General features: G+C 36.6%; 59 protein-coding genes (2 of these 59 cut by a window edge). 26 read left to right on the plus strand and 33 right to left on the minus strand.

Annotation, left to right across the window (positions count from 1 at the left end):
* Positions 1-1,159 carry the beginning of a cytochrome c biogenesis protein CcsA gene (ccsA, locus tag ACFOOI_RS19975; protein ID WP_379839858.1) on the minus strand. It extends 1,367 nt beyond the left edge of the window, so 1,159 of the gene's 2,526 nt are visible here — the first part of the coding sequence; its start codon is at positions 1,157-1,159; the stop codon falls past the left edge of the window.
* A 177-nt stretch (positions 1,160-1,336) separates the two neighbouring features.
* Here ccsA and ACFOOI_RS19980 point away from each other — a divergent pair, with 177 nt between their 5' ends.
* The gene (locus ACFOOI_RS19980) at positions 1,337-1,777 is read left to right on the plus strand and encodes a thioredoxin family protein (protein WP_379839859.1); all 441 of its coding nucleotides are present in this window, start codon (positions 1,337-1,339) and stop codon (positions 1,775-1,777) included.
* On the opposite strand, the gene ACFOOI_RS19985 is transcribed toward ACFOOI_RS19980, so the two are convergent.
* From ACFOOI_RS19985 to ACFOOI_RS20005, 5 genes are read right to left on the minus strand one after another with little or no spacing between them, the layout of a single operon-like run.
* The gene (locus tag ACFOOI_RS19985; protein ID WP_379839860.1) at positions 1,769-2,149 is read right to left on the minus strand and encodes a co-chaperone GroES; all 381 of its coding nucleotides are present in this window, start codon (positions 2,147-2,149) and stop codon (positions 1,769-1,771) included. The two genes, ACFOOI_RS19980 and ACFOOI_RS19985, sit on opposite strands and share 9 nt — an antisense overlap.
* Entirely contained in the window at positions 2,146-3,240 is a 1,095-nt protein-coding gene (locus ACFOOI_RS19990) for a D-TA family PLP-dependent enzyme (protein WP_379839861.1), read from the minus strand. Before ACFOOI_RS19990 ends, ACFOOI_RS19985 begins: the two co-directional genes overlap by 4 nt.
* 34 nt (positions 3,241-3,274) lie before the next feature.
* On the minus strand, positions 3,275-4,015 hold the full coding sequence (locus ACFOOI_RS19995; protein WP_379839862.1) for a class I SAM-dependent DNA methyltransferase: 741 nt from the start codon (positions 4,013-4,015) through the stop codon (positions 3,275-3,277).
* Between the two features lie 15 nt (positions 4,016-4,030).
* Complete coding sequence (gloA2, locus tag ACFOOI_RS20000) at positions 4,031-4,417, minus strand: SMU1112c/YaeR family gloxylase I-like metalloprotein (protein ID WP_379839863.1); 387 nt, start codon at positions 4,415-4,417, stop codon at positions 4,031-4,033.
* Positions 4,418-5,884, minus strand: coding sequence for an NAD(P)H-hydrate dehydratase (locus ACFOOI_RS20005; RefSeq protein WP_379839864.1), 1,467 nt, complete (start codon positions 5,882-5,884; stop codon positions 4,418-4,420).
* Positions 5,885-6,006: 122 nt separating this feature from the next.
* Between ACFOOI_RS20005 and ACFOOI_RS20010 the strand changes: the two genes are divergently transcribed.
* The 10 genes from ACFOOI_RS20010 (at position 6,007) to ACFOOI_RS20055 (ending at position 14,391) form a co-directional block, all read left to right on the plus strand.
* Entirely contained in the window at positions 6,007-6,720 is a 714-nt protein-coding gene (locus tag ACFOOI_RS20010; RefSeq protein WP_379839865.1) for a TIGR04283 family arsenosugar biosynthesis glycosyltransferase, read from the plus strand.
* 87 nt (positions 6,721-6,807) lie between these two features.
* The gene (locus ACFOOI_RS20015; RefSeq protein ID WP_379839866.1) at positions 6,808-7,854 is read left to right on the plus strand and encodes a VOC family protein; all 1,047 of its coding nucleotides are present in this window, start codon (positions 6,808-6,810) and stop codon (positions 7,852-7,854) included.
* Positions 7,854-8,624: a HipA family kinase gene (locus ACFOOI_RS20020; protein ID WP_379839867.1), complete on the plus strand. Its 771-nt coding sequence runs from the start codon at positions 7,854-7,856 to the stop codon at positions 8,622-8,624. Before ACFOOI_RS20015 ends, ACFOOI_RS20020 begins: the two co-directional genes overlap by 1 nt.
* Complete coding sequence (locus ACFOOI_RS20025) at positions 8,602-8,985, plus strand: DUF3037 domain-containing protein (protein ID WP_379839868.1); 384 nt, start codon at positions 8,602-8,604, stop codon at positions 8,983-8,985. The genes ACFOOI_RS20020 and ACFOOI_RS20025 overlap by 23 nt, the downstream gene beginning before the upstream one ends.
* 291 nt (positions 8,986-9,276) lie before the next feature.
* Complete coding sequence (rplS, locus tag ACFOOI_RS20030; protein ID WP_379839869.1) at positions 9,277-9,636, plus strand: 50S ribosomal protein L19; 360 nt, start codon at positions 9,277-9,279, stop codon at positions 9,634-9,636.
* 97 nt (positions 9,637-9,733) lie between these two features.
* Positions 9,734-10,504, plus strand: a complete 771-nt coding sequence (dapF, locus tag ACFOOI_RS20035; protein WP_379839870.1) for a diaminopimelate epimerase — start codon at positions 9,734-9,736, stop codon at positions 10,502-10,504.
* Between the two features lie 214 nt (positions 10,505-10,718).
* Positions 10,719-12,470 (plus strand): transcription termination factor Rho, encoded by a 1,752-nt coding sequence (gene rho, locus ACFOOI_RS20040; RefSeq protein WP_379839871.1) that lies wholly within the window; start codon positions 10,719-10,721, stop codon positions 12,468-12,470.
* Positions 12,471-12,657: 187 nt separating this feature from the next.
* Positions 12,658-13,200 carry an OmpA family protein gene (locus ACFOOI_RS20045; RefSeq protein WP_379839872.1) on the plus strand — a complete coding sequence of 181 codons (543 nt, stop codon included), beginning with the start codon at positions 12,658-12,660 and terminating at the stop codon, positions 13,198-13,200.
* A 25-nt stretch (positions 13,201-13,225) separates the two neighbouring features.
* Complete coding sequence (locus ACFOOI_RS20050) at positions 13,226-13,801, plus strand: hypothetical protein (RefSeq protein WP_379839873.1); 576 nt, start codon at positions 13,226-13,228, stop codon at positions 13,799-13,801.
* A gap of 71 nt (positions 13,802-13,872) precedes the next feature.
* Positions 13,873-14,391, plus strand: a complete 519-nt coding sequence (locus tag ACFOOI_RS20055; protein WP_379839874.1) for a KdsC family phosphatase — start codon at positions 13,873-13,875, stop codon at positions 14,389-14,391.
* Here the strand turns inward: ACFOOI_RS20055 and treF are convergent.
* Together treF and ACFOOI_RS20065 are read right to left on the minus strand one after the other, a co-directional pair.
* Positions 14,377-15,855, minus strand: coding sequence for an alpha,alpha-trehalase TreF (gene treF, locus ACFOOI_RS20060; RefSeq protein ID WP_379839875.1), 1,479 nt, complete (start codon positions 15,853-15,855; stop codon positions 14,377-14,379). The two genes, ACFOOI_RS20055 and treF, sit on opposite strands and share 15 nt — an antisense overlap.
* Entirely contained in the window at positions 15,852-17,081 is a 1,230-nt protein-coding gene (locus ACFOOI_RS20065) for an MFS transporter (protein WP_379839876.1), read from the minus strand. The genes treF and ACFOOI_RS20065 overlap by 4 nt, the downstream gene beginning before the upstream one ends.
* A 209-nt stretch (positions 17,082-17,290) precedes the next feature.
* Between ACFOOI_RS20065 and ACFOOI_RS20070 the strand changes: the two genes are divergently transcribed.
* Positions 17,291-18,136 carry an AraC family transcriptional regulator gene (locus ACFOOI_RS20070; protein WP_379839877.1) on the plus strand — a complete coding sequence of 282 codons (846 nt, stop codon included), beginning with the start codon at positions 17,291-17,293 and terminating at the stop codon, positions 18,134-18,136.
* Between the two features lie 144 nt (positions 18,137-18,280).
* Here ACFOOI_RS20070 and ACFOOI_RS20075 read toward each other — a convergent pair whose 3' ends face one another.
* The gene (locus tag ACFOOI_RS20075) at positions 18,281-19,174 is read right to left on the minus strand and encodes a hypothetical protein (protein ID WP_379839878.1); all 894 of its coding nucleotides are present in this window, start codon (positions 19,172-19,174) and stop codon (positions 18,281-18,283) included.
* 163 nt (positions 19,175-19,337) lie between these two features.
* Here ACFOOI_RS20075 and ACFOOI_RS20080 point away from each other — a divergent pair, with 163 nt between their 5' ends.
* Together ACFOOI_RS20080 and ACFOOI_RS20085 are read left to right on the plus strand one after the other, a co-directional pair.
* Positions 19,338-20,006: an FKBP-type peptidyl-prolyl cis-trans isomerase gene (locus ACFOOI_RS20080; RefSeq protein ID WP_379839879.1), complete on the plus strand. Its 669-nt coding sequence runs from the start codon at positions 19,338-19,340 to the stop codon at positions 20,004-20,006.
* A 46-nt stretch (positions 20,007-20,052) separates the two neighbouring features.
* Positions 20,053-22,131, plus strand: coding sequence for a carboxy terminal-processing peptidase (locus tag ACFOOI_RS20085; RefSeq protein WP_379839880.1), 2,079 nt, complete (start codon positions 20,053-20,055; stop codon positions 22,129-22,131).
* 54 nt (positions 22,132-22,185) lie between these two features.
* Here ACFOOI_RS20085 and ACFOOI_RS20090 read toward each other — a convergent pair whose 3' ends face one another.
* Entirely contained in the window at positions 22,186-23,160 is a 975-nt protein-coding gene (locus ACFOOI_RS20090) for a polyprenyl synthetase family protein (protein ID WP_379839881.1), read from the minus strand.
* Positions 23,161-23,573: 413 nt separating this feature from the next.
* Here ACFOOI_RS20090 and hisH point away from each other — a divergent pair, with 413 nt between their 5' ends.
* From hisH to lon, 4 genes are all read left to right on the plus strand, one after another.
* Entirely contained in the window at positions 23,574-24,182 is a 609-nt protein-coding gene (hisH, locus tag ACFOOI_RS20095; RefSeq protein ID WP_379839882.1) for an imidazole glycerol phosphate synthase subunit HisH, read from the plus strand.
* An 8-nt stretch (positions 24,183-24,190) separates the two neighbouring features.
* Positions 24,191-24,913: a 1-(5-phosphoribosyl)-5-[(5-phosphoribosylamino)methylideneamino]imidazole-4-carboxamide isomerase gene (gene hisA, locus ACFOOI_RS20100; RefSeq protein WP_379839883.1), complete on the plus strand. Its 723-nt coding sequence runs from the start codon at positions 24,191-24,193 to the stop codon at positions 24,911-24,913.
* A complete protein-coding gene (gene hisF, locus ACFOOI_RS20105; protein ID WP_379839884.1) occupies positions 24,907-25,662 on the plus strand; it encodes an imidazole glycerol phosphate synthase subunit HisF in 756 nt (251 codons plus the stop codon). The genes hisA and hisF overlap by 7 nt, the downstream gene beginning before the upstream one ends.
* Positions 25,663-25,788: 126 nt before the next feature.
* Positions 25,789-28,260, plus strand: a complete 2,472-nt coding sequence (gene lon / locus ACFOOI_RS20110; RefSeq protein ID WP_379839885.1) for an endopeptidase La — start codon at positions 25,789-25,791, stop codon at positions 28,258-28,260.
* A gap of 50 nt (positions 28,261-28,310) precedes the next feature.
* On the opposite strand, the gene ACFOOI_RS20115 is transcribed toward lon, so the two are convergent.
* From ACFOOI_RS20115 to ACFOOI_RS20125, 3 genes are read right to left on the minus strand one after another with little or no spacing between them, the layout of a single operon-like run.
* A complete protein-coding gene (locus tag ACFOOI_RS20115; protein WP_379839886.1) occupies positions 28,311-29,201 on the minus strand; it encodes a DUF1338 domain-containing protein in 891 nt (296 codons plus the stop codon).
* Between the two features lie 51 nt (positions 29,202-29,252).
* Positions 29,253-29,960, minus strand: a complete 708-nt coding sequence (locus ACFOOI_RS20120; protein WP_379839887.1) for a DUF6503 family protein — start codon at positions 29,958-29,960, stop codon at positions 29,253-29,255.
* A gap of 3 nt (positions 29,961-29,963) precedes the next feature.
* Positions 29,964-31,043: a saccharopine dehydrogenase family protein gene (locus ACFOOI_RS20125; RefSeq protein ID WP_379839888.1), complete on the minus strand. Its 1,080-nt coding sequence runs from the start codon at positions 31,041-31,043 to the stop codon at positions 29,964-29,966.
* 18 nt (positions 31,044-31,061) lie between these two features.
* Here ACFOOI_RS20125 and ACFOOI_RS20130 point away from each other — a divergent pair, with 18 nt between their 5' ends.
* Positions 31,062-31,259, plus strand: a complete 198-nt coding sequence (locus tag ACFOOI_RS20130) for a hypothetical protein (protein ID WP_379839889.1) — start codon at positions 31,062-31,064, stop codon at positions 31,257-31,259.
* Positions 31,260-31,317: 58 nt separating this feature from the next.
* Here the strand turns inward: ACFOOI_RS20130 and ACFOOI_RS20135 are convergent, their stop codons facing one another.
* A complete protein-coding gene (locus ACFOOI_RS20135) occupies positions 31,318-31,644 on the minus strand; it encodes a HesB/IscA family protein (protein ID WP_379839890.1) in 327 nt (108 codons plus the stop codon).
* A 64-nt stretch (positions 31,645-31,708) separates the two neighbouring features.
* Here ACFOOI_RS20135 and ACFOOI_RS20140 point away from each other — a divergent pair, with 64 nt between their 5' ends.
* A complete protein-coding gene (locus tag ACFOOI_RS20140; RefSeq protein ID WP_379839891.1) occupies positions 31,709-32,332 on the plus strand; it encodes a YiiX/YebB-like N1pC/P60 family cysteine hydrolase in 624 nt (207 codons plus the stop codon).
* Here the strand turns inward: ACFOOI_RS20140 and ACFOOI_RS20145 are convergent.
* The 5 genes from ACFOOI_RS20145 to ACFOOI_RS20165 are packed head-to-tail and all read right to left on the minus strand — an operon-like array spanning position 32,329 to position 38,696.
* Positions 32,329-34,770 carry a DUF5686 and carboxypeptidase-like regulatory domain-containing protein gene (locus tag ACFOOI_RS20145; protein WP_379839892.1) on the minus strand — a complete coding sequence of 814 codons (2,442 nt, stop codon included), beginning with the start codon at positions 34,768-34,770 and terminating at the stop codon, positions 32,329-32,331. The two genes, ACFOOI_RS20140 and ACFOOI_RS20145, sit on opposite strands and share 4 nt — an antisense overlap.
* A 42-nt stretch (positions 34,771-34,812) precedes the next feature.
* A complete protein-coding gene (locus ACFOOI_RS20150; protein WP_379839893.1) occupies positions 34,813-35,826 on the minus strand; it encodes a glycosyltransferase in 1,014 nt (337 codons plus the stop codon).
* Positions 35,816-36,703 carry a glycosyltransferase family 2 protein gene (locus ACFOOI_RS20155; protein WP_379839894.1) on the minus strand — a complete coding sequence of 296 codons (888 nt, stop codon included), beginning with the start codon at positions 36,701-36,703 and terminating at the stop codon, positions 35,816-35,818. Before ACFOOI_RS20155 ends, ACFOOI_RS20150 begins: the two co-directional genes overlap by 11 nt.
* Before the next feature lie 33 nt (positions 36,704-36,736).
* Entirely contained in the window at positions 36,737-37,579 is an 843-nt protein-coding gene (locus ACFOOI_RS20160) for a 2OG-Fe(II) oxygenase (protein ID WP_379839895.1), read from the minus strand.
* 37 nt (positions 37,580-37,616) lie between these two features.
* Entirely contained in the window at positions 37,617-38,696 is a 1,080-nt protein-coding gene (locus ACFOOI_RS20165) for a glycosyltransferase WbsX family protein (RefSeq protein ID WP_379839896.1), read from the minus strand.
* A 290-nt stretch (positions 38,697-38,986) separates the two neighbouring features.
* On the opposite strand from ACFOOI_RS20165, the gene ACFOOI_RS20170 reads away from it, so the two are divergent.
* Complete coding sequence (locus tag ACFOOI_RS20170) at positions 38,987-39,232, plus strand: cysteine-rich CWC family protein (RefSeq protein WP_379839897.1); 246 nt, start codon at positions 38,987-38,989, stop codon at positions 39,230-39,232.
* A 46-nt stretch (positions 39,233-39,278) separates the two neighbouring features.
* On the opposite strand, the gene ACFOOI_RS20175 is transcribed toward ACFOOI_RS20170, so the two are convergent.
* From ACFOOI_RS20175 to ACFOOI_RS20210, 8 genes are all read right to left on the minus strand, one after another.
* A complete protein-coding gene (locus tag ACFOOI_RS20175) occupies positions 39,279-39,818 on the minus strand; it encodes a fasciclin domain-containing protein (RefSeq protein WP_379839898.1) in 540 nt (179 codons plus the stop codon).
* An 18-nt stretch (positions 39,819-39,836) separates the two neighbouring features.
* Positions 39,837-40,604: an ABC transporter permease subunit gene (locus ACFOOI_RS20180; RefSeq protein ID WP_379839899.1), complete on the minus strand. Its 768-nt coding sequence runs from the start codon at positions 40,602-40,604 to the stop codon at positions 39,837-39,839.
* Positions 40,601-41,362, minus strand: coding sequence for an ABC transporter ATP-binding protein (locus ACFOOI_RS20185; protein WP_379839900.1), 762 nt, complete (start codon positions 41,360-41,362; stop codon positions 40,601-40,603). The genes ACFOOI_RS20180 and ACFOOI_RS20185 overlap by 4 nt, the downstream gene beginning before the upstream one ends.
* A 2-nt stretch (positions 41,363-41,364) precedes the next feature.
* On the minus strand, positions 41,365-42,609 hold the full coding sequence (gene nosD, locus ACFOOI_RS20190) for a nitrous oxide reductase family maturation protein NosD (RefSeq protein WP_379839901.1): 1,245 nt from the start codon (positions 42,607-42,609) through the stop codon (positions 41,365-41,367).
* Between the two features lie 29 nt (positions 42,610-42,638).
* Entirely contained in the window at positions 42,639-43,070 is a 432-nt protein-coding gene (locus ACFOOI_RS20195; RefSeq protein WP_379839902.1) for a nitrous oxide reductase accessory protein NosL, read from the minus strand.
* A gap of 1 nt (position 43,071) precedes the next feature.
* Complete coding sequence (locus ACFOOI_RS20200; protein ID WP_379839903.1) at positions 43,072-43,644, minus strand: hypothetical protein; 573 nt, start codon at positions 43,642-43,644, stop codon at positions 43,072-43,074.
* A gap of 63 nt (positions 43,645-43,707) precedes the next feature.
* Positions 43,708-45,708 carry a Sec-dependent nitrous-oxide reductase gene (nosZ, locus tag ACFOOI_RS20205; protein ID WP_379839904.1) on the minus strand — a complete coding sequence of 667 codons (2,001 nt, stop codon included), beginning with the start codon at positions 45,706-45,708 and terminating at the stop codon, positions 43,708-43,710.
* An 11-nt stretch (positions 45,709-45,719) separates the two neighbouring features.
* The gene (locus ACFOOI_RS20210; RefSeq protein WP_379839905.1) at positions 45,720-46,175 is read right to left on the minus strand and encodes a c-type cytochrome; all 456 of its coding nucleotides are present in this window, start codon (positions 46,173-46,175) and stop codon (positions 45,720-45,722) included.
* 188 nt (positions 46,176-46,363) lie between these two features.
* Here ACFOOI_RS20210 and ric point away from each other — a divergent pair, with 188 nt between their 5' ends.
* Entirely contained in the window at positions 46,364-47,092 is a 729-nt protein-coding gene (ric, locus tag ACFOOI_RS20215; RefSeq protein ID WP_379839906.1) for an iron-sulfur cluster repair di-iron protein, read from the plus strand.
* Positions 47,093-47,095: 3 nt separating this feature from the next.
* Positions 47,096-47,527, plus strand: coding sequence for an RrF2 family transcriptional regulator (locus tag ACFOOI_RS20220; protein WP_379839907.1), 432 nt, complete (start codon positions 47,096-47,098; stop codon positions 47,525-47,527).
* Between the two features lie 12 nt (positions 47,528-47,539).
* Here the strand turns inward: ACFOOI_RS20220 and mce are convergent, their stop codons facing one another.
* Positions 47,540-47,941: a methylmalonyl-CoA epimerase gene (gene mce / locus ACFOOI_RS20225; RefSeq protein WP_379839908.1), complete on the minus strand. Its 402-nt coding sequence runs from the start codon at positions 47,939-47,941 to the stop codon at positions 47,540-47,542.
* A 132-nt stretch (positions 47,942-48,073) separates the two neighbouring features.
* Between mce and mutS the strand changes: the two genes are divergently transcribed.
* Positions 48,074-50,689, plus strand: coding sequence for a DNA mismatch repair protein MutS (mutS, locus tag ACFOOI_RS20230; protein WP_379839909.1), 2,616 nt, complete (start codon positions 48,074-48,076; stop codon positions 50,687-50,689).
* A 7-nt stretch (positions 50,690-50,696) separates the two neighbouring features.
* Positions 50,697-51,599: a histone deacetylase family protein gene (locus ACFOOI_RS20235; protein ID WP_379839910.1), complete on the plus strand. Its 903-nt coding sequence runs from the start codon at positions 50,697-50,699 to the stop codon at positions 51,597-51,599.
* Position 51,600: 1 nt separating this feature from the next.
* On the opposite strand, the gene ACFOOI_RS20240 is transcribed toward ACFOOI_RS20235, so the two are convergent.
* The 5 genes from ACFOOI_RS20240 to ACFOOI_RS20260 all read right to left on the minus strand — a co-directional run bounded on the left by ACFOOI_RS20240 (position 51,601) and on the right by ACFOOI_RS20260 (position 56,160).
* On the minus strand, positions 51,601-51,768 hold the full coding sequence (locus tag ACFOOI_RS20240) for a hypothetical protein (protein ID WP_379839911.1): 168 nt from the start codon (positions 51,766-51,768) through the stop codon (positions 51,601-51,603).
* Between the two features lie 133 nt (positions 51,769-51,901).
* On the minus strand, positions 51,902-53,830 hold the full coding sequence (locus tag ACFOOI_RS20245; RefSeq protein WP_379839912.1) for a M1 family aminopeptidase: 1,929 nt from the start codon (positions 53,828-53,830) through the stop codon (positions 51,902-51,904).
* Between the two features lie 88 nt (positions 53,831-53,918).
* The gene (frr, locus tag ACFOOI_RS20250) at positions 53,919-54,479 is read right to left on the minus strand and encodes a ribosome recycling factor (protein ID WP_379839913.1); all 561 of its coding nucleotides are present in this window, start codon (positions 54,477-54,479) and stop codon (positions 53,919-53,921) included.
* Between the two features lie 19 nt (positions 54,480-54,498).
* The gene (gene pyrH, locus ACFOOI_RS20255; RefSeq protein WP_379839914.1) at positions 54,499-55,209 is read right to left on the minus strand and encodes a UMP kinase; all 711 of its coding nucleotides are present in this window, start codon (positions 55,207-55,209) and stop codon (positions 54,499-54,501) included.
* Between the two features lie 57 nt (positions 55,210-55,266).
* A complete protein-coding gene (locus ACFOOI_RS20260) occupies positions 55,267-56,160 on the minus strand; it encodes a DMT family transporter (protein ID WP_379839915.1) in 894 nt (297 codons plus the stop codon).
* A gap of 89 nt (positions 56,161-56,249) precedes the next feature.
* On the opposite strand from ACFOOI_RS20260, the gene ACFOOI_RS20265 reads away from it, so the two are divergent.
* Positions 56,250-56,621, plus strand: the 5' end (the start) of a protein-coding gene (locus ACFOOI_RS20265) for a redoxin domain-containing protein (protein WP_379839916.1). 741 nt of this gene lie beyond the right edge of the window; 372 of the gene's 1,113 nt are visible here — the first part of the coding sequence; its start codon is at positions 56,250-56,252; its stop codon lies off the right edge, out of view.

The raw sequence follows: 56,621 nt of genomic DNA on the forward strand, positions 1-56,621 counted from the left end.
ACATCCAAAACTCAGCAGTGTAAGTAGAAACTTCCTTGCCGTCTTTTGGTAGGTGTTTCCATCTAAATGCTAACAAAACAATGGAAAGTATAGTGAAGAATAATAAGTAAATTAACAGTTGCCCAGAAAGACCTAAATCTGTAAAAGAGTGAACTGAGGCATTTCCTAAGATACCACTACGTGTTAAAAACGTAGAATATAAGATTAAAATAAACTGAGCGATTACCAAGATGTAGGTATACTTTAATGCAGAAGAACTCTTTTTGGCCAAAAGCATCGTGTGAAAACTACCCACGAGCACCAACCAAGGCACATAAACGGCGTTTTCAACAGGGTCCCAGTTCCAATATCCACCAAAGTTTAACGTTTCGTAGGCCCATATGGCACCCATCATAATACCCGTGCCCAATATTACGGCCGATACTAAAGTCCAAGGCAAAGCGGCTTTTATCCAGCCGGAGTAATCTTTTTTCCATAAACCTGCGATAGCAAAAGCAAATGGAATAAGCGTAGTAGCGAAACCTAAAAACAGAGTAGGAGGGTGAATCACCATCCAGTAGTTTTGTAAGAGTGGGTTAAGACCGTTTCCGTCTTTTGGTAAAAAATCAGGCTGCATTTTCCAAACTGGAAGGTTAGGCATAGATTCTCTTAAAAGTAGGAAAGGGGTACTTCCGATTTTTAATTCTCCCCAAATCACCACTCCTAATATCATAGAAGTTAAAAATACTTGTACTGCCGCAAAAACGGTCATCATTGGGCTTTCCAAGTTTTTGTTTTCGTTCTTTTTGTTTTTAAACCAAAGAATCAAAATAACGCCAAGTATTACATTCCAAAACATCCAAAGCAAAAAGCTACCTTCTTGGTCTTGCCAAAAACATGAGATGGCATAGCCAAGCGGAAGGCTCAGCGAGGTGTTGTCCCAAGCGTAATGATATTCGAAATATTTATTGAAAATAATGGTAAAAAGCGAGGCTACTATTAAAAGTATAAATGCAGTGTGAGCGTAGAAGCTCGTTTGTGCTACTTTTTTCCAAAATGCTTGGTCCTCTTTTTTATGGTCTCTCGAACTTAAGAAATATGCGTAGGTAGCTATAAGTGAAGTGATAAATGCAAATATTATCGAGTAATGACCGATTTGTCCTAAATAGGCTCTTAGCATGATGGTTTTTTGATTCGTATTAAAATAAAGTACAAATTTATTTATAAAAACCTTAAAACGACATTAAAACATAAATAATTAAACCATATCATTAATATAAGCAGGTATGATTTTTGCAATTAGCTTTTATGATTCGAATTCGCCATTTTTGGTTTCTATCATCTAAAACGATTTTGTATGAGAACTAGTTTTTTGTTTTTGTTTTTTTTAGGAAAAAGTATTTTGGGTTTCGCTCAGGAGCCAACTCAGATGCATTTTTACAAGATTCAAGACCAAAGTTTTGAAGCGGTAAAAGCTATTGCCCAAAAAGAAAATAAAATGATTTTTATGGATGTATACACGGTTTGGTGTGGGCCTTGTAAATTGATGGATAAAAATACATTTTCTGATCCAAAGGTTGCTGAGAAATTTAATGCAGAATTCGTAGCATACAAAGTAAATGCGGAAGATTTGGCAGGCAGAGCTTTAGCTCAAGAATACAAAGTATACGCATATCCTACCTATTTGTTTTTTAGTCCGGAAGGTGCACTTATAAATAGATTGGAAGGAGTTTTTCCTCCCAAAAATCTGATGGAAGAGGCTGATTATACCAAAGGGCTTTTGGCTAAATCAAAATAAATCTTCGGCTCGCTCCAATAGCATAATGGCTGTTTGAGGAATAATTACATACTTTTCTCCTTCGTATTGAATTTCGATGGCATGGCGTTGTAAATATATTGCCAAGTCTCCTTCTTCTGCCTGAAGCGGCATATATTTAACTTTTTCTTCCGTATTTTTCCAAGGTTCTTCTTCTTGACTAAATGACGGCAAAGGATACCCTGGACCTACTTTTACGATGTATCCCGACTGCACTTCTTCTTTTTCGGTGATGGTTGGCGGTAGGTATAAGCCCGTGTTTGTTTTGTCTTTGGGGTTTTTGGGTCTAATCAAGACTTTGTCGCCAACTACTATTAATTTCTTCAGTTTATTATCTTTTGAAACACCAATCATATTGTAATTTTTCTTTTTCGTCCTTCTATTTTCCAAGTGTCAATCCATTTACCGTTGGAAATGATGTGGGCCTCGTCGTATAAGTTTACGGTTGGGCAAACGTGATACGGCACTCCCAATATTATATCTCCAACTTTATGTTTATCCCAATTTTGGGTTTCAATGACACCGTGCTCCTCGCTTTGAGAAACCAACTTCAGATCGTCATGGTTCAAGAATCGAATTCTATTTTCAATCGGATTTTCTGATGCTACGGCTTTGTGGCCCATATCTACAGTTAAAACTCCGGTTTTGGGTTTAGAAATAATTCGCATCATGACCAAAGCTGCAAATTCAAAATTTTGTTCTGCAAATTTATCTCCATATCCCCAATCCCACAAAACACAAGTGCCCGGGCTCAGTGTTCGGTTAATTTCTGTAGCATGTGAAGTAAAAGCAGGCGTGCCACCTGCAATTATTTCTAAATCACCGATCTCGGTTTTTAAATCAGAAACAATCTTTAAAACTTCTTCCAGTCCTTGTTCTATTTTTTCTTTTCGGTCCGAAAACGCATCGTCTCTCACGTGTCCGTCGTAAATATGCAGTCCTTTTAAATCAATATTTTGTTTTTTTGAAGCAATTGTCAAAGCTGATTTTAACGCAGCATTTACTTCATGTCCCGACCTGTCCATGCCGTTGTTTATGTCGTAATATACATTTGCCGTGAGATCCTTTCTGCTAAACTTCTCAGATGTTTCATTAACTACTTCGGTACAATCCACTAAAGAAGAAAAAGTTGTATTTGGATATTTTTCAATCAAGGCTATCAGGCGGTCTATTTTTGGTCCAACCAATTGATGGGCAATAAGTACACGCTCGGCACCTGCTTTAGCGGCTAGTTCTGCTTCAGCAATAGTGGCCGACTTAAACTGTTTTATTCCTTTCGAAATCATAAAACGAACCACATTTTCCATTTTATTGGTCTTGATATGTGGCATCAGCCTTTCCACATTACCGGATATTTTAATCATTTCGGTAATATTTCCTTCTAGTTTATCTTTTAAAATCAAAAGAGAAGGAGAGTCTATTTGGCTAAGATTTGAAATGTCCATTTAGGTATTTTTTGTAAGTTTTGATAAGGTAAAATTAGATTTTTCTGGCGATATAAAAATCATCTTTCCATGCATAAGATTGCTTTGGGGTAATTTCTAAAAGCTCAAATCCGGAATAATTTAGAAATAATATAATTTCGTCTTTAGTAAATGCTCGAAGTGTTGCAAAGTCATCGCCGATGTTTTTAAAATGCCCATTTTCATCTTTTTTAAAATAAGAGGATTCCCAATCCCAAGTCCAGCCAGAGGCTAAATTTACAGTACTTTTGCTTATTCTTTTGTATTCGCTTTTTTTAAATTTTACTGCTAGTTCGTCTGTTTTAGGTTCTATAAAATCCCTGAATAGGGCAGATGCATCAATGGCGTCAAAAATTAATACCCCACCTGAGTTTAAGCCTAAGTAAATGTTGCGGAATGCATCCTTTATACTTTTGTTAGTGAGCAAGTAGCTAATTGTTCTACCTGTTATTAATACAGAATCAGACTTCCTGTTGAGTGCTAAATCGCAGATGTTTCCTTGCTGAAAATTTGCTGATGGTACTTTTTTTGCTGCAATATCGAGCATGTTTTGAGACAAGTCCACACCCAAATAGGTGTAGTTTTTTGCCACAAATCTTTTTGCCAAATTGCCTGTGCCACAGCCAATTTCAATCACGTCTTTTATATTGTTTTTGGTCAAAATTGAATCGTAAAACTCAAACTCGGCGTCATAATCAAATATGGTTTGATAGATTTCATCGTACACATTTGCAAGGTTTTTATAGAGGTTGCTCATCGTTTATGGGCTGTATTACTTTTCATAAATCTCAAGTGGCAAGTGGTCGGGGTCTTCAAAAAAAGTAAACCGCTTGCCCGTGTATTTGTCTATTCGAATATCTTCCACTTTTATTTGATGTGCCTCCAGTTCCTTTTTGGTTTCGGCTACATCGTCTACTTCAAATGCCAAATGCCTGAGTCCCGCGGCCTCAGGTCTGCTCGGTCTTTTTGGTGGATTAGGAAATGAGAAAAGCTCTATCACGTATTGACCATTTAAGGCCAGTTCTAACATGTAGCTTTCTCGCTGCTCTCTATACACTTCGTTTATTATCTCAAATCCCAAAATTTCGGTATAAAACCGTTTAGATTTCTGATAGTCTGTACAGATAATGGCGATATGGTGTACTTTATTTAGTTTCATTTATATAAAATTTTCTATAATATCACTTGCTATCATTGCCCTTTCGGAGCGTTTTGTGGCTGCCCTGTCTCCCGCAAGGCCGTGCTCATAAACGCCTTGAATAGCTGCTTCTTTAACTGAATAACCTTGTGCCAAAAAACCAAGAATAATACCCGTCAGTACATCTCCGCTTCCTGCAGTGCCCATGCCGGAGTTTCCGGTTGAGTTAAAATGAACTTCGCCAGAAGGTAAGGCCATTGCTGTGTAATGTCCTTTTAGACAAATGATTACTCCGTTTTTTATTGCAAAACCTTTCAGTAATTCTAGTTTTTCAAAATCATTTTCCCACAATTGGCCTATCAGGGTTTTAAATTCTTTTGGATGAGGCGTTAGGATGACATTTCGTGGCAAATATTTTAAGAGCGAAGGGTTTTCTCCTAATAAATTAATGGCGTCAGCGTCAATCACCAAAGGTGTATTTGTGGGAAAATTCAGAAGGAAGTTTTCAAATCCGTTCATATTTTTCGTTCCTATTCCCGGTCCAATTCCTACAGCATCGTATTTTTGTAATGTATCAGTATTCCAACTTTCAGAGAAACAAGATTTATTTTCGCTTTCTTGGCAAATAACCTCAGGTATACTTATTTGTAATATTTGGGCGGTATCCCTTGGGATGTGTGTCGTAATTTTGCCAACTCCCGAGCGTAGGCAAGCCTTTGAGGCAAGAACTGCTGCACCCATCATCCCTTTACTTCCAGCGATCAAAAGTGCATGGCCGAAGGTGCCTTTATGCCCAAATTGTTCGCGAGCCAAAGGTTTTATGTCCGCTTTTAGAGTGTAATGGTAATCTGTTTTTAATTCTGCTTTTTTTTGCTCCGAAAGCCCAATTGGAGCAATGTGAAGTTTTCCAACCCATTTGTCGTTTTCAGGCATCATAAAGGCCAGTTTAGGGCTTTCGAAAGATATGGTATGCGTAGCTTTTACAATGCTATGATTTTCAGATGAAGCATCAGGGAATAAACCAGAAGGGATATCTATGGCCACCACTTTGCTTTTGCTTTCATTTATGGCGGCTATGGTTTTTTGATAAATGCCCGTTGTAGGTCTATTTATGCCAAAGCCAAAAATAGCATCAATGATAATATCTGTTGGAGCTAATTTGAGTTCGGCGACATACTGCCATGGTATTTGCTGCTGATTTAGTCTTTCTAGGTTTATTTTAAAATCCGCACTTTCATTGCCGTTTATAATATCCACAAAAACCGTGTAGCCTTTCTGATGAAGTAGCCTTGCTACCGCCAAACCGTCTCCTCCATTGTTTCCAGTGCCACATATTATCCGAACAGATTCTTCAGCACCGAAAATTTCGGAGAAAATTTCAACAAATACAGATGCTGCCCTTTCCATTAGATCCACAGATGCGATTCCTTTCTCTTTAATGGTATATGCGTCTAAAAGGCGGAGTTGTTCGCTGTTGAATATTTTCATTTGGTTTTTAAAAGGCAACTTAATATTTAAAAAAAAGTAAAATTCTGAAATCCTTTTTTCAAAAATACTCGTTTTTTAGATTTGGCTAACAAAAAATCTCATCTAAATCGTATATTTCGATTATGCTAATAAGTATTGTTATTCCCACTTACAATGAAGAATCAAATATTTCCAAATTGCTAAATTCAATAAAAAGCAATTTTTCTGGAAGTATTAAAGAGGTTTTGGTGGTCGATTCCCCAAGTTCAAGCGATCAAATTCAGAATGTGGTTTCCTCCTTTTCTTTCGCTAAACTTTTGCAGGCACCCAAAGCAGGAAGAGCCGCTCAAATGAATTTTGGAGCATCTAAAGCCAGTGGCGATGTTTTGTATTTTGTGCATGCTGACGCGGTTTTACCAAATGGTTTTTTGATGGATATTCATAATGCTATTACTTTTGGGGCAGACATGGGCTGTTTTCGTTTTAGATTTGATTCGCCTCGTATTTTATTAAAAATCAACAGTTATTTTACCCGTTTTCCATTTCTGTGGTGTAGAGGCGGAGACCAAACACTCTTTGTCAAAAAAGAAGTGTACCATTCACTTTTAGGTTTCGATGAGTCGTATTGTATCATGGAAGAATATGATTTTTTTAGACGTGCTCAAGGGAAATATACATTTAAGGTTTTGGAAAATGAAGTCTTAGTTTCGGACAGAAAATACCAACTCAATTCGTATTTTAAAGTTCAGCTGGCAAACTTTAAGGCTATGCAGAGTTTCATGAAAGGACAAAAAAGCCCTGAAAAAATCAAAGAAGAATACGACAAAACGCTTAACTCCAACTATCAGATTTTATAGAATCTGTTCTTTTTCTATTATTCTACCATAAAATTCGCAGGTTTTCTTAATTTTGGGCGAAAATTCAGATCTAAATTTTGGTCCTATATGTCTAATAATGAAAATTTAATTTCAGGTATCCAGCAAGTGGGTATCGGTGTAAGCGATGCCTGGGAGTCGTTTAAGTGGTACAATGTAAACCTCGGTTTAAACGTGCCCGTGTTTGACGATGTGGCAGAAGCAAAGCTAATGGTAAACTATACCAAAGGCAATATTAGACAAAGAAGAGCCATTTTGGCGGTTAATATGGCCGGTGGAGGTGGAGCTGAAATTTGGGAGTCGAAAACCCCATTGCCTATTGCTGCTGATTCTGAGCCTCAATTGGGCGACTTGGGGATTTTTGCAGTTAAATTCAAAACCCATGATGTCCTCACTTTTGCAAAAGACCATAAACTTACTGTTTATAAAAATCCAGAAGAAAAACCCGTAGTTTGGCTAAAAGATAATTACGGCAATCAGCTACAAGTAGTAGATGATAACTCATGGTTTAAGTCAGGTGTTTCTAATGCAGGAGGTGTGCTAGGCGTAGTGTTGGGTGTTTCCGATATTGAAAAATCATTGGTTCTATACAAGGAACTTTTAGGGCTCACTACCGTGGTTTACGACAAAACCGGAACCTTCGGAGACTTAGAGCCATTGGCCGCAAATCAAAATACATTTAGAAGAGTATTGTTAAGGAAATCGCAGTCTACAGAAGGTGCTTTTTCTAAATTATTTGGAAACATAGAGTTAGAACTTGTTCAAAAAATAGACGGAAATGTAAAAACCATAATGGCAGGAAGAAGCTGGGGCGATCTTGGTTTTATTCACCTCTGTTTTGATGCCTTGGATATGGATAAACTTGGTCAAAAGCTAAAGTCAGGTGGTTTTCCTTTTGTAGTAGACAGTGCCAATTCGTTTGACATGGGCGATGCCGCAGGAAGGTTTACCTACATCGAAGATCCAGACGGTACCCTTATAGAGTTTGTGGAAACACATAAGGTGCCAGTTTTGAAAAAAATAGGTTGGTATATAAATTTACAAAAGCGAAAAACGCAAAAGCCACTTCCAAATTGGATGGTAAATACCCTTGGTTGGGGAAAAGTTAAATTCTGATGAATCCATTAAGGCAGGTAAATGTGGTACGTTATGTGGCTCCTTTGAGAGAAGGAGGTTCATTGCCGGGGATTGTAGAAGCCGACGATGGTTTCTTGTATGCACTCAAGTTTAGAGGAGCCGGGCAGGGCACCAAGGCCTTAGTTGCTGATTATATCGGAGCAGAACTAGCCAGAGAACTAGGGCTCAAAGTTCCAGAATTAGTTTTGGCAGACTTGGGCGAAGGGTTTGGCAGAACTGAACCCGACGAAGAAATACAAGACTTGTTGAAGTTTAGTGTAGGCAAAAACCTTGGCTTACATTATTTGTCTGGTTCTATAAGTTTCGATCCATTAGTTCATGAAGTTGAACCAGAATTAGCTGCGAAAATAGTTTGGTTAGATGCGTTTTTGATGAATATTGACCGTACGGCCAAAAATACTAACATGTTATTTTGGAACAAAGAGCTTTGGCTCATTGATCATGGAGCGTCTTTGTATTTTCATCATGCACCCGAAAACTGGGAAGACCAAGCTCAAAGGCCTTTTGCGGCAATCAAAGAGCACGTTTTGATATCAAAGGCAAGCAGTATTGCCGAAATGTCAGAAATGTTGACTCCAATAGTCACGCCTCAATTACTTGAAATGCTCGTTGATGGAATTCCAGATTCGTTTATAAATAAGCAAGACGGAGTTAATAAAGAATTATATAAAAGCTTTCTTTTAAAACGATTAGAAAGTATGTCCACTTTTGTAACCGAAGCTGAAAATGCAAGAAATGCACGTTTATGAATACGCCACGGTGCGTTTTTGTCCACGCGTGGAGCGGGCCGAGTTTATCAATCTGGGAGTAATCGTTTTTTGCAAATCACTTAAGTTTTTAAAGTTTGAGTTTTTTATAAACGAAGCCAAAGTTTTAGCTTTTAGTCCTGAAACTGATTTGTTAGAGTTACGAAATAACTTAATGTCTTTTGAGAATATATGTAAAGGAAGTCAAACGGGTGGGCCAATAGGTTGTCAAGATTTACCTTCCCGATTTAGGTGGTTAACAGCCAAAAGATCTACGATTTTGCAAGCATCAGAGGTGCATCCGGGCTATACCGATGATCCTCAAAAAACACTTCATAGGTTATTGGAAACTATGGTTCTGTGATTTTTTGGTCATAAAAGCACTTTCAGTTCTTGTAATAGAGCTGTATTTGTTATTATTCAAAAAAAAGCACCGCGTTTTTTTTAGTTAAAATACCTCTATTTGTACGCTCAGAACGAAATTAAAGTAGTTTTAGATTTTGGGTGAAAAAAATATGAGGAAAATTAAAAAAGTGGGTTTCAAATAAAATTAAATTTGATTATCTTTGCACCTCGATTTTCGTAAATGCCTCTTTTAGCCTAAAAGAAGCCGCTTTGCAATTAAAATATTTATTTATAAAAATTTATTTTTTCAATGGACTTAATTAAATTTGTAGAGTCGGAGTTCAGTAACAAGCGTTCTGACTTACCTGAATTCAAGGCAGGAGACACTGTTAATGTATACGTAAAAATCTTTGAAGGAAACAAAGAGCGTATTCAGTTATACCAAGGAGTAGTAATTCAGAGAAAGAATTACGGAACCACTGGTGAAACTTTCACTGTTCGTAAAATCTCTAACGGTGTTGGAGTAGAAAGAATTTTCCCTGTATTATCACCAAATATCGATAAGATTGAGGTCCTAAGAAGAGGTAAAGTTCGTCGTGCTAAACTTTATTACCTAAGAGGTAAGCATGGTAAAGCAGCAAGAATTAAAGAATTAAAGCCTACTAAATAATTTAGGCAAAGATTTTAAGTAATAGCTTTTTCATAATTTGTAAAAAACGTCATCTCCCTGAGATGACTTTTTTTTTAATATTTTTTGTTATCACTTTATGGGTACTTTTTTTAAATATCAAGGCACAGGAAATGACTTCGTTATGATCGACAACAGATTAAACGATATCAGTCTTTCTGAATCACAAATAGAGCACCTTTGTCACCGCCGTTTCGGAATTGGTGCCGATGGGCTTATTATTATTGAAAATGCAGATGGCTATGATTTTCGCATGAAATATTACAACGCAGACGGCAAAGAAGGCTCAATGTGTGGCAATGGTGGTCGCTGTGCGGTTAAGTTTGCTTCAGACCTTGGTGTCTTTTCGGGTTCTACGAGTTTTATAGCCGTAGATGGCCCACATGAAGCATCTATCGAAAACGATATAGTTTCATTGGGCATGATAGACGTAAGCGGAGTTGAAACCCTAGAGCAAGCTTGGTTTTTAAACACGGGCTCGCCTCACTACATCGCTTTTGAAAAATCACTTGAAACCAAAAATGTTAAAGATGCAGGGGCTGAAATACGCTATGCAGATTTTTGGGTAAACAGAGGCGGCACAAATGTGAACTTTGTGGAACAAATAGGCGAAAACGAAATATTTGTCCGGACATACGAAAGGGGAGTAGAAGATGAAACCTACTCGTGTGGAACTGGAGTTACTGCTGCAGCATTAATTTCAAATTTAGAAAAAGGTCTAAGTTCGCCAATAAAAATTAAAACACTGGGAGGCAACCTTTCGGTTGGTTTTGCTAACCCTTCGGGCCATAACTTTACCAATATCGAGCTAAAAGGACCTGCAATTAGAGTTTTTGAAGGTGTTTTTTGATAAATTTTACATTAATTGAAAATATTTTTGTACGCTTAAAAAATAATGCGTAAAATTGTTCCTGAAATCATAACAGCTACAATGATTTCTTCAGTTTCGTTTCAATTCGAAATCAATCTCTACCAAAAAAAATAAGATTATTTCAAACTATTTCATTTAACATTTAGTGTAATCAGTGTGTCCAACCTACCTTTTGTTTTTAATCAATTAATTTATGTATAATCAAGAAGATTTAAAAGTTAAACTTCTGTCAGAACTAAAAAGTATCGCTACCGAAAAGGGAATCGAACTAGAAAAAGGGCTATCGAAGTCAGTATTAATTATCAAGATATTAGAAAATCAGGCAAAAAACTCAAGTGAGTCTGTAGCTGAAAGCAAACCAAAAGCTAAAAAAGTACCTAATAAATCAGAAGATTCTAAAAATACGCCAACTCCAAAGGCAAAGGAAGATTCAAATGATGAATCAAATTCGAAAACTTCAACTGGTAAGGTTAGAAAAAGAATAACAAGGGTAGTGGCAGACGCTGCACCAAACTTTGAGGCAGTTGCGGCACAGCCAGTAGAAAGTAAAGCTTTGGATATACCCGAAGAAGTACAAAATAAAATTGCTCAAAATAGAAACAAAAAGTCAAACGATCCATTTGCAGACGAAATGTTGCTAGCCGGCATTGAGGTAGCTGAAGAAGTTGACCTTTCTGACTTAGACGATGAAATACCTGAAATATCGGATGAAGATTTAGGCCTTTCAGGAAATGAGCCAGTTTCGAAAGAACAAGCTCAAGAAGCAAAAAGAAAAGAAGATTATTCTAAAAATATAAAACGTCAGTTTAATACACTCGTAAAAGAGTTTGACGGCCTAATAGAAAATATAGGTGTATTAGAAATTATGAGTGAAGGTAGCTACGGATTCCTTCGTTCGGCTGATTATAACTACCTAGCCAGCCCAGACGATATTTATGTATCGCCTTCTCAAATAAAACTTTTTGGATTAAAAACTGGAGATACCGTTAAAGGGTCTATCAGACCACCGAAAGACGGAGAGAAATATTTTGCTCTCCTAAAAGTGCTTTCGGTTAATGGTAAAACTACCGAAGAAATAAGAGACAGGATTCCTTTTGAATATCTAACACCACTTTTTCCTCAAGAAAAACTTAATTTGAGTACACGTTCTGATATTATGTCTACCCGTGTTTTAGATTTGTTTTCACCTATAGGTAAAGGACAAAGGGGGATGATAGTGGCCCAACCGAAAACGGGTAAAACGGTTCTACTTAAAGAGATTGCAAACGCGATCACGATAAATCACCCAGAAGTTTACTTGATTATTTTGCTTATTGATGAACGTCCGGAAGAGGTTACAGATATGCAACGTAGCGTAAGAGCGGAGGTTATTTCTTCTACTTTTGACGAAACTGCAGATAAGCACGTTAAAGTTTCTGGAATGGTGCTTGAAAAAGCTAAGAGGTTAGTAGAGTCAGGTCACGACGTGGTAATATTGTTAGACTCAATCACACGTTTAGCAAGAGCTTATAACACAGTAATGCCATCTTCTGGTAAAATACTTTCAGGTGGTGTGGATGCAAATGCTCTTCACAAACCAAAGAGATTCTTTGGAGCGGCTCGTAAAATAGAAAACGGTGGTTCATTAACTATTGTGGCTACAGCTCTAATAGACACAGGGTCGAAAATGGATGAAGTAATCTTTGAAGAGTTTAAGGGTACAGGTAACATGGAGCTTCAGTTAGATCGTAGATTGGCTAACAAACGCGTGTTCCCATCTATCGATATTTTAACTTCAGGAACACGTAGAGAAGACCTTCTTATGGATAGAGACGAACTGCAAAGAGTTTGGTTGCTTCGTAAGTACATGGCCGATATGAACCCTATGGAAACTATGGAGTTTTTACTCGACAAAATGAAAGGAACCAAAACCAACCAAGAGTTCTTGTCGACAATGAATAAGTAAGGATTTGATTATTAAGTCTATATGAAGGAAAGGCCCATTAATTGGGTCTTTTTTTTTGTTTTTTTTAGAAATTTTAAATTTTTCTGTTACTTTTTTTTGATTTCTGAATCTTAATTATTGTAATACGCAAATTTTGTTTTTATTTGTTAGAAATTTATCCATTAATTTATTAACCCCTACTTTAATCATGAACAGATTTATTATTCCTATTGTGATTTTACTAGGATCCCTTCTTTACAGTTGGTTTTGGAATTGTTACAGAAAACCAGAGTGCTCAGGCATGATGCAACCTACGGCAATTGAACAAACTATGACGCCAGCCATGGCAGATACCATTACAGTTGTAGAGGATACAGTCCAAGTAGAACTGACACCCGAAGAAAAAGTACTTTTCGAACCATTAGATGTTTATTTTGAAAGCGGAAAGTCAACTATAACTCGCACAGCCGAATTAGAAAATTTCCTAAAAACTGCAAAAGCATATTTGGAGAAAAATCCGGAAGCAAAGCTAAGTTTAACAGGGCACACCGACAGTGACGGATCAGAAGCGACAAACAATCCACTCTCTTTAAAAAGAGCCGGCATTGTAAAAAATATATTAGTAACCGATGGATTTTCTCCTGATAATCTTGAGACTTTTGGTAAAGGAGAAAGTGAGCCTATCGCTGACGAAAGTACTCCTGATGGTAAAGCAAAGAACCGTCGTGTGTCTATCCGATTAATGAAATAATAAACTATAATAATACGTAAATAACATGGAAAATATTAAATGTCTTATAAATAACTTCCCTTTGGATATATTCTTGTTGGCACTTTTGTTAGGCTTGCTACTTTGGTGGTTATTAAACAAAATATTGGGAGATAGATTTAAGTCGCACTCAGTAGAGCTGCAAGACAGAATCAATTTCCTAGAAGGAGAATTAGATGCATGTAGAAAATCAAAAGTATCTGCTAAAGCCTCTGGTGGCTTAGACCTAGGCAGTGCTGCTGCAGGTGCTGTTGCTGCCGCTGCCGTTACGGCTGCTCCTGTAGCATCTTTTGCCGCTCCGGCTCCCAAACCAGCTCCAAGTAGTAAAAAAGATGACCTAAAGATAGTAGAAGGAATCGGGCCTAAAATAGAAGAGCTTTGTAACAAAGCAGGCATATTTACTTTTGCTCAACTAGCTGATACCTCAGCGGAAACTATTAAAGAAATACTTGAAAGTGCAGGGTCGAGATTCCAGATGCATGACCCAACCACTTGGCCAAAGCAAGCTGAATATGCGAGAGATGAAAAATGGGATGAACTAAAAAAATGGCAAGACGAGCTTGATAAAGGAAGGCCAGCATAATAATATAATAGAAAGAAAAGCGAGGTTTGGCCTCGCTTTTTTTGTATACTTGCACCCCAAAACCCTTATAGATGGATATTAGATTAAGAAGTAGACTTGCAAATATTACAACTTTTGTTTTTGATGTAGACGGAGTTTTTACCGACGCCACATTAATTGTAAGCGAAAACGATGTTCTGCGTACTTTTAACGTTAGAGATGGCTATGCTATTCAAATGGCACTAAAACAAGGTTATAACATTGCGGTTATCACAGGTGGTAAACAACAATCTATTGCCACTCGCTTACACGGATTAGGTATTAAAGATGTTTTCTTGAATGCCGGTACCGACCAAAAACTGGAAGTGTATAATGGCTATTTAGAAAAAAACAATATCGAAGCAGCCCATACTGTTTTTGTTGGTGACGATATTCCTGATTACCTGGTTATGAAATATACTGAAACTCTTGCTGCATGCCCTTTTGATGCCGTTGAAGAAGTTCAGTCCATAGCAGATTACATCTCCGACAAATGTGGAGGCGATGGCGTAGTAAGAGACGTAATAGAGCTTGTTATGAAAGCACAAGACAAGTGGTTAAAGGTTTTTTGATTTTAAATCTAAAAATACCCCATTTGTCCAGCCAAAACCATCTTGATTTGGATATTCACCACCTCCAGTTTCGCTATCAGTAGTTGCAACATTGTACTTTTCTGTAAACTTGCCTTCATTTATATAAACCGAGGTGTTTAGTGCTAACCAGTTATCCGATACTTTTTTAGCAAGGTCATTTTGTTTATATTTTAAAAGTCCTTTTATGGATAACCATTGGAGTGGAGCCCAACCGTTTGGGCTGTCCCACTGCTGCCCACTTTCTGATAGTGTGGTAACTAAGCCTCCTGGTTTTAAAAACTTTTCTTGCAATATCTGAGCTACACTTTGGGCTTGATTTGTAGTGGCAACCTCAAAAAACAAAGGAAAAACTCCTGCTAATGTTAAACTAGTGCTTTGACTATTTGATTTTATATTATAATCAAAGAAAAATTGTTTCTCCTCATTCCAGAAGTACTTCAATATGGCCGATTTTCTTGTTGCTGCTAAGTGTTCATATTTTGCCTTTTCGGTTTCATCTTCGCTTAATTCGCTAATGTATTTCTCCAAATTATACAAGAGGCAGTTTAAGTCAACCGGAAGTAACTCTGTAGTTTTTATTGTTGCCAAATCCATAGGGTCCTCAAGCCAGCGGCTACTAAAATCCCAACCCGATTCGCAAGCAGCCCTTAGATTTAAAAATAATTCCTCGGGTGAATCTGCTTTTTCTGATAAGTGTACGTCCTCTTCATAAGACTCAGGTCGAGGGCTGGGGTCATTATCGAAATACCTGTTTAAAATCGTTCCATCATTAAGTTTCACAACTCTTTCAATGGCGGTAGCTGTACTTAAGCTTTCTTGATTTTTCATCCAAAAAGCATATTCTTTTTTTAGTTGAGGTAAAAAATCGATGGCTTTTAATTTACCATCAAAAGTCTCTAGTAAGGCCACCATCAAAGCAAAAAATGGAGGCTGTGATCTACTTAAAAAATAGGTCCTGTTTCCGTTGGGTATAAACCCATAGGTGTCTATTAGGAAGCCAAAGTTGGCAATCATGTCTTCTACCTTTTGGAATTTTTTTGAAACAATGAGCCCAAGCATTGTAAAATAACTATCCCAGTAATAAACCTCTTGGAATCGCCCTCCGGGAACCACAAAGCCGTGAGGCATTGAAATATAAGTAGTATTCGACTTACCTTTTTTAACTTCCAAACTTAGATGTTTCCACAGTTGATGCAGGTGGTCTTCAGGTTTTAAACTTTCGTCAGAAGTGTAGCTCGTTGCGTTATTTTCGGGGATATAAAAATTTTCATTTAAAAATAAGGGCAAAGAGAAATTCTCGTTTTCTTTTTGGTCAAAAAAAACATCTACTATTTTTCCAATTGATTTTTTTGGTTCTAAATCTGGGAATGTTTTTGAATCTGCGAAATAGCCTGAAAGTTGAATTTCCTTAAAGAAATCAGGGAAGTCTAATACTGTTTTCATGATGAAGTTTTTTGTTTGTTAATGATGGATTTAATCCTTAAAACAAATAATATGAGTAAGCCGATAGGTATAGTTAAAAAATAAAATGCTTTTACACCATCTAAGTTTTCAAAAAGTGTCCCCACTATTCGTGAACCGATAGTGCCGCCCAATGCTGAGAAAATAATAATAAGACCGGACATGGCAGCGTGTAGTTTTTTAGGCAAACTACTTAACACAGCTGAGTTAAGTAATGGGTAAATTGGGGCAATGAATAAGCCAATTAGAGGCAACACAAATCCTAAAAATGGAACCTCAGAGAGCGACTCAATAACTTTTACATCGCCCGTGATTTTTAGTTGGGGCAATACCCAAAACAGTATAATGATTGAGATGATTGAGCATGCTATCACGATAGATGACCATGAAATTTTTTTAGTTAGCCATCCGGCCAAAAACCTTCCGATAGCCAATGATATGGCTAAAATAGAGGCCATCTGTACACTTAGTTTTTCAGAGAATGAAAATATCTTTTGGTTAAACCTTGGGAGCCAAGTCATGATGCCTTGCTCAATCATCACAAAGAAGAAAGCGGAGCCTACAAATATTAGTACCAAAGGTAAAATTATCAATTGGAAAGAAGCCTTTAAGTCTTCAAGTGCTGAGCTTTGGCTAACTTCGGCTGAGGTTTTTAAATCTGAAAAAGCTAAAAACAAAAAAGAGATAAATATAAAAACACAAAGAAATAAGTACACATTTAGCCACTGATTCGTGTCTGTTTGGCTATAAAAAAAAGGAAATAAAAAGTAAGCACTTGCTATTCCCACCATAAAAAAGCCTTCAATTGAACTCATCAGAGCGGTGTGTTCTTTTTGGGTATCGGTTATTTCGCCAATTAAACTATACACGCAAAGCTTTATTAATGCGAAACTCACGCCGATGCTTAAAAATAATAACTTAGCCGATAAAAAAGAATTACCAAAATACATACCCAGGCAACCAAAAAAAACGATTCCTAGGCCTATCATCATGGCTTTTTTGTACCCGAACTTTGGCAAGAATGAGGCAATGAAAAAAGAAACGATTGCAATGGGTAAATCCTTAAATGCTTCTAAAATAGACGCGTTTCCTTCTGTAACACCGTAAACATTTATCGATTTAGAGATTACAATTCCCACCGAGTTGAGTAAGATGGCAAATACAAAGTAATTGAGATATAAGGATGTTTTGATCTGCCAGTTTTTCATGTTTTTAGTTTTTAAGGCCAATATATAAGGAATAATATTGGAAAGGGTTGAATGTGAGTTAAATAAAAAATAGAGCGAAAAAACTCGCTCTATTGTCTATCATAGGTTAGTAAGTATAAAGTCAATTAGAATAATACAAAGTTATATATGTATTTCTATATTTTTTGTTTTATATTTATGCAATATTTTAACTGAGTTAATAAAATCGAATGAAATTAGAGTTTGAGAAAATTGTTCCCGACAAAGGGTCATCGATGAGAGTGTTACATCATAGAGTTACCGCTGATCAATTTGAGTGGAGTTACCACTACCACCCTGAGGTGGAGTTAATATTAGTTTTAGAAGGAAATGGCCGTAGGCACGTAGGAAGTCATGTGAGTTACTATGATTCCGGCGACTTGGTTTTGATTGGATCCAATTTGCCGCATTCGGGTTTTGGATATGGTGCCACCGATATCCACGAAGAAATAGTGATTCAATTTAAGGCAGATTTGTTTGAAAAAGAGATACCAGAATGGCAGGATATCCAAAACTTACTAATAAAAAGTCTTGTTGGTATTAGTTTTTCGAAAAAAACGAAGAATGCAGCTATTCAATATTTTCAAGAAATACTGACTTTAAACGGCTTGGCCAAATTTCATAAACTTCAAGAATTGTTAGCTTTTCTTGCAAAACAAAATGGAGTAGCCTTAAACCAATCAATCAATAAACACGAAAGATACCTGAAAGGACAAGTTAGAGTTGTTAAAATTTTCGATTTCGTAGAAAATCATTTTAATGAAGATATTAATACAAATCATATTGCCGAATTAGTAAACATGACTTTGCCTGCGTTTTGTCTATATTTCAAAAAGCAGTTTAAAGTTACTTTTACCGACTTTTTGATGGAATATAGAATAAACCAAGCCTGCAAGATGCTCCTTGAGCATAAACCAGTTTCAGAAGTGGCATTTAACTGCGGATTTAATTCACTATCTTATTTTAGCAGGACATTTAAGCTTTTTAAACAAATGTCGCCCTCTAGTTACGTGAGGTTGTATAAATCAAATGAATAGAATGATTGTTTGATTTCGGTGATTTTGTGTTTTTAGAAGCATAATTTTTCAGCATAAGTTATAGGAGGCTGATTTTATTAAGCAAAAAAAGGTTAGCCTGTTTAAATAAAACAAACTAACCAATCAATAATTTTCAATAAGAACTTACCCTAAGTTTTTTCTGAATTTGCTTGATACAGGTATCAACTCATTAAATCGTGCTATCGCCACCTCAAATCCGCGTGCATTTCCTGTGATTTTGTGAATTGCATTTGTGTTTATATACAATCCTTTATTAAGCGATACAAATTGCGGGTGGTCTTTCAGTTCGTCTAGTACCTTTTTTTCGTCTATGTTTACCTCTGATTTGTCCACACCTAAGATGTTTTGGTAAAAGAATTCAGTTTGATTTTTACCTACTTTCGCATAAATTAATTGATTTGGCACCAAACTAAGTGTTTGGCCACTTCCTTCAAAAGCTAAAATTTTAAGAGGGTTATTTCCTGAAATAACTTCTTTACCTGATAAGTCGCTTGTTAAATCTTCCGCCTTTCTTTTAAATTTACTTGTGTGCATTCCTTCTTGAAGAAAAACAAATAATAAAAGAGGCAGAATACTAAACCCTAATACTTTAATATAGTCTAATGGTAGTTCTAAGTTTGCAATGCCTTGGCTATTAATATAATAAAATGAAATGCCGGCAATTGACGCAACCATTAAAAACGATTGAATAAACTGCTTACCGAGTGTCCAATCAAGTTCATTGTAAAAAGATTTCAGAACAATTGGGAAGAAAAACTGCAAAACTAGCATGCATGCAAAAGCCAATAATCCCAAAATTATGATATGCATATTGGCTTCAGAGTCTGTTTCTAAACCAAAAGGTTTAAAAATATATAAGCCACCAAAAACAATAGAGGCTATGGCTACTGAATGAATAAATCCTCTTATTTGGAGTGTTGAACTATGATAAGGGCTTTTGAGTTTATTAGCAAAACTTACGAGAATGTTTTTAACAGATAGTATTATTGTCAAAGGAAACTTTAATATGCTTGTCATTAAGGAAATTAATTTTTTCATGTATTTGCGAATTCAAAAATTATACCACAAAATTTTTGGGTCGATATTTGTTAATGGTATTGTTAAATTTGTTAAAATATTTACGTTTTTTTGTGCAAGTTGCGTATTTAACGTTATAATTTAAAATTCTTAAAATAAAAGTATGAAAATTTCAATAAAATTAGTTTTTACCACGCTTTTTTTAACCTTTAGTCAAATATCATTTGGTCAAGTGACTTTAAAAAATTCTTTGGATTCTTTGAGTTACGCAATCGGAATTAATGTTGGGGATAATATTAGAAATCAGAAGATTAACGCGAATGTAGAAGTTTTGGCAAAGGCCATTAAAGACGCCATCGCAAATAATAAATCAGTAATGAGCTCTGACGTTAGTGGGGCTTTTATTCAATCTTATTTTCAAAAGGCCGCAAATAAAGTGGGCGATGAAAATAAAAAGACAGGAGATGCGTTTTTAATTGCAAACAAAACCAAGACGGGTGTAACTACACTTCCTAGTGGTTTGCAGTACAAAATACTTAAAATGGTAGACGGGCCTAAGCCAACTGCTACTGACAAAGTAAAAGTACATTACCACGGAACACTTATTGACGGTACAGTTTTTGATAGCTCGGTTAATAGAGGTGAACCCGCAACTTTTGGAGTTACACAAGTTATTAAAGGATGGGTTGAGGCTTTGCAACTGATGACTGTTGGGTCAAAATGGACTGTTTATGTACCGTCGGATTTAGCTTATGGAACTCAAGGACCTCCTTCTATTGGCCCTAATCAAGTGTTGATTTTTGATATTGAATTGTTAGAAATAGTAAAATAACCAGCCAGTTTTCTTATATTTAGACTATTGGTTAAAATCTAATTAAATGAAGAAAAGAATTTTAATTTCGTTATTGTGGGTAGGAAGCGTTGCAGCTTTTGCTCAAAACGATGCCCCAAAATATAGTTACGACAACCTTGAACCTACGGCTTCACAGTCAAAGGTAGAGGCTTTTGTTACTCAGTTTTTGAACAATTATCACTACAAGAAATTTTTGGTAAACGATTCCCTTTCTGCCAAGGTTTGGGACAATTTCATAGAAAACGTAGACGGTTCAAAAGCGTATTTTACAAAACAAGAAATTGATGGCTTTGAAAAATACAGATACACCATCGATGAGTCTTTGTTAACCGGTAATCTGTCGGCCCCATTTGATGTTTTCAATGCTTACAGAACAAAGTATAAGCAGCGACATGCCTATATAAAGAACTTCTTAAGTAAGCCACTTGACTTCACTACAAACGAAACCTATGAAGTAAATAGGTCAAAAGCTCCTTGGGCAACTTCGGAAAAAGAATTAGATAAAATTTGGGATAAAATTATATTAAGCCAAGCTTTAGGATTAAAGCTTTCAGGAACTTCAGACAGTGCAATCGTATCTATTTTAAATAAGAGATACGATATGTATGAGTCACGCGTATTAAAGTGGAGATCAGAAGATATATTTCAAACTTTTGTAAACTCATTTACTGAGATTATTGACCCGCATACTTCATTTATGATTCCTAGTACTGCGGCTCAGTTTAATATTGAGATGAGCCAGTCGCTAGAGGGTATAGGTGCTACGCTTAAAAACGAAGGCGATTATGTAATGATAGTAGATGTAGTGCCAGGTGGCCCATTGTTTAAAAATGGGAATGGAGCCAAAAATGATTATATCTTGGCAGTTGCTCAGGGAGATGATGGTGAGTTTCAGGACATAATAGGATGGTTGACAGACGATGCAGTTAAACTAATAAGAGGTAAGAAAGGAACAATAGTAAGACTTAAGCTTTTACCACAAGATTCTCCCGTGGGAACTGAACCAAAAATATTAAGAATAGAAAGAGAGAAAATTAAATTAGAAGAGGCCGTTGCCAAATCTGAGGTTATTGATTTCAAACACGAAAAGAAAACATATAAAATTGGAGTAATAGATATCCCGATGTTCTATAGAGATTTTGAATATGCTAGAAAAGGGGGGGATTTTCAAAGTACCACAAAAGACGTTAAGCAGTTTTTAATTGATTTCGAAGAAAAGGGTGTTGACGGAGTATTAATAGACTTGAGAAATAACGGTGGAGGTTCATTGACAGAAGCCATTAACCTTACAGGTTTGTTTATTACAGAAGGTCCAGTAGTGCAAAGACGCACAGGCAGAGGCAAAGTTGACGTAGAGTCAGATACTGATAAAGAATTGGTTTATAACGGTCCTTTAATGATTTTACAAAATCGTTTTAGTGCTTCGGCTTCGGAGATTTTTGCTGGGGCTATTCAAGACTACAAAAGAGGATTGATAGTAGGTGAAAGATCGTACGGGAAAGGTACAGTTCAGCAGTTGGTAGACCTTGATCAGTTTTTGAACTCACCGAGACAGGCGTCTAGAAATAAAAATGGTGTTGGAGCTAATTCAGGTTCTTCAAACATGGGTTTTGAAGAGAAAGAGCGTTTTGGTCAGTTGAAATTAACTACTGAGAAGTTTTACAGAATTACTGGAAATAGTACTCAACTTAAAGGAGTAGAGCCTGACATTTCATTACCTTCACCTTTTAGCCCTGACGAAAACGGTGAAAGTTCTCAGCCAACAGCTTTGCCTTACGATGAGGTGGAAAAGGCAAACTTTGTAAAAGTTAATTCTATAAATGACAAATTGGTTTCTAAACTAAACGGGAAGTTTCAAAGTAGACTCAAGTCTGATCCAGAACTTATTGATTTGGTAGATGAGTTGAATGAGTACAAATTATTGAAAGATAAAAATGAATACTCATTAAATTACGAAGTTAGAAAGAAGGAAAAGGAAGAATCTGAAAAGAGAAGAACTGCGATGAAGAAATTGAACAAAGCAAAAGATTCTGAAAAGGAAAATGACATTTATCTTACTGAATCAGAAAGAATATTATGTGAGTTGATTTCAGGTTCGAAATAAGAAAATGAACCGAGAATGGTAAAAAGTAAAAGCTCAACGAAAGTTGAGCTTTTATTATTTTGTACGGTCTATGGTGTACTGAATAAGGTTTTTAAGTGAGTCGCGGTATTCTGACTGTGGGTAAAAATCTAAAATCTCAAAAGCTTCGTCTACATAAGTCTGCATTATCTTTTGTGTATATTCTATCCCTCCTGATTTTTTCACAAATTGAATCACCTCTGCTACTTTGGCGGGCTTGTTAGATTCATTTTTAATCAGATTGATTATCTTCCTTTTCGTTAGCCAACTTGACTGGTTTAGTGCATATATGAGCGGTAAGGTCATCTTTTTTTCTTTGATGTCTATACCTGTAGGTTTTCCAATTTCCTCGTCACCAAAGTCAAACAAGTCGTCTTTAATCTGAAAAGCCATACCTATCTTTTCGCCTAAAAGTCGAGCTTTTTCTGTGGAGGCTTCATCAGCACCAGTTGAAGCGGCACCTACTGCACAGCAAGAGGCTATTAGAGAGGCCGTTTTTTGTCTTATTACTTCAAAGTAAATATCTTCTGTAATGTCGAGTTTTCTAGCTTTTTCAATTTGAAGAAGTTCGCCTTCACTCATTTCCTTCACGGCATTGTTTACAATACCCATCAGGTCGTAGTCTTTGTTTTTTATACTAAGGTCAAGTGCTTTGGTGAGCAGGAAGTCACCAACTAGAACTGCAATTTTGTTTTTCCAAAGTGCATTAATAGAGAAAAAGCCGCGTCTGTAGTTTGAGTCATCCACAACGTCGTCGTGAACTAACGAAGCCGTATGAACGAGTTCAATCAAGGCTGCACCTCGGTAAGTTGAGTCTTGAATTTGCCCAACGGTTCCCGCCGTAAGAAACACAAACATGGGTCTTATTTGTTTCCCTTTACGATGTACTATATACTTCGTGATTTGGTCGAGAAGCATCACGTTCGTCTTCATAGAATCTTTAAACTTCTTTTCGAAGTTTTTCATCTCTACAGCGATCGGAGCTTGTATATCGGATATTGAAATTGTCATTTATGGATTAAAAGACCCAAGAATAAAGGGAAGTAATTTAAAATGAAAATATTTTGGCTTAATGAGGGCAAATTTAACCAATATTATTATTTATTGTATATCAAAGTCATATAATAAACACGGAATGTGTTTTTTTGTTAAAAAAAAACACATAAATGTATAATTCAGACAAACTCTTAATTCTAAAAAAGTAGAAAAATGTTTTTTTTATTAATGTTTGGTTTAAATTTGTGGATTATGTCAGTTAATTAAACATGAATCAAGATAATTAATAATCAATCCATTACGATTTAAAAACTTTTTCCTGACAAATTTAGCGAACAAATAGGCCCGACAATTTAGTCGGGTTTTATTTTTATTGAAGTATTTAGATATAAAACCGTAATTTTGAAACGAATTAGTAAGTCTTTATAATGACCAAAGAAATTTTAAAACCTCAAGTTTCAATTATAAAATATAATGCAGGTAATATCATGTCTGTGATATACGCATTAGAACGAATTGGAGCTACGTATGAACTTACAGACGATCCTCAGAAATTAGAAAATGCGGAGAAGATAATATTCCCTGGAGTAGGAGAGGCGGGCTCGGCCATGAAAAGCCTAAAGGAAAGCGGTTTGGATAAGTTGATTCCTCACTTAAAGCAGCCGTTTTTGGGAACCTGCGTAGGTATGCAGCTTTTATGTGCTCACTCTGAAGAGAGCGATACCGATTGTTTGGGTATTTTTGATATTCCCATAATTAAATTTCCAAAGAAGGCTGGTTTTAAAATCCCACAAACTGGTTGGAATTCTATTACAAACCTAAAAACGCCTCTTTGCGAACATGTAAATGAAGAAGCATACGTGTATTATAATCACGGCTATTATGCTCCTTTGTGTGACTTTACAGTTGCTCAAACCGACTATGTGTTGCCTTATTCGGCGATTTTACAAAAAGACAACTTTTATGCTTGCCAGTTTCACTCCGAAATTAGCGGAATGGTAGGCCAACAAATATTTCAGAATTTTTTAGCTCTTTAATTAATAACATGATTCAGATTATTCCTGCTATTGATATCATAGATGGCAAATGTGTACGATTAACTCAGGGCGACTACGCTCAAAAAAAAATATACAACGAAAGTCCGCTCGAAGTAGCTAAAGAGTTTGAAGCGGCGGGTATTCAGAGGTTGCATCTTGTTGATTTGGATGGAGCTAAGCAAAAGAAAATAGTTAACCATAAGGTTCTGGAAGCTATTGCTACTCAAACTAACCTTTCGATTGATTTTGGAGGGGGCATACAGTCAGACGAGGCTATTAAAATGGCTTTTGAATATGGTGCAAAGCAAGTTACTGGTGGCAGTATAGCTGTGAAAAATCCTGAAATGTTTATGAACTGGCTCGAAACTTTTGGTTCTGAAAAAATAATATTGGGAGCTGACGCTAAAAATGAAAAAATTGCGATTAGCGGCTGGGAGGAAGATACGGATGTTTCAGTATTTGACTTCTTGGAAAAATATATAGCAAAAGGCATAAAGTATACAATTAGTACCGACGTGGCCAAAGACGGCCTGTTGGAAGGCCCCTCGTTTGATTTATATAGTCAAATGCAAAATAAATTCCCTGAGTTGCATATAATAGCTAGCGGTGGTGTGAGTGTTATGGCCGATATAGAAAAGCTAAACGATGCCAATATTTATGGTGTTATAGTAGGAAAAGCTATTTATGAAGGACGTATTTCCTTAAAAGAAATCAAGAATTTTTTATGCTAACAAAAAGAATAATTCCTTGCTTAGATATAAAAGATGGACGTACTGTAAAAGGTACGAACTTTGTAAACCTAAGAGATGCCGGTGATCCAGTTGAATTAGCAGCTGAATATGCCCTTCAAGGAGCAGACGAACTTGTTTTTTTAGATATCACAGCTACAGTAGAGGAGCGTAAAACCTTACTTGAGTTGGTGTATCGAGTTGCTCATGCGGTCAATATCCCTTTTTGTGTAGGTGGAGGTATCGGTTCTATAAATGATGTTTCTAAACTACTAAATGCAGGTGCTGATAAAGTTTCTATAAACTCTTCGGCTGTTAGGAACCCGCAATTAGTGTATGACTTAGCTAAAGAGTTCGGAAGCCAATGTATTGTAGTGGCCATTGATACTCGAAATGTAGAAGGTACAAACCTAGTGCATACCCATGGGGGCCGCAAAGGTACAGATATAGAAACATTGGCTTGGGCAAAGCAGATAGAAGAATTAGGTGCCGGAGAAATCTTGTTGACTTCGATGGATGCTGATGGCACAAAGGCGGGTTTTGCAAATACCTTAACTTCGCAGATTTCAACTTCAGTTAATATTCCTGTTATTGCATCTGGAGGAGCGGGCTCTATGGAACACTTTCACGAAGTTTTTACGGTAGGTAATGCCGATGCAGGTTTAGCCGCAAGTATATTTCACTTTAGAGAAATTCCAATCCCTGATTTGAAAAAATACCTTTCAAATAAGGGGCTGGCTATTCGAATGTGACATTTTGCCATGTTTTGCCACTGTGGCATTAGCTTTGACAAATATTTTAATACTATTTTTTGTTTACGAATGGCTTTTTGACTATTTTCAAATTGTCATTTTGACATATAAAACCACCTTGAGTTAATGCAAGATTTTGAAAAAATAATGAATTTGGAGCTTTCAGGAAGAAATTTAGAAAGTGTTGAAATGATAGAGATAGCTCCACCAGACGAAGTCATGGAAGATGCTAACAATCTTCCTGAAGTTTTGTCCATACTTCCGCTAAGAAATACGGTCCTTTTTCCGGGCATAGTTATACCTGTGACCGTAACAAGAACTAAAGGGACGCGTTTAGTTAAAAAAGCATATAAAGGCGATAAAACCTTAGGGATAATTTCTCAGATAAGAACTACCAACGAAGAACCTTCTATAGATGACTTATATAAAGTCGGAACTATTGCTCATATTTTGAAGATGATAGTTTTGCCGGATGGTAATGTAACCATTATTCTACAAGGCAGAAGAAGGTTTAAAGTGGAGGAGTTTTTGAAAGTAGAACCACATTTGACTGCAAAAGTTGAATACATCGAAGATCACTTCCCTAATCCAAAGAAAAAGGAAACCAAGGCTCTTATCCAAAGCTTAAAAGAAGCGGCACTTAATATTTTAAATTTAAATCCAGAGATACCAAGAGACGCTCAGATTGCGATAAATAATATTGATACGCCTAACTTCCTAACACATTTTCTTTCTTCAAACCTCAATGTAGGTATAGCTGAAAAGCAATTGCTTCTTGAGACTTTTGACGGGTATGAGCAAGCTACCAAACTGCTTGAACATATGATGAAAGAGGTACAGGTTTTGGAAATCAAAAAAGATATTCAAAGCAAAGCGAGCTCGGATATAGATCAGCAACAAAAAGAATATTACCTCAGACAGCAAATAAAAGTGCTTCAGGAAGAGCTTGGAATGGATACGCCAGACCAAGAAGTAGAGAAGCTAAGAGCCAAAGGTGCCAAAAAAAGATGGAAACCAGAGGTGAATGAGCATTTTAACAAAGAGCTCAACAAAATCATGCGTATGAACTCAATGGCTCCAGAGTATGGTGTTTCACTGGGTTATGCAGAACTCTTGGTTGATTTGCCTTGGAATGAAATGTCGAAAGATAACTTTTCGCTTGCAAGAGCTAAAAAGATTTTAGATAACGACCATTTTGGGTTAACCAAAGTAAAAGAGCGTATTTTAGAATATCTCGCGGTTTTGAAACTTCGTCAAGACATGAAAGCCCCGTTGCTTTGTTTGTATGGCCCTCCAGGAGTAGGTAAAACCTCCCTTGGGAAGTCTATCGCGAAAGCTCTCGGAAGAGAATATGTAAGAATGGCCCTAGGTGGTGTGCATGACGAAGCCGAGGTGAGAGGACATAGAAAAACTTACATAGGTGCTATGCCGGGTAAGATTATTCAGAATATTCAAAAGGCTAAAAAAAGTAATCCAGTTTTTATATTGGATGAAATAGATAAGATTTCTAAAGACCACAGAGGTGATCCATCATCTGCTTTGTTGGAGGTTTTGGATCCAGAGCAAAACTCTGCCTTTAAAGATAACTATTTGGAGGTTGAATACGACCTGTCAAATGTACTTTTTGTAGCTACTGCCAACTCTTTAGATAGTATTCAGCCTGCCCTTAGAGACAGAATGGAGATTATAGAATTGAGTGGATACACGGTAGAAGAGAAGCTTGAAATTGCAAAAAGACATCTTTTGCCTAAACAAATAGAGCAGCACGGAATGTCTTCCACTATGATAAAATTAAACAATCAAGCGATTGTCAAAATCATAGAAGGTTACACACGTGAGTCGGGTGTTCGTAATTTGGAACAAAAAATAGGAAGTGTAGTCAGGAAAATAGCGAAAGCAGTAGCTATGGAAGAGGAATACAATCCAAACATCAAAGAAGCGGACATCGAAAGATTATTGGGTCAGCCGATTTTTGATAAAGACTTATATGAAGGCAATGATCTTGCGGGTGTAGTAACCGGTTTGGCCTGGACTCCCGTTGGTGGCGATATTTTGTTTATTGAAACAAACTTGAGTAAAGGAAAAGGCGTGTTGACTTTATCAGGTCAGCTTGGCGATGTCATGAAAGAATCGGCTGTAACGGCACTTTCTTATCTGAAATCACATGCCGACGAAATCGGCATTGATTATCGTGTGTTTAGTCAATATGACCTTCACATTCACGTGCCTCAAGGTGCGGTTCCCAAAGACGGCCCTTCGGCAGGTATTACGATGTTAGTTTCTATGGCTTCGATATTTACCCAAAGGAAAATCAAAAAAGACCTTGCCATGACTGGTGAGATAACTTTGAGAGGAAAAGTGCTTCCTGTTGGAGGGATAAAGGAAAAGATTCTTGCGGCAAAAAGGGCAAATATTAAGGACATCATAATGTGCTACAAAAACCAAAAAGACGTAGAAGAAATAGGCGAGGAGTATACAAAAGGTTTAACTTTCCACTATGTTAACTATGTAGAAGAGGTGATTGAGGTTGCCTTGCTTGAAGAAAAAGTTAAAAAGCCAATTGTGTTTACTTTTACGGAAGACAAAAAAGACTGTTAATGTTTTTGGAAATAAAAGTATAAAAGCCCCCCGAAAGGAGGGCTTTTATGTTATCTAGTAGTTTGAGACGAAAACGTACTCTCAAATATTTTGTCGGCGTTATTTGATTCAAAGCCTTCGCGTCTATGCATCCTTTTGATTTCATCATCGGGGATGTTTTTAAACTGAGGTAAAACCTTTCGTTCGGCAAATTCCACATAACTTCCCGAAATACGGTGAGTGCTGCCATCTGCAAACTCGGCGTCAATCATTTCGGCCACCGTAGAGCTCTGTAAGAGGCCGTTGTCTGGGCTAACCTTCACTTTGCCACCCGCATTGTTTAATTTTATTCCAATGCCCTCTAAGAACTCATTGAACTTATAGATATCATCAAAACCAAGCGGCAGATTATGCACACTTATAGTATAATGATTTAAATAATAGCGGTTATAAATCACCCAAGCTGCGTATTCGCTTTCTGCTTGCAGAGCCTCGTAGTCTGCCCAGGTGGGTATTTGCCAAAGGGGCGAGTGAAGGAAGTTGTCAATCGCATAACCATCGTTTAGGTCAATGTCATCTACGGGGTCGCTTTTTATGGCGTCCGTATATTTTTTTATAATATTTTGAGCATTTTCCGAAAGGTCGCCAATTCTGAGTTCACTCACAAAAATCCGGGGGTAAGCTTCACTTGGCGGAGCATACCAAAAAGCGTCTATTTTCTTAGCTTCAAAGTGATAAAAGTCTTTTTTTGTATAACCGAGCTTTAAAAATATTTTTTCGAAAGAAGCAATTCCTAAGTTAGGAATTCCCAAGGTTCTAAACGCCACGTGGTCATTTTCTATATCCGCTTGAGTGTATATCATGCCAGCTGCTTGCATAGCATGGGTTATTTTTTTTACATCAGGTACTCTTTCGGTATACCGCTCCATGAGGCCATTCATTACAATATCTATTGTTTCCATATTTGTAATATTTTTATGCTTTTAATTCTGTATTTTTAATTCACTTAAAGTTCAATTCAAAATTTTATCTGTTCTAAAATGCTCCTCTGTTTGATTCCAATGCCATTTTTTTATCCGAGGGTAAAAAATGCCATTGTATGAATGGTAATCTTCGAGGAAAATAAATTCACCGTCGTTTTTGGCACTGTCGTGAATAAATTTGTATCCATTTAACAAATAGGTGCTCTGGTCGAAATAGAAAAACCAACGATCAGTTCCAATTCCTTTTTCAAAACTCACCGCCAACTCATAGCTGTCTTTTTGATTAAAACGTACTTCTTTTATCTCATCTGAAATCACAACGCCCGGGTCTTTTAGTTTAAACGGTAGTCCAAAAAGATAGGTATAAACTGATTTTAGGTATTTTGTTCGCTCGCAATCAATTTGGTATCTTTTTGCGGAAATTTCCGGTATTATTTTAGATTCATTTAATGTTAAATCACAAACTCCTTTTTCTAGTTTTTGTTGAAAAGAAACTGAATCAGACTTTACTGAGTAAGCAAAAATATCTTTAGGGCGATTAAATGCCACTTCGAAGTTTCGGGTAGGGGCACCGTCTCGGACTATTTGATACTCAAAAGCGTATTTTAATTTTTCAAATTTAGAATTTGGGTCATGAGCTTTAATACTTTTTTCTATCAAATCCTGAGCATCTATTTTCTGCGAAAAGCAAAAAGTAGAAAGTAATAAAAATACAGAAGTTAAAAGCGATTTGTTCATTATTTATTCTTTAAAAAAGGCACCGTTGCTAGTCTCTAAAAACTCCTCAAAGTTAATGTCCTCTTGCTTAATGAAACCTTTCTGAGGTAATTTTTTATTAGCGACCATTTCTACCGTAGCGGTTATTGATGCCGCGGTAGTCCAAGATATAGCCCGCCATTGTTCACCATCTATTTCTATAGGTTCATATGCTTTAAAGAACTCTTCTCTATTAATTTTATCGTTTTTCCAGCCTTCTACTGCCGAATATACGTACACTACGTCGTTTTGTACGGGCGGCTTTGCATTTGTCAAAATTTCTTCTAATAGTTGTCTTTTTTCTTTTAAGATAAGTTCATAAAGCATAAAACGCATGAGTTTGGCATGGCCAGGGTATCGCATGGTTTTGTAGTTTAGCGTATCCACCTTTCCTTCATAAGTCTCACACATGGTGCCCAAGCCACCTGAGGTGCTAAATGCTTCAAACTCTTCTCCGCCAATGTAGATTTTTTCCAGACCATCTAGTGCAGGTACCATTTTACGGGTACCGTTGTGTATTACTTCACAGTCGTTTATGTATTCGTTAATAACTCCCGCTGGCGACCATGTGAAAGAATATCCCAAAAGTCCATTGGGGTGCTGAGGCAATGCTCCCACACGTAACTCAATATCTCTGATTTTGTCGAATCGCTTACATAAGTTAGCACCTACTATGCCAATCAGGCCGGGTGCCAAACCACACTGTGGGGCCATAACACAATCAACGTCTTCGGCCATTTTTCTGATGGCGGTGGTAGTGGGAACATCTTCTGTGAGGTCAAAATAGTGAATGCCGTTTTTGCCGGCTATTTCGGCTATAGGTAAGTTTAGGTAAAATGGCATACAAGAAACCACGGCTTCGTAGTTTTTTAGTAACTTTTCCATAAAAGCTAAGTTTGTGCAGTCGCCCTCTACTACATCAAAAGGTAGCTTTAAGTCGTAATGTGGCTTGTTTTTATCTAAACCTGTAACTTTGAATTTTTTGCTTAATAGAATCCCTACAAGAGACCCAACTTTACCCATACCAATAACTAGTACAGGCGAACTTTCTTTGAAGTTTGTCATAGTTTGTTTTTTTTGAAAATGAAATGTAATGCGACCTTGCCGCAAGTAAAATTTGAAGAAGTGGAGGTTACGCCAAAAGGTCAGGAACAAAAGAGCATGCACTACGTAGGTAGGCAAGTCTGGCAAGGAAGTAGTTTAAATCTAGAAACAATTTTGTCTTGTTTTAATGATTACGAAGTTAATGAAATCATTGAATTAGACAAGAAAAAGTGGTAAAAAGTCAAAAAAAAGAGCCTTGGGTTGCAAGGCTCTTTAAGATATCGTGTTTTAGAATTTAGACAGAAAAACTCTCTCCACAGCCACAAGTACGTGACGCGTTTGGATTTTTAAACTGAAATCCTTTTCCGTTAAGACCGTCCGAAAAATCTAATTGAGTACCTATCAAATACAATAAACTCTTTTTGTCTACAAAAATTCGGATCCCTTGATCTTCGAAAATATGATCGTTTGGCAATTCTGATGCATCAAATGCTAAGTCATACATTAAGCCTGAGCAGCCACCGCCTTCTACCGAAACTCTGATTCCGTAGTCTGAAGTCTTACCTTCTTTTTGTTTTAATTCTATTATTTTATCTCTTGCTTGATCTGTAACCGTAACCATTTTGAATATTTTTGTTATATTTCAAATTATAAATACAAAACTATAAAACATTTATTAAAGTTTCATGGCAAAGGGTATTAGGACCAAAAAAGAACTTGACAAAATTGCAGAATATCAAAACTTTGGTAATAACCTGAAGTTTTACGATGCTATGCGTACGGAGTTTAATACGGGCGACTTAATATTCTTCTCTGGAAATCACTGGTTATCAGGTCTTATTCGTTGGAAAAGCAAATCGGCGTGGTCACATGTTGGAATGGTAATTCGGATTGAAGAAATGGATAGGTTGTTTTTGGTAGAAAGTATTTTGGAATCTGGTGTTAGGCTTTTGCCCATGTCTTTTTTATATAAAAACTACTCAGGTAATAATCGGCCTTATGATGGACGAGTGGCATGGGCAAGGCACGCTATTTTGGGAGAAGATATTCAGCTTCAAAACAAAATCAGGGAGTTTTGTATGGATAACTTAACAAAACAATACGACCGCAAAGAATACTTCAGGATATTGTGGAGGAGTTTGGTAGGTATGAAAAGCCTCTTTGAAGACGATAAATATACGTGCTCAGAATATGTGTATGAGGCCTATAAATATGCGGGAGTAGACTTGCCGAAAGAAAAAGGCGTATTTATTAGCCCTGGAGCATTTTGGCGACAAGAATATCTAAATCTAAAAGCCATTTTGATTTAAAATAGCGGCAAAGTTACTCTTGGTCTGACTGTCCACCTATTTTTACTATACGATACTTTTGTGTAATCGTAAGCCGCAGAAGCACCCAGTCCAATTCGCACTCCGCGGATTTTTATTTTTATCAAATTCCTTACTGAAAAGTTAGCTTCAAAAATACCCTTAGAAAGGTCACGGATAGGAACGTCTCTAATTATATATGTAGGTTGCGTTAGTTTGGCAAGAGCTATTTTATTTCCAATTGTAATTTCGGGTTGTATCCAAGGTATTTTAGAATGCCATAGGTTTTTCTCAAAGTCATGAATTACATTAAACGTAGCATAGTTATTATAGCTATAGTCAGCCGCATTGAGCGTTTGGAAGCCATCTGAAAGGTTTGATGTAAAGAAACTCAAAGGCGTAGCCAAATTGCTGAATAGGTACGTATAAGGCAATGCTCCGCCCCAAGAATTACCTAGTGAAAGAGTTAAGTTGGTTTTGCCCACTTTGTTTATTTTTAACTGATGAAGAAGCACAAGGTTAGCTTTCCAAAATGTATGCTTGGTTCTGGTTTCGAAGTATTTGTTGATATTAAATCTTACTACAGGGAAGCTGAGGTTTTGTTGGGTTTCTATATATCCTATTCTATTTATGACTTCTTTGTACGCAAACCTAAAACTTAAGCCTATGGTATTGGTCTGAATGGTTTGTGTGGGTTGCTCTTGCACAAAGTAGGTAAGTGGGTTTCTTGTTTGGTTTTCTACATATAGCTTAATCTGCGTCCAGTTTAAGGGTTTTACATAGGCTGCAAAACCAATTTTTTTAAATTGGTCTAGGTTGTAAATACCTGAGCCAATATTGAGGTTTTCGATAGGTGTATACATATAATTGGCATACAAAAGAGGCGTTAAGCCCGGTCTTTGTAAGTCTTTTTCTCCATAAATCTCCAAACGGTTATATCTATCTCGTGTCAAATTATAGCTTAAACTGCCCTCATATTTATACATTTTGTCTTTAAGTCCAAATCCTGCACTTCCATAAAGTTTCCATCGTGGATTTTTAATCATATCGTTCATTATGCCTAAACCAATTCTTTGGCCTTCATAATTGTTTATATAAAATTGATTTAATAGTATATTAACGGGCCCCGTGGGTACCAGACCAGACATGGCATATTTTATGATAAGCATACCTGGCCTTACTAAATATCTCGAAAATTTAGTTGAGTCGAATCGCTCGAATTTCCTATATAACTTTATCGCATTTGTGTCTAATTTGGTAGGTCTGTATTTTTCAAATTCCTTGTGACTGATAGCATCCGCGGTTGGAAGTACGGCTACTGTGGCTCCGTCGAAGGTTATATTTGAATCGGATATTTTATCGGAGATATTATAAAATAAGTTTTCAATTTTAAATGTAAAATCTCCTTTGTAAGTTTTTGAATTCAAATTATATCCAATTTCGATTGAACGCTCCATAGGGTACCATTTAGTCGATGTTTTTTCAAACTTCTGAATGATTTTAAGCGGAATTGTTTGAGCTGAATCGGCACTTTCAGCTTCAAAATAGCTAAGTGCATAACCGTCTGAGCTCACTTTCATTAATCCATATAGGCTATTAAACTTTTTGTTTTCTAGAGGTTTAAACCTAATTGTAAAGGTGGTGTCAGCCGAGAGGCTATCCACAGCGAGTAGCTGAAAATCGTAATTTTTAAACGTGTTGTCAGAAAAAGGAGTGATATAGATCTTTTGATTAGACACCTTTGTGTCGTTGCCACCTCCCAAATTATTTAAATTAAAGTTGAATTTTTCCATATAAAAATCTCGGGGATTGATATAGGGACTCATGAAAATATTTGCGGGGTAGTTTTTGGGAAAAGAAGAAATGCTATGCAAAACGAGTTCTTTTTGCTTTCCATTTTTTTGGTAATATTTACCAATATTTTCAGTAATGAACAAGTCGCCCTCGAAAGACCTGGAATAACTCGTGTCTTTTTTGAAAAAGTTACGGACTGTACTTCCGCTTAAAAAGTACTTGGTGTAGGAGTCGGCTTCTAGCTCGGGGTAGTTTTGAGAATCGTTGTTTTTTGAATTTTTTATTACTTCTCGAATTATCCTCCAAGCGGGGTTCTCGTCTGGGATAATGGTGACATCATTAAAAGTTTCGTTGGTTTCTTCTAAGCGAAAAACTAAGTAGTTTGGAGCAGTAACACTAAGTGTTTTTCTTTGGTAACCAATAGAAGAGGCTCTGAGTGATGAGCTTTGTTGTTTTAGTTTTATTAAAAATTTGCCCGTAGAGTCTGTCTGAACGCCATTTCGGGTGTTAGTTTCAATAATATTTGCAAATGGAATAGGCTTAGATGTAGTCGCACTTATTACCACGCCTTCTACAGTGTAGGTTTGTGCAAAAATGCCATTACATATCCCAAGGATTAAAAACAAATGCAGTATATATTTCTTCAAATTCGCAGTTATTTTTAATTAGAAATTGTAGGCGTATTTATTTCATTTTAAACGTTTTATTTGGTCTAGTATTTCAAAAGAAGATTCGAATTTCTTTCTCTCTTTCCAAATTCGATTCGTAAATGCTTTGTTTCTAATTCGAATCAATATTTTAGGGTCATATTTACCTTTTCTAATAAATGGTAATGGGTCTTTAATAAAAAGTGCTACTTTTTTTGCAAAATAATTAAACCACCAAAACCTTCTGAACGAGTTAAAAATACTGCTTTTGCAACATCTATCGTAATACAAAATTTTATATGGAAGTGTAAATACATCAGACTCACCAAAACCCTGCGTCATGTTTTTTAGACGCTCCCAAGTAATGCGATTTTTGGCCGTAAAGTGCTTAAAATGGAGGTCGTTTGAATAGAATATTTTGTATCCTAAGTGTCTTGTTATTAGGCACATTTCGCTGTCAGCACCTGCAGATTGGGTATTTCCTACGCGACCTTCAAGAAGCGGTTTCCAGTTGTTTTCAAACAAATAATCATAGATAAGTTTTCTTACAGATAGCCCAGCTCCTGGCACAAATGCCCACTCAGTGATATCCACAAAGTCGCCTTCGTATAAACTTCCTATAGCGAAAGCATTTTTGTTATCTTCAAACCATTCAGGTGGAGTTTCTTCGTAAACTCCTTCTCCTGCACAGCCCAATAGCCCAATCTCTGGGTTTTGGAAGTATTTATCAATTTTGTATATCCAATCTTCTGCCACCCAGTTGTCGTCGTCAACTATACTCAGGATGCCATATTGTGCTGCTATTATACCTGTTCTTCGGGCATTTGCCTCACCTACCTTGGTTTCTAATAATATCCGAAGTGGCACGATAGGGTTTTTGTCCCAAATTGCTTTTGCCACCGCTGAAGTTTTGTCAGTAGAGTTATTGTCTACCAAGATAACTTCCCAAGGAATGTTGTCGTAGTTTTTTTGAGCTTGGAGATATTCTAGGGTTTTTGAAATTACTTTTTCGCTATTATAACATGCTATAATAACCGATACGCCTTCACTCATCATTTTTACTAAATAAATTCAAAATTCTAAAATATAACCTAATCTCAAAAGGCATTTGTTCCAATACCCGTTTTGGATTAGCTAGATTAGTTGTGGCGATTTTTTTTGCCCAATAAAGCATTGTCTTTCTTTTTTTAGAAAAACTCAGTTGCTCTGTTTTGAATATATATTGGGCTATTTTTATTCCTTCTACAAATTGTAGGCCTTCGTTATCAGACTTAAACGAAACATTGTTGGTGTGCCTTCTGAAAAAATTCAGGCGTTTTTCTATTCGCGTGATTGAAATATTTGGTGATACTTGTACCCAAAAAAACCAATCGCCGGTATATTTGAATTTTGTAGTTTCATCAAAATTCACTTTCGATATTAAGCTTTTTCTGAATACGGCACTGCTGGCATTGTAAATCAAATTGCCTATTAAAAACTCATTTTTTATCAATGAATTCCCTTGCCATTTATCTGTTTCGTCTTCGTGGCTTGGGCTGTGAATCACGTTACCTTTTTCATCTATCCAGTTTGATGCACAAAAACAAACCCCGTTTTGAGGGTTACTGTCTAGGTTTTCGACTAATTCCGTCAAAAAATTTCGGTCTGCGTAGTCGTCACTTTCTGCTATCCAAATATATTCGCCTTTGGCAAGTGCTAAACCTTTTTGCCATTGCACAAAAGTAGAACCCGAGTTTCGCTCATTTATTACGTAGTGACTTACTTTTTCATGGGTTTTGTATGTGTCAAATATTTGTCTGCTGCCATCGGTAGAGGCATCGTCTAGGATAATTAACTCATAGTCTTCAAAGTCCTGACAAAGAATGCTTTCTATTCTTTGAACAAGGAATTTTTCATGATTGTAATTAGGTAATATTACCGAAACTTTAGGCATTAATTTCTTTTTGGATGTGTAAATAAATTCAAATTAGCTCATTAGCTTTTTACCCAATTCGAATAAAAAAGGAGGCGTAACTTGTTTTATAAATCTTTTGACTGGGTTTGGTTCATACCCAATTATGTTCTTTTTGTCTTGAGCATTTGCTGGTGCATAATCTCCGGGTCTGTCTTGAAACTTCACGTGGAGTTTTTTGTTTTTGTCTACTTCATGTTCGGGTCTTCCGTTAGTAAAGTAGAAAAACGCCAAGGACTTACGGCTCATTTCCTCCGGACAGTTCAATATTTCGGGAACACCATGCATGTTAAAGTCAGTTACTGCAAAAACCAATAATCGGTTAAATATAGGCAGTACTTTTTTCTCGCATTTGGTTACTTCGGTATCCCAAAGTTCTAGGTGGCCGTTATATTCTTCTTTCCAGTCTTTATTCAGGTATAATATGGCGTTTATCCTTCTGTCTAATGGCCATTTTACGTGTTTGCTGTAGTCAGCGTGTACGCCCAATTTACCTCCTCTGTTTAGCTGGTGCAAACCACCTCCATAGTAGTAAGGGTCTGGAATGAGATCATTAATGCCAGTTAAGGTTTCTAGAAACTGCAAAAAAGGAGCGGAGTTAAACTGGTAAAGCAAATGCTGTGTAAATGGCCCCATTTTACCTTCGCCGTTTATTTCTTGTTTTTTCTCAAAGTGGGTTTCGTAGTCGTGCCAAACCTTTGTGCCCTTGGCAGGAAACTCTTCAAGTACTTTTTCAAGTGCCTCAGGGTCAAGAAAATTATCTATGACAATGTGTTCATACGGTTTCCCCGATTTAAATTCTTCAGAATGCTTTTTAGCCAACTGCTGCATTCTTTCCGGATCAAAGTATAATTTCATGATATCTTTTTGGATTGTAGATTTTTAGCCAATTTAATTATATATATTTAGACAAAACCTCTTTTGTTTTTTCTAAGTATTTAAGTCCCCATTTTTGATCAGGTTCCAAATGGTTACCTTCGGCCCATTCATTCCATGCATTTATGAAAACAAAATTCTCTTCTTCTGAATACGTTTTACTTCTATTACAAATATCTTCAAGCCACATTTGGTATTTTTCAGGAGTGGAATTGTCAAGCAAAAAAGCGTTGTTTTTACGTCTTGCACAGTTATCCCAGCCTGGCATTATGCAGTTGTAGTGTTTAAAATCAGGCACTTTTTTGGCCATCATTCTTTTTACTACGGTTCCATAATCTAGCTTTCGGTAGGTTTCCCCTAGTCCAAATTTGTTTTTTAGTCGGTCTAAAAAACTAGGCGTTGTTTCTAAATTAGCCCAATCGGGTTGCCATTCTATTACCACATCAAACCCTAGTTCTACTGCATTTGGGATTTTGGTTTCTGCGGTTTTTACTCCACCTAAATATATGTCTGGGAATCCATGTTTTTTTACCTCATCTCTCCATATTTCGATGGTTTCTTTAAGGTCGGGAATTATATCTGAGTTAAAAAACAAAAAGAAGGGTTTGCCGTCTACTTTAATGTATCTCGGGTCGTTAAATACATTCTCACAAAGATATTTGGCATGCTCACGATGGTCGTCTGCATGGTAGTTTTGTTCCATTAAAACCTCTTTGTCGAGGCCATCCCAGCGACGCGTCCAGTTTTCATTTGCCCAGCAAAGCATAAACGGAAAATCTGGTTTGCCAGAGGCCAACATTTCATTTACTGGAGTTTCGATTAACCTTTGGCCATTAAACCAATAGTGGTGAATACAAAATCCATAAATATCGTGTTCTTTGGCCAAGTCGGCCTGGTCTTGGCGAGTTTGGGCTAAGCGAAGGTCATAAAAACCTAAGTCAGCAGGCAAGTGAGGCTGATAATGTCCAGCAAACCGAGGTTTGGCTTTAACCACATTTGTCCATTCTGTAAATCCTCTTCCCCACCATTTATCGTTTTCAGGTATAGGGTGAAACTGAGGTAATATGACGGCCAAAGCCCTTAGTTTTTTATCTAACATCAATTAATTTTAGATTGCTTTCAAAATCAGTCGCAAATTTATTACAAAAAGTTTGAGTATTTAGGTAAATGACTAAAAACATGTAAGTGAGAGGCGGTTTCAATGGTAGTTTTTGAAGCTTTTAATGATTTTCTAATAATTGACTAACTATTAGTTGTTTAATTTAATAAAGCTCCTGATTTATGATTTAAAATAAAATCGAAATACAAACAGTAATGAAACATTTGAGAAAAAAAGGAGTTGATTTGTTGTAAATTGGAAAAATAGGAAGCCTTTAATAATATAAATAGATGGAAAAACACGCACCAGATAATTGCCCAAGATGCAATGCGGTCTTTGTTTGTAAATCAAATAATGTAAGTCAGTGCGACTGCCAGCATATAGCTTTAACTTTTGATGAAACCCAGTACATTAGAGAGAAATCACTTTGGGATTTTGAAGGGGGCTGTTTGTGTAATGCATGTTTGTTGGAGTTAAAAGAAGTTTTTAATAGAGGGGCTGTTGATTTAACAAAAGATAAAGGCGGCCTTAGATAAACCATAACCCAGAACTTGTTTTTTACTCTGGGTTACGGAAATAATTTTATTTGGGTAAAATTACGGAATCAACTACATGAACCCAGCCGTTAGATGCTTTTACAGAACCAATTATTTTGGCTCCGTCCACAAAAACTCCTTCCGGTGTTACTTTAAAAATTACGTTTGTTCCATCTACCATTCCCATTGACTGACCATCTTGAAAAAAATCTACAGCCAAAGCCGAAGTCATCACGTGGTGTTGAAGGATATCAGCCAGTTTATCTTTGTTTTCTGACTTAAGTAAACCATCAACTGTTCCTGCCGGGAGTTTTTCGAAAGCAGCATTTGTTGGAGCGAAAACCGTAAATGGTCCTGCATTTGCCAAAGATGTGACCAGGTCTGCAGCTTTAAGTGTAGTTACAAGCGTGGTGTGATCCGGCGAGCCGACGGCTACTTTTACCACATCTTTTTCCGAAACATCATCTACTACAGACTCTTGACCAGCAGCTACTGCTACTTCTTCTGAATCGTTTGTGCTTGTTTCGGTACTTTGACATGCCAATAAACTCGCTGAAATTAGGATACTAAGTGCAATTGTTCTCATTTTATATTAAGTTATAGTTTATAAATCTTTTTTATTGAATTTTGAAAATGCTAATAATATTGGCGAAACAAACCATATCAATAATGTTAAAAGTGACATTATGAGTCCAATCGAGGAGCCAAAGAAGTTTTGAAAAACCGCTCCCGTAATTCCCATTAAAGCCGATACGTCCATTTTGATTAATACCAGAATTCTTGCAAGGTCAATTGGGTTGAAGAGGGAAAATATAACTGTGGCTTTCTCCATTGGGTAGTCGCTGAAGTTTAGAAAAATAGTAAGCACTAAGCCATCGTAAACTACCGAGAAGTAAAACCAAACGGCCAATGCTAAGCCCATACCCTTTGCTTTGTCTTTGGTTATAACGGCTGTTAAAAATGCCAATGAAACAAAAACCAGTGTAAGTATTGATCCGGTTAAAATCAGTCGTAATCCAGTTTCAGTGCCTTCATACAATACTACGGGCAAACCAACGCCTATTAAAAAAGATATTAACAGCGATATGGCAACTCCCAAGTATTGACTAAAAAATATGGTTTTACGTGAAAGTGGTTGAGAGGCTAATAGCTCAAGGAATTCGTAGGAGTTGTAAAAATGCGTGCTTGCAAATATGATACTTACGAGTGGAATCACGATCAAGTTAATGTTGAGTAAGCTTATGACACCTTTTCCAGGGGTTACTTCAAAACTAAAAAATGATAAGCTGATAATTAAAAGCAGTAAGGTGTATGCAATCACAAACCGATTTCGCATTATATCATATAAAACATATTTAAGTACCTTTTTCATAGGGTTATATTTTCAGTGGTTTTCAATTTTGGCGTTTTTATTTCACCTTTGTTTTTCATTAAATTAGCTATGATTTTACCAAGTTTGTCTTCTTTATATTTTGACCTTAGATTATCTGTTTTTTCAAAAAACTGAATGTGGGCATCTTGAATATATAGTACATGGTCGGTTAGCTCTTCAAGGTCAGCCATGATGTGCGATGTTATTATGATTAGCTTTCCCTTTGCTCGTTCTTTTTGGATTTTTTCTTTTAAGATTTCACAAGAAGCGGGGTCTAGGCCTGCTGTTGGTTCATCTAAAATCAAAACATTTGGGTTAAAACGAAAAGCTAATGCCGCCCCTACCTTTTGACGTGTGCCACCACTGAGAGAGCTCATCGTTTTGTTTTGAATATTGGCTATGTCAAAAGCCTTTAAAAGGTCATCGTCAGGTGTTCCACTCCATCCGCTATTTGTTCTTATATCCGTCATCATTTCTAACAACTGGCTTATTTTTAAGTTTGGAGGGTATTGGCTAATTTGAGGCATATAGCCTATGTCTCCACGATATTTGTGGTCTTTGTTTATCCAAATTTCATTAAAGAAAAGCTTTCCGCTATTAGGAATTACCATCCCCAATAATATTTTTATAAGGGTAGTTTTGCCAGATCCATTTGGACCAACTATTGCGATAGATTGCCCTTTGTTAAAGGCAATGTTTATGTCTTTTAATACCTCTAGTTTTCCAAATCTTTTACTAATATTTTCAAAACGAATCATAATCAAGTAATAATTTTAATAGGTTTCATTAATGGCTGTTCGTCTTTTAAGTTTTCTGGTGTAAAACTGGGCATTACTTTTTCTATTTTATCTAAAAGGGTTGCGGTAAAACTTCTAAGAAGCATCATCGCTTGGGGCATTCTTTCAATCAAAGTAGAAAACAGACTTACAGGCCGATAATTGATGTCGCCAATTCCATTTTTGTCAAGATCGTAGCCTTCATATTTGTCCCAATAGTTTCTTTCTAGTGTGTTGCTAACCACGTTTCCATTTGTAGCCAAGTCGAAAGTGTTATTAATAAAATTATTAGACTTAACTCCATTTTCCTCACAGTTGGCCTGCACACGCATGGCCACCCCATTATGTTTAAATTCATTGCGTTCTATTTTAATTCTATTGCAACCCTCTAAAAGTGTACCCATAGTGTTGTATTCAAATATATTGTCTTCTATTTCGCTGTCCGTGATGTCTTTTAATAATATTCCATAGGCAGAGCTGCCCCAGTTGTTTTTAAATATGTTGTGGTGCATTTTAACAAACTTGGTATACATCACTGCCACACCAGCACCGTTGCTATCAAAGGTGTTAAATGAATAGCTGTTTTTGTGGGAAAACATAAAATGTAGGCCATATCTGATGTTTTTAGTGCTAATGTTATGCTCAACCCTAGAATTAGTTACAAACTCGAAATAAAGACCATCACGTTGTCCTTTTACGAAGTTGTTGATAACTATTATACTGTCGCACTTCCAAAAGTGTATTCCATTTCCTGTGTTTTGTTCGTTTGAAGGTTTGCCTTCTATATGGTTATTGCGTACTAAGCAATTGTTTGAAGCTGATAAATAAATGGCGAAATAACAGTTTATCAGTTTGTTGTTTTCGATGGTTACATTTTTTGATTCTATCACCTTTATGGCTGCCCAGTCAATGGTGCTTGTTATTCCAACGTTTTGAAACTGAATGCCGCTTACTTTTACATTATTGGATTTAACGGTTAGAATTTCGCCTTTTAGTTTGCCATCAAAAATTGGGGTGTTTACGCCAATAATCTCAATGGCTTTGTCTATTACTAAGCCATTGACCTGATAATTTCCTGTCGAAACTAAAACTATATCTCCAGCTTTTGCATTTGCAACGGCTTCAAAAAGCTCTTTGTTATTATTTACTTTAAATGTTTTACTAAATGCATTTAATTGTAAAAAAGTAAATGCTAAAATCAGTAAAAGTGTATATTTTAAATATTTCATAGTTTAGGGTTTTAATTTTTTCCAAAATCCTAAAGCATTGCTTTTATTTCTGCCCAGTTTAATTCTTCGTAATCTTTTCCAATTTGAGCCGGAATGTTATTTGCAGAAAGCTTTTCTTTAAATGCAATCGTCTGTCCACCCATAGGACTTTTGATATTATCGTCATGAACAAAATGAGCTTCAGATACATTTACAAAGTCTTTGTGATTATAGTCATTTATTAAAATGAAGGCATATTCTGTTTCTGGTAGGTTTTCAAGATTTACATATTTTACCATGCATGATACATCATCAAATTTGAAAACTTTTCCTTTTTTTGTAATTAATTCTCCCGCAAACTGGGGCTCCATAATTGTCATTTTGCAAAACTGGCAGTAGTCTTTGCCATAGGTAATTGGTTCTGGTTCAGAGGTACAAGCCAACAAACTGAAGAATATGGCTATGTATAGTAAGTATTTCATGCTATTTGTTAGTTTTTATTTCAAAAATCAATACACCAAATGTGATTAAAGCCAGTATTACGAATATCCATCCACCACTTGCAGGAATTGAGTAGGCACCAAAATTTAAAAGCTCTTTATATCCTATTAATGGAGGTTGGTAAGTCATGCCTGGTACTTTTATGGCTGCATCGTCTGCCAGATTATGGCCGTATTCATATCCCCATTTGTAGTAATCAACTAATGCAACTATGCCACTAAGAACCAAGGTTGCCGCAAATGCTATCAGTAGTTTACGGTTTTTCAATAAGGCCGTACTTAATCCGAAAATAATCAAAAAACCAACTACAAAAGGAAGGATTTTGAACTCTGGAAACATCTCTTCTTTAATGTGAGCCATGCCAATGTAATGGTTTAGGCCATTTATGATGTCTACTTGTCCGGAAAGTTTATTTAACCATATTTGCATCGATAGTCCTTCTGGATATTGAGGTGCCCATAAGTCTATTCTCCATATGGGTAAAAAATAGGTTGCAACCAATAAAATTGAGCCTATAGAAATCCAAATGCGGGATATTTGTTTTAATGGTTTCATGTTATATTTTTTATACCTTAAAATTTGAAGGGAATGAAGTTCCATTCCCTTCAAATGGCTTTTTTATTTAGATTTATTTTCGGCTTGATTCATGGCAGTTTTGCCCACATGCCAGCTCAATGGAATCTTACTGTTTGGAGCAGAGACTCTCATGTAGCCTTGCATTTCTTGGTGCAATGCTGAGCAAAAATCTGTGCAATAGAATGGTGTGATACCAATTCTGTCAGCAGTCCATTTTAATGTCTGTGTTTCGCCTGGCATTACTAATAATTCGGCATTATTTGCTCCTCTGATAGCGAACCCATGAGGTACGTCCCAGTCTTGCTCAAGGTTAGTAACATGGAAATACACTTCGTCTCCAAGTCTAACCCCTTCGATATTGTCAGGGGCAAAATGAGAGCGAGAGGAAGTCATATACACGTGTACTTCTTTTCCTTTTCTAACCACTTTAGTTTCTTTTTCGCCTTTGGCTACGTATGGGTGTTTGTTTTCCTCAATTTTAAATATTTTCACAGATTTTCCTTCTATTAAGCTCGCAGGGATTGCTTCAGCATAATGGGGCTCACCAATAGTAGGGAAGTCTAAAAGTAACTTCATTTTTTCACCAGAAATATCATATAACTGAGCCGATTGTGTTAGTTCTGGGCCTGTGGGTAAGTATCTGTCTTTTGTTATTTTATTATAAGCAATCACATATTTGCCGAAAGGTTTGGTAGTTGGTCCTCCAGGAATACTTAAGTGGCCAACAGAGTAATAAGTAGGTACACGGTCTAAAACTTCTAGTTTTTCAATGTCCCATTTTACTATTTCAGACGAAACAAACATCGAAGTATATGCATTTCCTTTTCCGTCAAACTCGGTGTGCAATGGCCCTAAACCCGGTTTTTTAACTTCACCATGTAAAACCGCATCGTAGTTCATAATCGGTATTCCTTCAAATTTGCCATCGAATTTTTTTGCGGCAATAGCATTTTGGAATTTCTTGAAAGAGAAAACAGGAATAACCGCTGCTAATTTTCCAGAACCGATTATATATTGACCAGTGGGGTCCACATCACATCCATGAGGCGATTTAGGACAAGGAATAAAGTAGAGCATGTCCGGGCAATCTTTGGGGTCTAGCGTCATAACCTCACTCATCATTGTAGAAGTAGCAGAGTGCGTAATGTCGCTATATACATTGTGAGCGTATTTTGCTGCTGTCTTTTTTCCTTTTCCTTTGGCTAAATATTCTTCTGCTTTTTTCCAGTTTATAGCTAGAATAAAGTCTTTGTCTTTTTGAGAGGCATTTACTTCTAAAAGAGTATTGGCTTGCTCGGTATTATATGAAGAGAAAAATATCCAATCTTTTGAAGGGCCTTTGCCTCCACGAGCTAAATCGTAGCTTATGGCTGGAGTAGTAAGTTGAAATTTCAAGGCCATTCTGCCCGTTTCTTTATCTATACTTATGAAACTAATGTAACCTTTGAAATTCTCTTTGAAAGAGTCAATCGACACATCACCTACATTGTCAGGTGGCACAGAAAAACGAGTTCCTGCTACTGCATATTCATTATTAAAAGTTACAAATGGCGATGAGTGGTTTCCTCCTGAATTTGGAATTTCGATAATCTCATCTGTACGGAAAGTCCTAAGGTTGATTCGGGCAATTCTGGGAGTATTATTTCCGTTTATAAATGCCCATTTTCCGTCATGTTCTCCATTAGTAATAGAAAGAGTGGTATGGTGAGCATCGTCCCAAGGTACAAAGCCATGCGAAGTGTTTAGCATAGGTTTTGTTTCTTCACTGTATCCCCATCCACTTTCGGCATGTTGAGAAAAAATAGGAATAATTCTAAGAACTCGTCCAGAAGGCAAACCTACAACAGACATTTGTCCGTTAAAACCCCCAGAAACAAAATTGTAAAGTTCATCGTGGGTTCCGGGTGCTACGTAAACTTTTTCTGCGGCGTCACCAGCTATTGTAGCTCCACCACTTCCATTTTTTCCGGCAGGTTTGCACGCATTTATAGAAACGCTTAATGCGGCCACCGCCAGAAACTTTATTGTATTTATATTTTTCATTTATATAAGGGTTATTTTTCACCGTCGTTTTTACGCATAAATTCTATTAAACCTCTTGCTTGAGCGGGTTCCACATTTTGATTGGGCATTCTAACCAAACATTCTTCTAATAGTTTTTGGGCTTCTGGGTCAGTCTCTAACATCATTTCTACATTGGTAATCATGTTAGTTATCCATTCAGGAGAACGTTTTTTTGTTATCCCCGACCATCCAGGGCCAACCAAACGTTCTTCAGTAAGTTTATGGCAAGACGAGCATTTCATGTCATAAACTTCTTGTCCTGTTTTTACCATTGCCTGGTCCAGTGGGTTCGATAACTCTACTTTTTTAACTTCTACACCATGTACTTCATCTTGTTTTTGCAATACGGAATCATCAGTTTCGGCAGTTTCTGCTCTTTTTTCAGCACCGCTGCAGTTCCATAGTAATGCTGCCAGTAGCCATAAGATTAAGGAATGTTTTTTCATCGCATTTTTTGATTTTAATAAATAAATAATAAAAGACTTTTAACTCTTTTATTTGTCTGTACAAAAGTATTTTTAATAGTTTTTTTGAAATATGATTTAATGCCAGTATTTAATATGATTATTCTCATATTAAAGAATAAAAGACCTTAATATCTTTATATTAAAAATTATCATTAAATTTATTTATTATGGAACATATAACAAATCAACAAACGGTAGGAGAGATTGTGAAAAAGACTCCAGAGGCAGCAAGTTTTTTTAGAAAACTAGACATTGATTTTTGTTGTGGAGGAAACCTCACGTTAAAATCAGTATGTGAGAAAAAAGGATTGAAGTACGAGGATGTTTTAAAAGGCTTGACTCAATTAAGCAACAAAGGAATAGATACTAAACAATTAAATTTTGAAGAGATGTCGCTTAGTTTTTTAGTCGACTACATCTACAATGTGCATCATAAATACTTATATGAAAATCTACCAGAAATACATTTCTTTGTTGACAAAGTTTATAACAAACACAAAGAAAAATACGAATGGTTAAGTGAACTGCATACGCTATATATTGAATTAGAAAAAGATCTAATCGGGCATATGCCGAAAGAGGAGAATATACTGTTTCCGTACATAAAAGAGCTTGAGTCAAAAAAAGCTTTAACTGAAAAGCCATTTTTTGGAACGGTAAAAAATCCATTAGTTGTTATGAATGAGGAACATGACCGTGCCGGCGAGATTGTTCATAGGCTTAGAATCATCACAAATAACTACACACCTGTAGCTGATGCATGCAATTCTCATATGGTGATGTTGGCAAATTTAAAAGAATTAGACGACGATTTGATTCAACATATTCATTTAGAAAACAATATTTTGTTTCCAAAAATCGTAGATTTGGAGCAAAAGTTTATTTCAATCAATTAATTAATGATTTCAAAAACGTGTGGCTACGCAATCAGAGGGGTGTTATTACTAGCACTTGATGATAACCGCGAACGAAAAATAGGCATTCATGAAATTGCTGAGGAATTAAATGTTCCTCAGCATTTTATGGGTAAAATAATGCAGGAACTAGTACGTAAGGGATTAATAAATTCTACCAAAGGGCCACACGGTGGTTTCTATCCAAAACACGATGTGTTGGATATGAATCTTATCAAAATAGTCGAAGCTATAGATGGCCTCACGATTTTGAACAAATGTTTTCTTGGTAGAGAAGAGTGCTCTGATGAAAACCCGTGCCCTATGCATCAGGAATTTGATAAATGTAGAAGTGTGATTTTTCAAACCTTCAATGATAAGACTGTAGGTTCTTTAATAGGTAATATTGAATTGCAAAATACTTTTTTGGAGAATTAAGACTTCAAGTCCCTATTTAATTTCTTGACAAAGTTCTATCAAAACGCCATTTGAGCTCTTTGGGTGCAAAAAACAAACGAGTTTGTTGTCAGCACCTTTTTTTGGTTCGGTGTTTAGTAACACAAAGCCTTCATTTTTTAATCTTTCCATTTCTGATAAGATATCGCTCACGTCAAAGGCAATGTGGTGAATGCCTTCCCCCTTTTTTTCTATGAACTTGGCAATCGGGCTGTCAGCTTTGGTAGCTTCCAATAATTCTATTTTGGAATCTCCCATCTTAAAAAACGATGTATTTACACCTTCCGAAATCACCTCTTCAGATTTGTATGGCAAGGTGTTTAGTATTTTGGCAAAAACTTCATTTGAGATTTCAAGACTTTTCACCGCAATTCCTATATGTTCTATTTTATTCATTTAATTAAGATTTGGGTTTAAATATACTTCAAAATATCTAAAAAGTGAATATGAAATATACGAATCCAAACTTAATTCAGTATTTTTGGATTTGAGTAATCTATCCTATAAAAATCGTTTTTAACTTGCCCTATGGCTAAACCTTCTGCTCCCAAAGAGACTCCTTTATCTAAACAATACAATCAAATAAAATCTAAATATCCGGGGGCTATGTTGCTTTTCAGGGTGGGAGATTTTTATGAGACTTTTGGCGAAGACGCCATTAAAGCGTCTAAGATATTAGGAATAGTGCTCACAAGGCGAAATAACGGTGGTGCACACGAAGAACTCGCTGGGTTTCCGCATCATTCTTTGGATAACTATTTGCCAAAGCTCGTTAGAGCAGGTCAGCGTGTGGCTATTTGTGATCAGCTTGAGGACCCCAAAGAAGCCAAAGGGATAGTGAAACGAGGTGTAACCGAGCTTGTTACGCCCGGCGTGTCATACAATGACAACGTACTCGATATAAAACAAAACAACTACTTGGCCTCTATTCATTTTGCGGCTGAAGATTTACTCGGAGTAGCATTTTTGGATATTTCTACAGGAGAATATTTCACCACAGAAGGAAGTTTGGCCTATATAGATAAATTGATTCAAGGTTTTGCACCTGCCGAAATTTTGTATTGTAAAAAACACAAAGCCAAGTTTGAGATGATTTTCGGTGATAAATACAACACCTATACTTTTGACGACTGGGCGTTTACTTATGACTTTGCTTACAACCTATTGGTTACGCACTTTAAAACAAATTCACTCAAAGGTTTCGGTATAGAAAATCTTAGAGAAGGCATAACTGCTTCAGGTGTTATTCTGCAATATTTGTCTGATACTGAGCATAAAAACATTGGTCACGTGAGTAGTCTTACGCGACTTGACGAAGAGAAATTTGTTTGGCTTGATCGATTTACTATTCGGAACCTGGAATTGGTTTTTGCACAATTTGAAGGCGGGGTGCCGCTTATTCATATTTTGGACCAAACCATTACTCCTATGGGGGCAAGGTTGTTGAGAAAGTGGATGGTTTTGCCACTTAAAGAGAAAAAACCGATAGAAGAGCGAATAGATACCGTTGAGATGTTTCTGAATGATATGGATCTCATGTCAGACTTGGCTCAAATATTAAAGCCTATTGGAGATTTAGAGCGTTTGGTGTCTAAAGTGGCGGTGCGAAGAATTAGTCCGAGGGAGCTAAACCAACTTAAAAGAGCCTTGCTCCAAATAGAACCGATTAAAGAAATACTAAAAAAACATGTCGATCAATTTCCTGTTTTGGAGAAATACCTTAACCAACTGCACGACTGTTCATTTTTAATAGAAAACATAACCAAGCAACTCAGAGACGACGCCCCGGCATTGAGCAATCAAGGTGGCATGATAGCCACTGGCGTAGATGCTGAGCTAGATGAATTGCATAAGATTGCGTTTTCGGGGAAAGACTATTTGGTAGATCTTCAAAATAGAGAATCGCTACGAACGGGTATCCCTTCCTTGAAAATTGCGTTTAATAAGGTCTTTGGGTATTATTTGGAGGTTTCAAATGCCCACAAAACCAAGGTGCCACCCGAGTGGATTAGAAAACAAACTTTGGTTAATGCCGAGCGATATATTACAGAAGAGTTAAAGATTTATGAAGAGAAGATTTTAACTGCTGAGAGTAAAATATTTGAGATAGAATTTAAGATTTTTAATGATTTAGTAATCACTGCGTCTGAGTTTGTACCTCAGATTCAACTTAACGCAAGAGTTATTTCGACTATAGATGCTTTGCTGTCGTTTGCTTTTGTGGCAAATAAAAACAACTATTGTAAACCGATAATATCGGAAGGCAAAAAGATCGATATCAAAGAAGGGCGGCACCCGGTGATTGAGCAACAACTGCCACTAGGGGAGAGCTTTGTGCCTAACGATTTGTTTTTAGATGATTCTGATCAGCAAATAATAATCATAACAGGGCCTAACATGGCGGGTAAGTCTGCTTTGTTGAGGCAAACAGCCTTGATAGTATTGATGGCTCAGATAGGTTCGTATGTGCCGGCTACATCGGCTGAGCTTGGTTTGGTAGACAAAATATTTACCCGAGTAGGAGCAAGCGATAACCTTTCAAGAGGTGAAAGTACGTTTATGGTTGAAATGACCGAAACGGCCTCTATTTTGAACAACCTTAGCGATAGAAGTTTAGTTATTATGGATGAGATTGGTCGCGGTACCAGTACCTACGACGGCGTAAGTATTGCGTGGAGTATTGCCGAATTTTTGCATAATCACAGTAAGTTTAAGCCTTGGACGCTTTTTGCTACGCACTATCATGAACTGAATCAGCTAACCGAAGATTTTAAAAGAATCAAAAATTTCAATGTTTCCGTAAAAGAACTGAACGGCAAAGTGGTGTTTTTAAGAAAACTAAAAGAAGGCGGTAGTGAGCACAGCTTTGGTATCCATGTGGCTCAAATAGCAGGTATGCCGCAGTCGGTAGTTTTGCGAGCAAACGAAATTTTGCATCACTTAGAAAAAGATCATATCAAAGAAAACAACAAAGAAAAAATAAAAGAAGCTCCAAAAAATAACTTCCAGCTGAGTTTCTTTGATCCTGTAGATTCGGTGGGCGAAGAAATAAAAGGAATGCTAAATGAAGTAGATGTAAATACTATTTCTCCTATAGAGGCTTTGCTGAAACTAAATGAATTGAAGCGTTTATTACAAAAATAAACTAGCATTGATTAAGATAGCGTATCACCCAATTTACAAGCAGCCGCTTCCTGAGGGCCATAGGTTTCCGATGATCAAATATGAGCTTATTCCAGAGCAGTTAATATATGAAGGTACGTTTGAGCAAGAAAACTTTTTTGTGCCTAATATTTGCGATGAGGCAGACATCAGAAGAGTCCATACCGAAGATTACATAAAATCAGTTTTTGAATTAACACTAAGCCCAAAAGCTCAACGGAAAATTGGGTTTCCACTAAACGAGGCTTTGGTCAAACGTGAGCGAATGATTGCCCAAGGAACCTACGATTGCAGTTTGTTTGCCCTCAAATATGGTGTGGCTTTTAATGTGGCTGGAGGCACTCACCACGCATATGCTGACGCTGGGGAGGGTTTTTGTATATTTAATGATGTAGCCATTGCTGCGGCAAAACTTCTCTTCGAAAAAATCATAAAGAAAGTATTGGTGCTAGACTTAGACGTGCACCAAGGAAATGGCACCGCCAAAATATTTGAACTAACGACCGAAGTATTTACTTTTTCTATGCATGGCAAAGACAACTACCCACTACATAAAGAAGCCTCAGACTTAGACATTGAGCTAGAAACACACTGCGACGATCATACGTATTTAGAGATTCTAAAAGAGAATCTTCCAAAGTTATTAATTGATCAAAAGCCTGATATCGTATATTTTGTGTCAGGGGTTGATATTCTGAAAACAGATAAATTGGGAAAATTGGCGATGAGCCAACAGGGCTGTAAAGAACGCGATAGGTTTGTTTTTGAGACTTTAAAAAAGGAGCGTATTCCGGTGGTGGTAGTTATGGGAGGTGGTTATTCACCACGAATTGCTGACATTGTGGATGCCCACTGCAATACTTTTCGTATGGCAGCAAGCGTTTATAGCTAACTTATTTATCTTCTAAGCTGTCGTAGCTATCATCTTCATAATCACGAAAATCGAAGTCTTCTGGACTCAGCGAATGCTCGTAATCTTCATTGTGGTTTTCTCTTTCTTCTAACATAGTAAACTTTGTGTTGTTGTTAAATTTGTACGAACTAAAATTGTATTTTTTCATACTACAAACTTACTAACACATTGTTACTTCAGTATTATCCTGATATTAAGTCAATGTTAAGTATTAAACCCTAGTTTAAGTGTAAGTGGCTTTTTTATAGTTATTTGCAATAATACTCAATGAGTTGAGGTTTTTAATTTTTAATAAAAGGAATACTCTTTTGGTTTGAATCGCTTTTGATTATTAAAAAGTATTTTCCTGTACTTAAGTCCTTTATGTTGATTTCTTTTTGGACTGAGGGGAAATTTTTTATCAGTTGGCCATTTGAGTTTCGTATTTCAAAATATGAAGCCGGATAGCCTTTAAGGTCTATTTTTAGTATTTCAGCATTCGGATTTGGGAAAATAGTAACATCAGGAAGATTTTCAGCGTTTGAGGTGATAATTCCAACTTCTTGCACGTCTTTTAAGATCAAATTATTTGGGTCAAAAACTACCGAATTTACTTCTGCTTTTAGTCCTGATATTTCAAAGTCACTTGAGATTTTATCCACAAATACTTTTACCGTGGTGTCTGTATTGTTCTTTAGTTTTAGAGTTAGCTCCACAGGCATCTTAAAAAACTCGGGACTTGTAGTAAGTTTTTGTTGCGAAATATTGAGTTTTAAACTCGTTTTCGAAAGGCTAGTCCAACCGTACTGAAATCTAGGATATGAAGTCCCGTAAATCCACTCATCAAAGAAATACTTGAGGTTTTTTTTAGAAGTTTTTTCAGCAATATTCCTAAAATCATCGATAGTCGCAGATTTGTATGCGAATTCAGACTCTTGGTAAGCTTTTAGGCTATTGAAAAAATCTGCATCGCCCAAAACTCCCCTAAGCATATGTAAAACAACTGCACCTTTTCCATAAGTAAGGGCGTAGTTAAATATTAAGTTTTCATTCGTCGGGTCTGATATATAAACGGGCTCTTTGGTAGTTTTTGCTCTATTAAAATGTCCATTAAGCGTATTTTGATACCTGGCTTTTCCATATTTAAATTCATCATAAAGTGCTTCGCTATATGAGGCAAAGGCTTCGTTTACAAATATATCCGACCAAGTTTTGCACGTTATTTTATCGCCAAACCATTGATGAGCCATTTCATGAGCGATTAAGCTTTCTGTAAATCCTCCCATCGAACTAACGGTTTGGTGCTCCATTCCTCCTCCAAAATTACACATAGCATGGCCGTATTTTTCATCGTGAAAAGGATACGATCCAAACAGATCCGTAAAGAATGCCAAAAGTGGCTTAGTTTCAGCAAGTGTAGTTTGTAAATTAGAAGTCAATACTTCGGGATATATATAGTGTTCGATTGGTATTGAGTCTCCTTTATATTCCAAAAGATCTTGTATTAATGTATAGTTAGAACAAGCTATTGAAATCAAATAATGCGAGATTGGGTGTTTGTTTTTCCACTGATAAGTGGAGGTATTATTGTCTAAGTTTTTTAAAGTTCCGACTAACCTGCCATTTGACACCGAAGTGTAAAAACTAGGAAGCGTAATCCATACCGTAGAGCTATCGATTTTGTCAGAAGGGTCATCTTTGCATGGCCACCAATCGGGTGCTCCGTAAGGCTCACTAAGCGACCAAATAGCGGGTGCTTTTTGAGCCCCATGAATTCCAAATTCAAAACTCCCGAAGTTGCTCGTAGGCGGCACTCCTACGTAGTAGATTGTGACATTGGCTAGTTCGTCTTTTGCCAAAGCCTTGTCTAGTGTTATATTTAGTTTATTGTTGCCCTGAGTAAATGCCAGTTTTTTCGAATTCCGAACCACAGAATCTACTTTAAAACTAGATTTTAGGTCAAAGAAAACCGCATTTAGGTTTTGATTTGCTGTGAAATAAGTTCGAACTATACCGTTAATTGTTTTTGTTTCGGGTGTGATTTTTAAATTTAAAAAATGATATTTTACATCAATACTCTGATCTCCTGGATAGGCTATTCTAGCATTTGAAGACGCTTTTTTAAATCTTTCGGCTTTATTGTGAGCACACCATTCGCCGCCTGTTTCTTGGGCCAAGGCAACTCGAGTGCTTACAATTAAAAATAGTGTCAGTATTGAGAAGTGTTTCATGTATTTTAGATTTTGAATATTACATCTATAAAACGAAAAAGCCCACCTTTGTTATAAAAATGGGCTTTAATGTAGTTTTATGTTTTCACTAGACGTTCATTACGTCTGCTTCTTTGGTAGCAAACATTTGGTCCGTTTTGTCAATAAATTGATTGGTGAGTTTTTGAACCTTTTCTTCGCCAATTTTTATAGCATCTTCTGAAATGCCTTCATTCTTAAGTTTCTTGAGGTCATCATTTGCCTCCTGACGTACTTTACGAATATTTACCTTGGCTACCTCTATTTCGGCTTTCACTCTTTTTACTAATTCCCTTCTTCTTTCTTCGGTAAGAGGCGGAATGTTCAAACGAATGGTGTCGCCATCGTTGGCAGGGTTTAGGCCTATGTTTGAGTTAATAATGGCTCTTTCTATATCGCCGATTATTTTTTTCTCAAATGGTTTCACTTGGATTGTTCGAGCGTCTGGCGTTGTAATAGATGACACCTGGGAAATAGGAGACATTACACCATAATATTCCATCATGATACCGTCTAGCATATTTACACTTGCTTTTCCTGCTCTAATTTTAGAGAGTTCTATTTGGGTATGTTTCAAGGCTCTTTCCATACTGTCTTGAGCCATATCTAATAATAAATCTATGTCCTCCATTGGGTTTATATATTTTATTTTAAATAACTAATGTTCCAACCTTTTCGCCCGTTACTAGCTTCATTAGGTTGTTTTCTTGGTTCATGTCAAATACTATAATCGGAAGTTTGTTTTCTTCACAAAGGGTAAAGGCGGTCATATCCATCACCTTAAGTCCTTTACGTATTACATCCCCAAACGAAATTTCTTCAAACTTTGTTGCAGCAGCATTTTTTCTTGGGTCGTCGCTATATACGCCGTCTACATTTGTTCCTTTAAGCAATACATCAGCACCGATTTCTACGGCTCTAAGTGCACCACCTGAATCTGTAGAGAAATACGGATTTCCCGTACCTGCTCCAAATATCACCACGCGGCCTTTTTCAAGGTGTCTTATTGCTCTTCTTCTTATAAAAGGCTCCGCTATTTGTTCCATTTTTATGGCAGACAGCAATCGTGTGCTCAAGCCGGCACTATCAAGGGCACTTTGGATCGCCATACCGTTTATTACGGTAGCAAGCATTCCCATGTAGTCGCCTTGCGAGCGGTCTATTCCTGATTTTTGAGAAGCACCTCTAAAGATGTTTCCGCCACCGATAACTATAGCCACTTCGCAACCTAAGTCTACCACAGCTTTTATCTCTTTGGCATATTGCTCAAGTATATCTGAATTAATGATTTCACTTTTGTCGCCGCCGTTTAGAGCTTCGCCACTTAATTTTAGAAGAATTCGCTTATATTTTAAAGACATGCATTTTGATTTTGTACAAAGATAAAAGTTATATTTTTAAAATCAGATTTTAGAAACTTACTTTTTGTTAAGTAAATAAATTCCGAGCAAAATTATGCCCATTCCCAAATAGTGCCATATGACGATTGTTTCACCATCAAACAAGCCAGCAATAGTGGCAACGATGGGAATCAAATAGGTAACTGAACTTGCAAAAACAGGACTTGAGATTTGCAAAACGTAATTGTAAACCACTGCCGCAATTCCTGAATTGATTACTCCCAAAAGCAAAAAGTAAATAAGTAAAGTTCTGTTTTCTTCTAATAAAATCTTGTGAAAAAAGTCGGTGCTAAATAACAAAATAAAAAATGAAATAGTCCCCACAAAAATCAGAGAAAAGGAACTGATAACGATAGGTTTAATGCCTGATAAAGAAACGCCTACAATATTGGCATTGAGGCCATACATAATGGTGGCTACAATGACCAAAAGTGCGTAAGGGTTATTAAAATCTAGCGAATGAGTGCCGCCGCTAAGTATTAATAGTAAGCTCCCCGTAAATGCAATTAATAAGCCAAAAACCTGTGATTTGGTAATTCTTTTATGAAAAAACAACCCACCTATAACCAATACAAACAGCGGCGTGGTGGCATTTAATGTGCCGGCCAAAGAACTGTTGAGTTTGCTGCCCACAATTCCAAAAATAAAAGCAGGAATTAAATATCCGGTAAGCCCAGAAACAATTAGTGTGGGTATTTTTTTAGAATCTAGTTTTTTAATGTTTTTGATAGCCCAAGGTGCCAAAGCTATGCCCGCAATAAAAATTCTGCCAGCACCGAGCTCCACAGCTATAAATGTATGTACTATTTTTTTAACTAAAATAAAGGAGAGGCCCCAAATGACGGCCAGAAAAATTAATAAGAGCCAAGACTTCAATTGGTCTTTCTCATTGGTTTCAAGGGAGTTTGACAAAGCTTTGTATTTTTTCAACAAAAGTACAATATTCTTGCTATTAAATATTTTATTGCCGTGATTTATACCACATATTCAACCCTTTTATTATGAAAAACCTGTCCTTTCTTATTTCACTTTTTGTATTGATATCTTTTAAAACCTTTGCCGAAGAGGGTGTAGAGACCTTAAAAATAGGAGCGAAGGCCCCTGATTTTAGCCTCAAAGGGGTAGATGGCAAAATGAATTCTCTCAATACGTTTTCTAAAGCCGATATTTTGGTAATAATTTTTACCTGCAATCATTGCCCCACTGCTCAGGCTTATGAGGATCGCATTATTGATTTTCAGAATAAATACAAAGCAAAAAATGTGCAGGTGGTAGCTATAAGTCCTAATGCCGATAAAGCGGTTCGTTTTGATGAATTGGGGTATTCTGACCTAAATGATAGTTACGAAGAAATGAAAATTCGGGCTAAAAAC

The sequence above is a fragment of the Lacihabitans lacunae genome, assembly GCF_042649125.1.
Taxonomy (GTDB): Bacteria; Bacteroidota; Bacteroidia; order Cytophagales; family Spirosomataceae; genus Leadbetterella; species Leadbetterella lacunae.

What these genes read in the sequence shown, in the direction of transcription:
- ACFOOI_RS20165 (WP_379839896.1), bottom strand. Translation starts at nt 38,696, where the DNA reads ATGTTAGATAAAAAACTAAGGGCTTTGGCCGTCATATTACCTCAGTTT.
- nosD (WP_379839901.1), bottom strand. Translation starts at nt 42,609, where the DNA reads ATGAAATATTTAAAATATACACTTTTACTGATTTTAGCATTTACTTTT.
- hisA (WP_379839883.1), top strand. Translation starts at nt 24,191, where the DNA reads ATGATTCAGATTATTCCTGCTATTGATATCATAGATGGCAAATGTGTA.
- nosZ (WP_379839904.1), bottom strand. Translation starts at nt 45,708, where the DNA reads ATGAAAAATATAAATACAATAAAGTTTCTGGCGGTGGCCGCATTAAGC.
- ACFOOI_RS20160 (WP_379839895.1), bottom strand. Translation starts at nt 37,579, where the DNA reads ATGAAATTATACTTTGATCCGGAAAGAATGCAGCAGTTGGCTAAAAAG.
- ACFOOI_RS20245 (WP_379839912.1), bottom strand. Translation starts at nt 53,830, where the DNA reads ATGAAACACTTCTCAATACTGACACTATTTTTAATTGTAAGCACTCGA.
- pyrH (WP_379839914.1), bottom strand. Translation starts at nt 55,209, where the DNA reads ATGTCTTTAAAATATAAGCGAATTCTTCTAAAATTAAGTGGCGAAGCT.
- ric (WP_379839906.1), top strand. Translation starts at nt 46,364, where the DNA reads ATGGAACATATAACAAATCAACAAACGGTAGGAGAGATTGTGAAAAAG.
- ACFOOI_RS20025 (WP_379839868.1), top strand. Translation starts at nt 8,602, where the DNA reads ATGCAAGAAATGCACGTTTATGAATACGCCACGGTGCGTTTTTGTCCA.
- frr (WP_379839913.1), bottom strand. Translation starts at nt 54,479, where the DNA reads ATGGAGGACATAGATTTATTATTAGATATGGCTCAAGACAGTATGGAA.
- ACFOOI_RS20075 (WP_379839878.1), bottom strand. Translation starts at nt 19,174, where the DNA reads ATGACAAGCATATTAAAGTTTCCTTTGACAATAATACTATCTGTTAAA.
- ACFOOI_RS19995 (WP_379839862.1), bottom strand. Translation starts at nt 4,015, where the DNA reads ATGAGCAACCTCTATAAAAACCTTGCAAATGTGTACGATGAAATCTAT.
- rho (WP_379839871.1), top strand. Translation starts at nt 10,719, where the DNA reads ATGTATAATCAAGAAGATTTAAAAGTTAAACTTCTGTCAGAACTAAAA.
- ACFOOI_RS20195 (WP_379839902.1), bottom strand. Translation starts at nt 43,070, where the DNA reads ATGAAATACTTACTATACATAGCCATATTCTTCAGTTTGTTGGCTTGT.
- ACFOOI_RS20130 (WP_379839889.1), top strand. Translation starts at nt 31,062, where the DNA reads ATGAAATGTAATGCGACCTTGCCGCAAGTAAAATTTGAAGAAGTGGAG.
- mutS (WP_379839909.1), top strand. Translation starts at nt 48,074, where the DNA reads ATGGCTAAACCTTCTGCTCCCAAAGAGACTCCTTTATCTAAACAATAC.
- dapF (WP_379839870.1), top strand. Translation starts at nt 9,734, where the DNA reads ATGGGTACTTTTTTTAAATATCAAGGCACAGGAAATGACTTCGTTATG.
- lon (WP_379839885.1), top strand. Translation starts at nt 25,789, where the DNA reads ATGCAAGATTTTGAAAAAATAATGAATTTGGAGCTTTCAGGAAGAAAT.
- ACFOOI_RS20020 (WP_379839867.1), top strand. Translation starts at nt 7,854, where the DNA reads ATGAATCCATTAAGGCAGGTAAATGTGGTACGTTATGTGGCTCCTTTG.
- ACFOOI_RS20135 (WP_379839890.1), bottom strand. Translation starts at nt 31,644, where the DNA reads ATGGTTACGGTTACAGATCAAGCAAGAGATAAAATAATAGAATTAAAA.
- treF (WP_379839875.1), bottom strand. Translation starts at nt 15,855, where the DNA reads ATGAAAACAGTATTAGACTTCCCTGATTTCTTTAAGGAAATTCAACTT.
- ACFOOI_RS19980 (WP_379839859.1), top strand. Translation starts at nt 1,337, where the DNA reads ATGAGAACTAGTTTTTTGTTTTTGTTTTTTTTAGGAAAAAGTATTTTG.
- hisH (WP_379839882.1), top strand. Translation starts at nt 23,574, where the DNA reads ATGACCAAAGAAATTTTAAAACCTCAAGTTTCAATTATAAAATATAAT.
- ACFOOI_RS20070 (WP_379839877.1), top strand. Translation starts at nt 17,291, where the DNA reads ATGAAATTAGAGTTTGAGAAAATTGTTCCCGACAAAGGGTCATCGATG.
- ACFOOI_RS20080 (WP_379839879.1), top strand. Translation starts at nt 19,338, where the DNA reads ATGAAAATTTCAATAAAATTAGTTTTTACCACGCTTTTTTTAACCTTT.
- ACFOOI_RS20125 (WP_379839888.1), bottom strand. Translation starts at nt 31,043, where the DNA reads ATGACAAACTTCAAAGAAAGTTCGCCTGTACTAGTTATTGGTATGGGT.
- rplS (WP_379839869.1), top strand. Translation starts at nt 9,277, where the DNA reads ATGGACTTAATTAAATTTGTAGAGTCGGAGTTCAGTAACAAGCGTTCT.
- ACFOOI_RS20150 (WP_379839893.1), bottom strand. Translation starts at nt 35,826, where the DNA reads ATGATGAGTGAAGGCGTATCGGTTATTATAGCATGTTATAATAGCGAA.
- ACFOOI_RS20090 (WP_379839881.1), bottom strand. Translation starts at nt 23,160, where the DNA reads ATGACAATTTCAATATCCGATATACAAGCTCCGATCGCTGTAGAGATG.
- ACFOOI_RS19990 (WP_379839861.1), bottom strand. Translation starts at nt 3,240, where the DNA reads ATGGACATTTCAAATCTTAGCCAAATAGACTCTCCTTCTCTTTTGATT.
- ACFOOI_RS20240 (WP_379839911.1), bottom strand. Translation starts at nt 51,768, where the DNA reads ATGAAAAAATACAATTTTAGTTCGTACAAATTTAACAACAACACAAAG.
- ACFOOI_RS20170 (WP_379839897.1), top strand. Translation starts at nt 38,987, where the DNA reads ATGGAAAAACACGCACCAGATAATTGCCCAAGATGCAATGCGGTCTTT.
- gloA2 (WP_379839863.1), bottom strand. Translation starts at nt 4,417, where the DNA reads ATGAAACTAAATAAAGTACACCATATCGCCATTATCTGTACAGACTAT.
- mce (WP_379839908.1), bottom strand. Translation starts at nt 47,941, where the DNA reads ATGAATAAAATAGAACATATAGGAATTGCGGTGAAAAGTCTTGAAATC.
- ACFOOI_RS20085 (WP_379839880.1), top strand. Translation starts at nt 20,053, where the DNA reads ATGAAGAAAAGAATTTTAATTTCGTTATTGTGGGTAGGAAGCGTTGCA.
- ACFOOI_RS20140 (WP_379839891.1), top strand. Translation starts at nt 31,709, where the DNA reads ATGGCAAAGGGTATTAGGACCAAAAAAGAACTTGACAAAATTGCAGAA.
- ACFOOI_RS20210 (WP_379839905.1), bottom strand. Translation starts at nt 46,175, where the DNA reads ATGAAAAAACATTCCTTAATCTTATGGCTACTGGCAGCATTACTATGG.
- ACFOOI_RS20175 (WP_379839898.1), bottom strand. Translation starts at nt 39,818, where the DNA reads ATGAGAACAATTGCACTTAGTATCCTAATTTCAGCGAGTTTATTGGCA.
- ACFOOI_RS20185 (WP_379839900.1), bottom strand. Translation starts at nt 41,362, where the DNA reads ATGATTCGTTTTGAAAATATTAGTAAAAGATTTGGAAAACTAGAGGTA.
- ACFOOI_RS20050 (WP_379839873.1), top strand. Translation starts at nt 13,226, where the DNA reads ATGGAAAATATTAAATGTCTTATAAATAACTTCCCTTTGGATATATTC.
- ACFOOI_RS20010 (WP_379839865.1), top strand. Translation starts at nt 6,007, where the DNA reads ATGCTAATAAGTATTGTTATTCCCACTTACAATGAAGAATCAAATATT.
- ACFOOI_RS20055 (WP_379839874.1), top strand. Translation starts at nt 13,873, where the DNA reads ATGGATATTAGATTAAGAAGTAGACTTGCAAATATTACAACTTTTGTT.
- ACFOOI_RS20045 (WP_379839872.1), top strand. Translation starts at nt 12,658, where the DNA reads ATGAACAGATTTATTATTCCTATTGTGATTTTACTAGGATCCCTTCTT.
- ACFOOI_RS20200 (WP_379839903.1), bottom strand. Translation starts at nt 43,644, where the DNA reads ATGAAACCATTAAAACAAATATCCCGCATTTGGATTTCTATAGGCTCA.
- ACFOOI_RS20120 (WP_379839887.1), bottom strand. Translation starts at nt 29,960, where the DNA reads ATGAACAAATCGCTTTTAACTTCTGTATTTTTATTACTTTCTACTTTT.
- ACFOOI_RS20155 (WP_379839894.1), bottom strand. Translation starts at nt 36,703, where the DNA reads ATGCCTAAAGTTTCGGTAATATTACCTAATTACAATCATGAAAAATTC.
- hisF (WP_379839884.1), top strand. Translation starts at nt 24,907, where the DNA reads ATGCTAACAAAAAGAATAATTCCTTGCTTAGATATAAAAGATGGACGT.
- ACFOOI_RS20115 (WP_379839886.1), bottom strand. Translation starts at nt 29,201, where the DNA reads ATGGAAACAATAGATATTGTAATGAATGGCCTCATGGAGCGGTATACC.
- ACFOOI_RS20065 (WP_379839876.1), bottom strand. Translation starts at nt 17,081, where the DNA reads ATGAAAAACTGGCAGATCAAAACATCCTTATATCTCAATTACTTTGTA.
- ACFOOI_RS20015 (WP_379839866.1), top strand. Translation starts at nt 6,808, where the DNA reads ATGTCTAATAATGAAAATTTAATTTCAGGTATCCAGCAAGTGGGTATC.
- ACFOOI_RS20180 (WP_379839899.1), bottom strand. Translation starts at nt 40,604, where the DNA reads ATGAAAAAGGTACTTAAATATGTTTTATATGATATAATGCGAAATCGG.
- ACFOOI_RS19985 (WP_379839860.1), bottom strand. Translation starts at nt 2,149, where the DNA reads ATGATTGGTGTTTCAAAAGATAATAAACTGAAGAAATTAATAGTAGTT.
- ACFOOI_RS20005 (WP_379839864.1), bottom strand. Translation starts at nt 5,884, where the DNA reads ATGAAAATATTCAACAGCGAACAACTCCGCCTTTTAGACGCATATACC.
- ACFOOI_RS20220 (WP_379839907.1), top strand. Translation starts at nt 47,096, where the DNA reads ATGATTTCAAAAACGTGTGGCTACGCAATCAGAGGGGTGTTATTACTA.